This is a genomic window from Pandoraea sputorum (assembly GCF_000814845.2).
In the GTDB taxonomy this organism is placed as follows: Bacteria; Pseudomonadota; Gammaproteobacteria; order Burkholderiales; family Burkholderiaceae; genus Pandoraea; species Pandoraea sputorum.
Genome location: NZ_CP010431.2, coordinates 1,957,471 through 2,015,141 on the forward strand (window position 1 = coordinate 1,957,471; position 57,671 = coordinate 2,015,141).

A 57,671-nucleotide genomic window follows, 5' to 3' on the forward strand; every position below is an offset into this window, starting at 1 on the left:
AACGCTGCGGGCGAGCACGCCGCATGACACCCATCTGCCGGTTCGGGCGCTGCTGCCCGTGCTGGCGGCAGTGTTTTGTCGTCACAAGGCGTGCAAGCGGGCCAGCGTGGTCTGGCCGGGAACGGGCGCCGACGCCGAACTGGCGACGTGGCTCGTCGCGGCGGTGCGTGACGGTGTGGGCGAGCAGTTCTCGCAAGCGGATGGTGGGAGCGTGTTGCAGGTCTCGCGTCAGACGTTCTGGCAGCACCCGGCGCAGTGGCTCCAGGGGCCGTCGTCGGCCGGGATGGCGCAACAGTACCGTGTGTCGGACGGCAAGCGCCATCCGTTGCGCGCACCTAAGCCGGTGGGCGAGGTGTACCGGCGTCACATCGCGCGACTCGGCACGACCTTCAGCCTGCGCGCCATCGATCAGCCGGGCGACGTCGAACGCTTTCACGAGTGGATGAACCTCGACAGCGTGGCGCACTTCTGGGAGCAGACGGGCACGCTGGAGGAGCATGCCGAGTATCTGGCGAAGATGCAGGCCGATCCCCACGCCGTCACACTGTTCGCATGTTTCGACGACGAGCCATTTGCCTACTTCGAGGTGTATTGGGCGAAGGAAGATCGCATCGCGCCGTTTTGCGAGGCGGCCGACTACGACCGGGGTTTCCATTTACTGGTGGGCTCGACGCGTTTTCGCTCACCCGGGCGTACCGAAGCCTGGCTGCGGTCTATCGTCCATTACATCTTCCTCGACGATCCGCGTACGCAGCGCATCGTTGGCGAGCCGCGCATCGACCATGATCGATGGATCGCCTATATGCAGGGGCAGGGCGCGGCCCGCCTGCGCGAATTCGACTTCCCGCACAAGCGCGCCGTGCTGATCGCGTTCGAGCGTCAGACTGTGTTCGAGCAATACGCACCATGGTGAAGCTCGACGCCTGCCGTGACCTGCGCGATGGCGGACAGTTGCGTCGATGTGAAATATCCTGATTATTTGTCGTCACAAAAAATAATTGATGGGCATTAATTATTGTGAGTACAATAATTGTCCATGGAAATCAGTTTCGACCCGGCGAAAAGTGAACGGAATGTGAGAGAGCGGGGGGTGCCGTTCACGATGGCCCGCGAATTTGAGTGGGACAGCGCCGTGATCGAGGAGGATGTCCGCGTCGACTATGGTGAACGCCGCTACTGCGCCTTCGGGTACATTGCGGAGCGGCTGTTCGCTTTGGTCTTTACGCCTCGCGCAGAAAAAATACATGTCATCAGCTTGCGCAAGGCGAATTCGCGAGAGGTGAAACGCTATGCCGAGACTTAAGCCGGGAACTGTCCTCCCTACGCCGACTGAGGACGCAAAGATCAAAAAGCAATCGGCTCAGGATTCCGAGAATCCCGAGTGGACGAAGAAGCGCTTTGCGAAGGCCAAACCTGCGTCGAAGGTACTGCACGAAATCGTTGGGGAAGAGGCTGCAGAAAAGTTGCTGCGACCGCGTGGGCGGCCCAGATCCGAGCATCCGAAGGAGCGAATCAACATTCGGCTGTCGCCGGAAGTTCTCGAATACTTCAAAGCATCGGGTAATGGATGGCAGACGCGAATCGATGCCGTACTCAAGCAATTCATTGCCGAGCATCCGAGTGCATCGTGATATCGCCGTGTCAGGAGGTCGCGGAACTCGACACTCCGATATCTGCGTGCCAAAACCCGCCTGATTGTCGAATCCGGTCATGACACTGTCGATTGACGCATCATCGCTGGCGGTGAAGCGGAAGTTTCCGTAACTCTTGTCGCGTGTTCTTGCCCATCATGTCGAATCGCCCCGCCCGGGGCGACTTCGTTAAAGGAGGCTCGACATGAACGCGACACGTGTGGACTATCAACGGTGGATTTCGCTCAGACGGCGGGTGCCCGCGAACGAATATCCCGTGCATCCGCTCCCCGACCGGTTGCCGCGACGCGGGTATGTCGTCTGGTTTTACTTCAGAAACGAATTTTTCGGATCGCAATTCGACAAGAAAGCGAAGGCGTATGTGTGCGACCACGTTCGCAATCCGTGGGAAGCGGCGTTCCTCGAGACGAAAAGCGAAGCACTCGAAATTGCCCGACGGATGGTGTGCCCGTGTCTGGTGCTGTATTGCGCTGGTCCGTCCGCCGCGGTCACCGCTGTGGCATGAGCGCCCGGACCGGATCGTGACGTCCGACAGGCGATATGCGACGTCAGCCCGCCACGCCCCGCGCAAGACGCTCGGACAGAGCGGCCTTCACATCCGGCCATTCGTCGTCGATGATGCTGAAGCGGACGGAATTGCGCTTGCGTCCGTCGGGCATGATCCGTTCGTGACGAACGATGCCCTCTTGCTTGGCGCCGATACGCAGGATCGCCGCGCGCGACTTTTCGTTGAGTTCATCCGTCGTGAATTGCACGCGCACGCACTGCATCGTCTCGAAGGCGTAAGTGAGCAACAAGGACTTCGCTTCGGTGTTGATGCCGGAGCGCTGCGCCGAGGCGCTCACCCACGTGTGGCCGATTTCCAGTTTCCGGTTCGCTCGGTCCACCTTCCAGAAGCGGGTGTGGCCGACCACCTTGCCCGTGGCCGTCGAAACGATGACGAAAGGGATGACGGTGCCTTCGTCGCGTCCCTTCAATGCCCGGTCGATGTAGGCATCGACGGTATCGGCGTTCGGCACAACGGTCACTTTCAGATTCCACAGTTCGCCGTCGGCCGCCGCAGCAACCAGTGCCTGAGCGTGATGACGTTCCAATGGATGGAGTTCGACACTGTTGCCGAGCAGCGTGGGCCGCATCGCGTCGGCAGGCGTTGCATGGATAGACATGGAAAGGGCGCGGTTGTGACGGGAGAAAACCTGCAAAACGACGATTCTGCGCCCACTCCGGCACCCCGGCAAGGCTTCGAATGTCGGGTTTTACATGCCGAACTCACGCAACCCTTCCAGATCGAGAATGGTCAGCACGCCGTAATCGACTTTGACCAATCCCGCCTGCTCCAGCACCTTCAGCGCAAGGTTGACCCGCTGGCGCGAAACGCCCGCCAGGTAACTCAGTTCCTCTTGTGAGATCTGCACGGTGTTGTCGTCGGAGGGATACAGGTTCGGATTGAACATCGACGACAGCGAACGGGCGACGCGGGCATCGGTATCGAGCAGACGCTCGTGCTCGACAGCCGCAATGAATTGCCCCAGCCGTTCGTTGAGTTGCAGGGTCAGAAAGCGATTGAACGGAATGCTCGTGTCGAGCAGCCAGTCGAAGGTGGCAATGGGCATATGCGCGAGCACCGAGTCGCGCAGCGCCATGACGTCATATTTCCGGATCTCGTGCTTGAGCACCGACCCTTCGCCGAACCATGCGCCCGCCGGTACGCCTGTAAAGGTCACTGACTTGCCGCTGGCCGACGCCGTCGTGATCTTCACCAACCCCTCGATCACGCCGAACCATGCGTGCGTCGGGTCGCCCTTGCGGCACACATAGCCGCCGTTTTCGACCGGACGCACCTGAATCTCCGCCACCACACGTGAGCGCTGATCGGGCGTCAGTCCTTGCGCCCAGGCGCTGCGCTGCAACAAGGTTTCGAGCGACATATAGGGACTTTCCCTTGATTGTCATCCTGGTGACAAATCCGCCGTGAGCCATGAGGTATCTTCGCCTTGCCTGGCAACGGCGAGACAAGCATTCCTGGCGGTCTGAACACGACGCCGAAGCACAAGTATAGAAGCTGACGGTTGCCCGGCATATCGGTAGTCGCCGTAGTCGTTTCACCGCAGTCGCTGCAGACGCTGTATGGCATTCCAAAGCAAAAATAGCGCCGATTAAGGGCGCTGCAAGCAGTAAGGAGCGTGTCACGAGCACGCACGCCGACCGAGCCACGCCACTCCCCCTCGACAGATGTCGAAACGTGGCGAGACACAGGAGACTGGCATGCAGGAGCGGACTACCTTCCCGCGATTGTTGTTGGCCCATGCCGCGACACGGGGCGCCCGCACGGCGTATCGGGAAAAAGATCTGGGGATCTGGCAAAGCTGGAGCTGGCAGGAGGCTGCGCATGAAGTGCGCATGCTCGCCTGTGCACTCGCCGCTGCCGGGTTCAGGCGTGGCGACAATCTGGCCATCGTCGGCAATAATCGGGTGCGCCTGTACTGGGCGATGACGGCCGCACAAGCCCTCGGGGGCGTAGCCGTGCCGTTGTATCAGGACGCCGTCGCGGCCGAAATGGCGCACGTGCTCGAAGACGCCGAGATCGATTTCGTCGTCGCCGAAGATCAGGAACAAGTCGACAAACTGCTGGAGTTGCGAGAGCGCGTGCCGCACCTGTCGCACATCATCTACGAAGACCCGCGCGGGCTACGCAATTACGATGCCGTCGGGCTGCAATCGTACGCGTCGGCGCTGGAGCAGGGCCGAACCTTCAACGCGCAGCATCCGCGCTACTTTGACGATGCCGTCGCTGCCGTCGATCCTGACGACACCGCAACCATCCTCTACACTTCCGGTACCACGGGCAAACCGAAGGGCGTCTGCCATTCGCACGCCGGGTTGATCGGTGCGGCGTATCACGGCAGTACGTTCGACCGGCTTGGCCCGGGAGACGAAGTACTGTCCTATCTGCCGATGGCATGGGTGGGCGATCACCTGTTTTCCTATGCGCAGGCGCTCGTGGCTGGCTTTACGGTCAATTGCCCTGAGTCTCCCGACACGATCTCCACCGACATGCGCGAGATCGGCCCGACCTACTACTTCGCGCCGCCTCGGGTGTACGAGAACGTGCTCACGCAAGTCATGATCCGCATGGAGGACGCGAACCGTCTGAAGCGCAAGATGTTCGCGCACTTCATGGACGTGGCGAACCGCTGTGGAGCGGCTGTGCTGGACCGTCGCCCGATCTCATGGCTGGACCGTCTGCAATACGCGGTGGGGAACCTCTGTGTGTACGGCCCGCTGCGCAATACGCTCGGTATGAGCCGCATCCGCACGGCTTACACCGCTGGCGAAGCCATCGGCCCGGACTTATTCCGCTTCTATCGCGCCATCGGCATCAACCTCAAACAGTTCTACGGTCAGACGGAAACTTGCGCGTACGTCTGCCTGCAACCGGATCGTCAGGTGCGATTCGACAGCGTTGGCCCGGTCGCTCCCGGCATGGAAATCAAGATTGGCGATAACGGTGAAGTGCTCGTGCGCGGTGTGGGCCTGCTCAAGGAGTACTACAAGCGGCCCGATGCCACGCGCGAGGCGCTTGACGAGGGCGGCTATTTCCGCACCGGCGACGCCGGGATCATCGATGCCGACGGCCATCTACGCATCATCGACCGTGCCAAGGATGTCGGCAAGCTCGCCTGCGGGGCGCTGTTCGCGCCGAAGTACATCGAGAACAAGCTCAAGTTCTTCTCGTATATCAAGGAGGCGGTGGCCTTCGGTGACGGCCGCGACGGCGTCTGCGCGTTCATCAACATCGATATGGACGCCGTGGGCAACTGGGCCGAGCGCAAGAACCTCGCCTATGCCGGTTACATCGATCTCGCCAGCAATCCGCTGGTCGCGGAACTGATCCTGGGTTGCATCGAGCAAGTCAACGCCGATCTCGCGAAGGAATCGGCGTTTGCCGCCGCACAGATCCAGCGCTTCGTGATTCTGCACAAGGAGCTGGACCCGGACGACGACGAACTGACCCGCACGCGCAAAGTGCGCCGCGCGTTCATCGCCCAGAAATACGACGTGCTGATCGACGCCTTTTACACCGGCAAGGCGACGCAATTCATCGAGACACGCGTCAAGTTCGAGGACGGGCGCGAGGGCAGTGTCAGCGCCACGCTCACGATTCACCCGGCGCGCGTGGTCGGCGTGCGCGCGCCCGTCGACGACCCTGCGCCTGCGAAGTTACGCTGCGCGGCCTGACGAAACGAACGAATCAGACAAACGCTAGTCCCGGCCCGCAGGTCGCTAAGTCGTACGCCCCTCAAGCCGGGCATTGCCGCAGGAGAAGGTATGAATGAGCACCGCAAGACTGGCGAAGTATTGCTCGATTTGCAGCACATCAGCTTGTCGTTCGGCGGCGTCAAGGCGTTGACGGATATCTCGTTCAACGTGATGGCGCACGAGATCCGCGCCATCATCGGCCCGAACGGCGCGGGCAAGAGTTCGATGCTCAACGTCATCAACGGCGTCTATCACCCGCAGCAGGGCACGATCGTGTTTCGCGGCGAAGTGCGTCAGCGCATGCATCCGACATCCGCCGCACGGCAGGGCGTGGCGCGCACGTTCCAGAACATCGCATTGTTCAAGGGCATGTCCGTGCTCGACAACATCATGACGGGACGCAACACCCGCATGCGTGCCGGACTGCTGGCCAGCGCCCTCTGGTGGGGGAAAGCGCGTCAGGAAGAGATGGCGAATCGCGCCAAGGTCGAGGAGATCATCGACTTTCTCGAAATCCAGCACATCCGCAAGACGCCCGTCGGACGGCTGCCATACGGCCTGCAAAAGCGGGTCGAGCTGGCGCGCGCACTGGCTGCCGAGCCCGAACTGCTATTGCTCGACGAGCCGATGGCTGGCATGAACCTCGAAGAAAAGCGCGACATGTGTCGCTTCATTCTCGAAGTGAACGAAGAGTTCGGCACGACTATCGTGCTGATCGAGCACGACATGGGCGTCGTGATGGACATCTCCGATCGTGTCGTGGTCCTCGACTACGGCAAGAAGATCGGCGACGGCACCCCCGCCGAGGTTCGCGCCGACCCCGAGGTGATCCGCGCATATCTCGGTGCAGCGCAAGGCATGCCTGCGGCGGCGTGATCGTCAGGGCGGTTATCGGAAGCCTCGAACCCCGAACATCGAATGGCAGTTGACTGAGCGTTGGCACACTGGAGACATCGATGCAGTTCTTCTTCGAAATCCTGATCGGCGGGCTGCTCTCGGGCGTGATGTATTCGCTCGTGGCGCTGGGCTTCGTCCTGATCTTCAAGGCGTCCGGCGTGTTCAATTTTGCGCAGGGCGCGATGGTGTACTTCGCGGCCTTGTCGGTCGTCGGTCTCATGGAGCGTGGCTTGCCGCTGTGGGCGGCAGCCATCGGCGCGTTCGTCGTCATGGTGCTGATGAGCATGGCGACGGAGCGCTTCGTGTTGCGCAAGCTCGTGAATCAGTCGCCCATCACGCTGTTCATGGCGACCATCGGCCTGTCGTTCTTCCTCGAAGGTCTTGCCCCGCTTCTGTGGGGCAACGAAGTGCGTCCGTTGTCGCTGGGCATCGTGGACGAACCCATCGCCTCGATCATGGATTCGACGGGCGTGCTGGTGAGCAGCTTCGACCTCGCGGCCGCCGGGATCGCCGCAGTGCTGGTCGCGTTGCTTGCCCTGTTCTTTAAGGCGACGAGCATCGGTCGGGCGCTGCGGGCGGTCGCCGACGACCATCAGGCGGCGCTCTCGCTGGGCATTCCGTTGCAGCGCATCTGGGTGGTCGTGTGGAGCGTGTCGGGCTTCGTCGCGCTGGTAGCGGGCATGCTGTGGGGCTCGCGCAACGGCGTGCAGTTCGCGCTCACGATGACCGCCCTCAAGGCGCTGCCCGTGCTGATTCTCGGTGGCTTTACGTCGATCCCCGGCGCGATTGTGGGCGGGCTGATCATCGGCGCGGCGGAAAAGCTCGCGGAGATCTACGTGCCGCAGCTGCTGCAAAGCCAGTTCGGCGGCAATTTCGGTGGCATCGAGGGCTGGTTCCCGTACGTCTTCGCACTGCTGTTCCTGCTGGTACGCCCGGAAGGGTTGTTCGGCGAACGGCACATCGATCGGGTCTGACCGGCGGCGACCGCATCGGTCATTCGAATCATTCGAATCGGAAAGCACTCGCAAGCATTCATCGCAGAGGCCACACATGTTCTATCGCGAAGCTGGGCAGTTCAAGACGTCCTACGTTGCCGACAGCCAGATTTTCCCGATCCGGCAAGACCGGATCGCCGTTTGCAGCCTGCTCGTCGTGGCGTTCGGCATCCTGCCGTGGATCGCCTCCGAGTACTGGCTGACGGCGATCCTCGTGCCATTCCTCGTGTTCTCGCTCGCGGCGCTCGGGCTGAATCTGCTGACAGGCTACGCAGGGCAACTGTCGCTCGGCACGGCGGCGTTCATGGCCGTGGGGGCTTATGCGTCCTATAACTTCCAGTTGCGTATCGAGGGCATGCCAATCCTGGCATCGTTCGCGCTGGGTGGCGTGTGTGCGGCGCTCGTGGGCATTGCGTTCGGTCTGCCGTCGCTGCGCATCAAGGGCTTCTATCTTGCGGTGGCCACGCTCGCCGCGCAATTCTTCGTGCTTTGGGTACTCACCAAATTCCCCTGGCTCTCGAACAACAGTTCGTCGGGCGTGATCACGGCGCAGAAGATCTCGGTGTTCGGTGTGGACGTGGATACGCCGGTGCGCAAGTACCTGTTCGTGCTTGGTGTGGTCACGGTGATGGCACTGATCGCGAAGAATCTGGTGCGCTCGCACATTGGCCGCGCGTGGATGGCCGTGCGCGACATGGACGTCGCCGCCGAGGTCATCGGCATTCCGCTCATGCGGGTCAAACTGCTCGCCTTCGCGGTGAGTTCGTTCTACTGCGGCGTGGCAGGCGCGCTCTATGCTTACTGCTACCTCGGCTCCGTGGAGCCGGACGGCTTCTCGCTCGACCTGTCGTTCCGCATCCTGTTCATGATCATCATCGGCGGCGTGGGCAGCATTCTCGGCAGCTTCCTGGGCGCCGCGTTCATCTTGTTGCTGCCGATCTTGCTCGACAGTACGTTGCCGACGATTGCGACGTTCCTGCATTTGCCGTTCACCAACGCCACCGTCTCGCATATCCAGTTGATGGTGTTTGGCGGTCTCATCATCTTTTTCCTGATTGCCGAACCGCATGGGCTGGCGCGGCTCTGGCAGATTGCCAAGGAGAAGCTGCGCATCTGGCCTTTCCCGCATTGAGGTTTACCTCGCCGACCCGCATTCTCGGCGAACGTTTGGTCATACACAAAACCACAGATGGAGACACAGCATGAGCACGAAACAGTTGACGACATCGTTGGGCTCGCTGGCGTTGGCGCTAGCGCTCGGCACGGGGGCGGTGGGGACGTCGTTCGCGCAGTCGAACGATCAGTTCATCGCACTGGCTGATTATCGCGTTGGCCCGTACGGCGCGAACGGTCAATCGTTCTACGGCGGGTTCATCGACTATCTGCAATACGTGAACCTGAAGAACGGCGGCGTGAACGGCGTGAAGCTCACGTGGGAAGAGTGCGAGACCGAGTACAACAACGCCAAGGGCGTGGAGTGCTACGAGCGTCTCAAAGGCAAGAACCCGGTGACGAAGGGCACCGCTTATCACACGATGGCGACGGGCATCTCCTACGCACTGATCGACAAGACCGCAACCGATCAGGTGCCGCTCGTGATGATGGGTTACGGGCGCACCGACGCGGTCGACGGCAGCGTGTTCCCGTGGGCTTTCCCACTGGTGACGACTTACCAGATGCAGGCGTCCGCCATCATCAAGTTCCTCGCCGACAAGAACGGCGGGTCGCTCAACGGCAAGAAGATCGTCTTCCTGTATCACGACTCGGCATATGGCAAAGAGCCGATTGTCGCGATGCAAGCCGAGTCCAAGATCAACAAGTTCAACCTGATCGAGATTCCGGTCGCGCACCCGGGCAACGAGCAGGGCGCGCAGTGGCTGCGCATTCGTCAGGAGAACCCGGATTACGTCGTGTTCTGGGGCTGGGGGGTGATGAACCAGACGGCGCTCAAGGCCGCGCAGAAGGTCGGCTATCCGCGCGAGAAGATCGTCGGCAGCTGGTGGGCCGGTTCGGAAGAAGACACGATCCCCGCAGGTCCGGCAGCCAAGGGCTACATGAGCGCGACGTGGAACGTGGCGGGTAAGCAGGTGCCGCTGATCGCCGACATCGAAAAGGTGGTCTACGGCGCGGGCAAGGGGAATATGCAAGACCCCTCGAAGGTCGGCTCGGTGCTGTACAACCGTGGCGTCTCGGCGGCGGTGGCGACGGTCGAAGCGCTGAACACCGCGCAGAACAAGTTCGGCAAGGGCAAGGTGTCGACGCCGGTGCAGGTGCGCTGGGCGTTCGAGAACCTGAACATCGACGCGGCACGCCTGAAGGCGCTGGGTGCAACGGGTCTGCTGCCGGACATCAAGACGAGCTGCGAAGACCACGAAGGCTCGGGCAAGGTCCGCATCCAGCAATGGGATGGCGCGAAGTGGGTGATGGTGTCCGACTGGATCGAAGGCAATCGCCGTCTGATTCACCCGCTGTTCGAAGCGTCGGCCAAGCAGTACGCCAAGGAGAAGGGCATTACGCCGGCTTGCTACAAGGGCTGATGAAGGGCTGATGAAGGGTTGAGGATCCGCTGCCGGTGACGCACGCCGGCAGCACCGATTTCGGAGTGATGCATGGAAGCGAGTTTGCGCGTCAACAACATCGAAGTCATTTACGACCACGTCATTCTGGTGCTCAAGGGCGTGTCGCTGATCGTGCCCGAGGGCAAGATCGTGGCGCTGCTCGGGGCCAACGGCGCGGGCAAGAGCACAACGCTCAAGGCCATTTCGAATCTGCTGCATGCCGAGCGCGGCGAGGTGACGAAGGGCACCATCGACTATCGCGGCGAGCGGGTCGAGCAACTGACGCCCAACGGACTGGTCAAGCGCGGTGTGATTCAGGTGATGGAGGGGCGTCACTGCTTCGGGCATCTGACCATCGAAGAGAATCTGCTGACGGGCGGCTATGTGCGGCATGCGTCGCGCAGCGCGCAGCAGCACGCGTTGGAGCGCATCTACGCCTACTTCCCGCGTCTGAAGACGCGACGCAAGTCGCAGGCGGGTTACACCTCCGGAGGCGAGCAGCAGATGTGCGCCATCGGCCGCGCGATGATGGCCCAGCCGTCGATGATTCTGCTCGACGAGCCGTCGATGGGGCTCGCGCCGCAGATCGTCGAGGAGATTTTCACGATCGTGCGCGACCTGAATCAGCGCGAGAACGTCAGTTTCCTGCTTGCAGAGCAGAACACAATGGCCGCGCTGCGCTATGCGGACTACGGCTACATCCTCGAGAACGGGCGTGTCGTGATGGATGGCGATGCGACGTCGCTGCGCGATAACGAGGACGTCAAGGAGTTCTATCTGGGCATCGCCAAAGACGGTGCGAGCAGCGCGGGGAGCTTCCGCAACGTCAAGAGCTACCGGCGGCGCAAGCGCTGGATTGCCTGAGCGCGTGCGTGTTCAGGCGAGTCGCGCACTCGCGCTTGTTCGTCAATCCGCTTCGTTAATCTTCATCGTTAATCCTCATCGTTGATCCGTTGATATGAACGATTACTTCGACACGCTGGAAATTCGTGCGCCAGAGGTTCGCGAGAAGGCGTTGCTGGCGGCGCTTGCGGCGCAGGTCTCGCATGCCCGCACGCATGCCGCCTACTTTTCCGAAGCGCTAAGCGATATCGACGCGGGCGAGATCGACTCGCGCGATGCGCTGGCCGGATTGCCCGTCACCCGCAAATCGGATCTGACGGCGTTTCAGGTGCGTCATCCGCCGCTCGGCGGTCTGAACGCCACGCCCGTGAGCGGCCTCGCGCACGTCTACCAGTCGCCGGGTCCGATCTACGAACCGGACGGGCGCGGTAGCGACTGGTGGCGCTTTGCCCGCGCGATGTACGCGGCAGGGCTGCGTCCGGGTGATCTGGTCTACAACACATACTCGTATCACTTCACCCCCGCTGGCATGATGATCGAGACGGGGGCGGCACGGCTGGGATGTTGCGTATTCCCCGCTGGCGTGGGGCAGACGGAACTGCAACTGGAAGCGATTCGGCACCTGAAGCCGGGCGCCTATGCGGGCACGCCGTCGTTCCTGAAGATATTGATCGAGAAGGGTGAAGCGGCCGGGGCGGACCTCAGTTGCATTCGTCGCGCCACGCTTTCGGGCGAAGCGTTGCCGCCGTCGCTGCGCGAGTGGTTCAACGGGCGGGGGATTACGGCGCGCCAGTTGTACGGCACTGCGGACCTGGGGCTGATCGCCTTCGAGAGCGACGCACAAGCCGGGCTGATCGTCGACGAAAACGTGCTGGTGGAACTGGTCGAGCCGGGCGGCACAAAGCCAGTGCCGGACGGCGAAATCGGCGAAGTCGTGGTGACGAACTTCAATCCGGATTACCCGCTGATTCGCTTCGCGACCGGCGACCTGTCGGCGGTGGAGGCAGGCATCAGTCCTTGCGGGCGAACGAACATGCGTCTCAAGGGCTGGCTCGGGCGCGCGGATCAGACCGTGAAGGTGCGCGGCATGTTCGTGCATCCCGGGCAAATCGGCGAGATTGGCAAACGCTACCCGGAGCTGGTGCGGTTGCGTCTGCGTGTGGAAGGACGAGTGGGCGACGACCGCATGCGCCTGCTGTGCGAGACGAACGATACGCCGCCGGAGGGACTGGCGGTACGTTTGCAAGAGACGTTGCGCGATGTGACGCGACTGCGCGGTGAGGTGGATTTCGTCGCTGTCGGGTCGCTGCCGACCGATGGCAAACTAGTGGAGGATGCGCGGGCCTACGACTGACGCATCGGACTATCGGAAGTCCCCGAAGCGCGCGTGATATCGACGATATCCGCGCGCTTCCTTGCTTCTGGTTATCGCCTTACGACAGTGCGGTCGACGACGGCGCGCTGACCGCGTCCGATGCCTGCGTCACCCGGCGGTGCTTCGTTCCGGCGAGCAGAATGCCGAGCGCCGCGAGCATGGCCGGTATCGCCAGAATCGTGAACAGCCCGGCGTTGCTCCAGCCCGCCGCCAGCAGGAGCGCCCCGCCGAACGATCCCGCGACGGCACCGATGCGGCCGATGCCAAGCGCCCAGGCCACGCCCGTCGCCCGATTCGACGTCGGGTAATACGCCGACGCAATCACGTTTGCGCAGACCTGTGAACCGCTCACGCAAAATCCCGTGATGAAGATGCCCACTGCCAGCCAGATTGCGCTCTCGGTCAGCGCCAGCGACGCCAGCGAAGCCGCCCCGAGCAGATAGGCCACCGCAACGACCTTGTACGGATGGAAGCGATCGATCAGCACGCCCAGCACAATCGCGCCCAGTACACCGCCCCCTTGCAGCAGCCCGGCAAACATCGACGCCTGTTTAAGCGTCAGCCCGCTACGTTCCGCGAGAATCGGCAGCCAGTTGATGAGCAGGTACAGGAGCAACAGGCTCATGAAGAACGCCAGCCAGAGCAGCAACGTGCCGCGCCGGTAGTCGCGGTGAAACAGTTGCACGACGGGCGAGGACGGCAGACGGTCATCGGCGGCGCTGTACGTCTGACCGGCGACGACAAGGCCTGGCGCTACGCGTTTGAGCGTCGCGGCGATCTGCGCCTGCGTGCCGCCCCGGATCGCGAGAAAGCGCACCGACTCCGGCAGCGTGAACCAAAGCACCGGCACGAGCGACGCGTTGCGGGAGAACATTCTGGAAGTCGCGACGCGGCTGTTCATCGAACGGGGATTCGACGGCACGAGCTTTAACGACATTGCCGACGTAGTGGGCGTCACGCGTCCAGCGCTTTACTACTACTTCAAGAGCAAGGAAGCGATTCTGGAAGTGCTGACGGCGGTTGTGACGCGGGCGGCGGGGGAGTTGGCGTCGGAGGCGGTGCCGGACGATCTGCGACAACCGTCGGCGATGCTGCGGCATCTGGTGCTGCGTCACGCGCATCTGATCCTGACGCACCCGCTGCAATTTCGCGTGGTCGAGCGCAACGAGGACAATCTGCCACCCGAGCAGCGCCAGTTGGCGGAGCAGTCACGGCGTGCGGTGCTGGAGCAGTTCCGTCACGCGATCGAGCTGGGCATCGAGCGCGGTCAGTTTCGGGTGATGGATGCGAAGGTCGCCGCGTTCTCGATCATCGGCATGTGCAACTGGACGGCGTGGTGGTTCACGCCGACGGGCTCGCGAAATGCGGAGGAAATTGCGGCGCAGATCGCCGACATGGCGCTGCGTTCCGTCGAACAGGATTCGACGCGGCAGCTTGGCGAACAGGGCGCTGCGGGCGTGCTGAAGCTGTTACGGGACGATCTGGATTTGCTTGAGCGGCATATCAAGCGATGAGCATCCCGCAATCGCTTCAGATCGGGTCGACGGTTTGCGCATCGATCACATCGCGCAACCGGGCGCTGGATGGATCGATCCAGTCCTTCCCAATTCGCGTCATCCGATGAGTTGGACATCGGAACCGTGGCGCGAACTTCGGACGGTTCGATAGGGGCGGGTATTTAGTGTCCTGCACCTTGCGCGAGTGAACGCAGCAGCGTCGGCACTTTGTCCTTGCTCGTCGTCTGCACGCGGGCGATCAGCGCGTGGTCCACGTGCCTGAGGCCGTAGGTGCGCGAGATGTCGTCGTGCATCCGACGCCAGAGGTGCGTCGTCATCTCGGCGTCGACCATCGCCCGGTGGGCACGACCGGTCTTCGGGAGCTGGAGGAGATCGGCGAGGCTGGAGAGGCGGTGATTCTGGGCGTGAGGGTAGAGGCGTCTGGCGGTCAGCATCGTGCAGGCGAAGACGTGATCCGAGCGCGCGCCCAGCATGGCGAGTTCGGCTTGCCAGAAACGCTTGTCGAACCCGGCGTTGTGCGCGACGACCGGACAGTTGCCGACGAACTGTGCAGCCTCGCGCATGACCTGCGAGACGGGCGGTGCCGCTGCGATCATGTCGTTGGTAATGCCCGTGAGCGCGGCGACATCGGACGGAATGCGCCGTCCGGCATTCATCAGACTCTGGTAACGATCGACGATCTGGCCGTCGCGCAGCAGGATGACGGCGATTTCGGTTGCCCGGTCGCCTTGCGTGGGCGAAAGGCCGGTGGTTTCAAAGTCGAGGATCGCTACGGTTTGCATGCCACATCTCGTGAGTATGTCGTCCCGCAGATGGCACTTCGGGGCGTCGTCAAAAATCTGCCCGTGATTTTACAGGGCTTCGGAAATGGCCTGTCGCGTGTCCGGTGTGGTCAATAAAAAAGGCGTCGCAAGCATTTCACTTGCGACGCCTTTTCGTTGGCTACGGCAGCGGTGCTACGACGCCATCTGCACGCCGTAGCCCGACATCACGCTTAGATCTGCACCGTGTCGGCGACTTCCTTGAAGTCTTCGATCTGGTCGAAGTTCATGTACTTGTAGATCTTGTCGCCGTTCGAAGCGAGTACGCCCATGTCGGCCATGTACTCTTCCTTGGTCGGGATCTTGCCCAGACGCGAGCAGATAGCGGCCAGTTCCGCCGAGCCGAGATACACGTTCGTGTTCTTGCCCAGACGGTTCGGGAAGTTACGGGTCGACGTCGACATGACCGTCGCGCCTTCGCGCACTTGTGCCTGGTTACCCATGCACAGCGAGCAGCCCGGCATTTCGGTACGGGCACCGGCCGTGCCGAACACGCCGTAGTGACCTTCTTCCGTCAGTTGCTTCTGGTCCATCTTGGTCGGCGGGGCGACCCACAGCTTGACCGGAATGTCGCGCTTGCCTTCGAGCAGTTTCGATGCGGCGCGGAAGTGACCGATGTTGGTCATGCACGAACCGATGAACACTTCGTCGATGGTCGCACCGGCAACGTCCGACAGCGTCTTCACGTCGTCCGGATCGTTCGGGCAGGCGACGATCGGCTCATGGATGTCGGCCAGATCGATTTCGATGACGGCAGCGTATTCAGCGTCGGCATCCGGCGAGAGCAGTTGCGGGTCGGCCAGCCACTGTTCCATTGCCGTGATACGGCGTTGCAGGCTGCGCGGATCCTGATAGCCCTGCGCGATCATCCACTTGAGCAGCGTGACGTTGCTGTTCAGGTATTCGATGATCGGTTCCTTGTTCAGGTGCACCGTGCAACCGGCGGCCGAGCGCTCGGCGGAGGCGTCCGACAGCTCGAACGCCTGCTCGACCTTCAGCTCGGGCAGGCCTTCGATCTCAAGGATGCGGCCCGAGAAGATGTTCTTCTTGCCTTGCTTGGCGACCGTCAGCATGCCTTGTTTGATGGCGTACAGCGGGATCGCGTTGACGAGGTCACGCAGCGTGACGCCCGGTTGCATCTTGCCCTTGAAGCGGACCAGCACCGATTCCGGCATGTCCAGCGGCATCGTACCAGTGGCCGCGGCGAAGGCGACCAGCCCCGAGCCTGCCGGGAAGCTGATGCCGATCGGGAAGCGGGTGTGCGAGTCGCCGCCGGTGCCGACGGTGTCGGGCAGCAGCATGCGGTTGAGCCACGAGTGGATCACGCCGTCGCCCGGACGCAGTGCGATACCGCCACGGTTGCTGATGAAGTTCGGCAGGGTCTGGTGCGTCTTCACGTCCACCGGCTTCGGATAAGCGGCGGTGTGGCAGAACGATTGCATGACGAGGTCGGCCGAGAAGCCGAGGCAAGCCAGATCCTTCAGTTCGTCACGGGTCATCGGGCCCGTCGTGTCTTGCGAGCCGACCGAGGTCATCTTCGGTTCGCAGTACGTGCCCGGACGCACACCCTGACCTTCCGGCAGACCGCAGGCGCGACCCACCATCTTCTGTGCCAGCGAGAAGCCCTTGCCGCTATCCGACGGCTGTTGAGCCAGACGGAACAGCGTCGACGGCGCGAGACCCAGCGCTTCACGCGCCTTGGCGGTCAGGCCACGGCCGATGATCAGCGGAATACGGCCACCGGCGCGCACTTCGTCGAACAGCACGTCGGACTTGACCTGGAATTCGGCGATCACGGCGCCGTTCTTCAAAGCCTTGCCTTCGTACGGACGCAGTTCGACCACGTCACCCATTTCCATCTGCGACACGTCGAGTTCGATCGGCAGTGCGCCGGCGTCTTCCATCGTGTTGTAGAAAATCGGGGCGATCTTGCTGCCCAGGCACACACCGCCGAAGCGCTTGTTCGGAATGAAGGGGATGTCTTCGCCCGTGAACCACAGCACCGAGTTGGTGGCCGACTTGCGCGAGGAGCCCGTGCCGACGACGTCGCCCACATAAGCGACGAGGTGACCCTTTTCCTTGAGCGACTCGATGAATTTGATCGGACCGCGCTTGCCGTCTTCTTCCGGGGTGATGCCGGGGCGGGCATTCTTGAGCATCGCCAGGGCGTGCATCGGAATGTCGGGGCGGGTGGTGGCGTCCGGGGCCGGCGAGAGGTCGTCGGTGTTGGTTTCGCCCGTGACCTTGAACACGGTGATGGTCAGGCTTTGCGGGACTTCCGGGCGGCTCGTGAACCATTCGGCGTCGGCCCAGCTTTGCAGGACGGCGCGTGCGTTGGCGTTGCCCTTGTCGGCGAGTTCCTTGACGTCATGGAACTGGTCGAACATCAGCAGGGTGTTCTTGAGCGCGTCGGCGGCGACGGTGCCGACTTCGGCGTCCGACAGCAGTTCGATGAGCGGGGCGATGTTGTAGCCGCCGAGCATCGTGCCGAGGAGTTCGGTGGCGCGGGCGCGGGAGATCAGCGCACAGGCCGTTTCGCCCTTGGCGACAGCGGCGAGGAAACCGGCCTTCACGCGGGCGGCTTCGTCAACACCGGCGGGCACGCGGTTCGTGATCAGATCGACCAGCGTCTGCTCTTCGCCTGCGGGCGGGTTGGTCAGCAGCTCGACCAGTTCGGCGGTCTGCTGAGCGGTCAGCGGCAGGGGGGGAATACCCAACGCGGCGCGGGCGGCCACGTGTTCACGATAGTTTTCAAGCATGAGGAGACCTGCTGATGTTGCGTTTCGGGGGAGGTTTTGAGGCCTCCGGGGCTTGTTCCAGTACGGCTTTTGCCCGTGATTTTAGTCCCTATGCAAGGTAAGGTCAAATGTCTTATGTCTTATATAAGACTTGATGAAAAGTGAAGGTTTGGGGCGTGAGCGTGCGACAGAGGGGAAGGGGGGCGCTGCATGCGCCGGGGAGGCGGCAGGACGGTGCAGCAGCCGGTACCGACCGCCGCCCCGGATCAGGTGAAGTACTGGCCGGGCGTGCGTCCGAGGGATTTGCGGAACATTTCGATGAAGCCCGTCGTGCTCTCGTAGCCCAGCTCGTTGGCGACTGCGGAGACGGCCCGCCCTTCGGCGAGTCGGTATAGGGCTTCTTGAAGACGGACGTGGCGTCGCCATTCGTCGAACGTCTGGTTGAGCTCGCGGATGAACAGGCGCGACAGGGTGCGCGAACTGGCCCCGACGTGATCACCCCATTCCTGGAGCGTCCGGTTGTCGGACGGCTCGCGCAGGAATTCGGTGCAAAGGCGGGCGAGACGCCGTTCACGCGGAATTTCGACCGACAGCGGGATTTCGTCGCTGAATTCGAGTTCGTCTCGGATGATTTCGAAGAATTTGTCGACGTGACGCTTGCGCAGCAGTGGTTCGTCGGTGGATGCCGCGCGCAGAATCAGTTCGCGCATCAGATTGGATACGACGAGCGGCTCGCATGTCTTGGGTAAGTCGGCGACGACATGCGGCGAGATCAGAAGGTTGTGCATTCCGAACGACGCCCGCAACCGTACGGCGTGCAACGTCATCGGTGGAATCCAGACTGCGCGTTGCGGCGGCACGACCCAGGTGCCGCGCGGCGTGTCGACACACATGATGCCTTCGCCACCGAAGAGCACCTGACCGTAGGGATGGACGTGGGGCTCGACGCCGCCCCCTGCGGGGAACTCGAAGGCCAGACCGACCATGGGGGCGGGCGAAATTCGCGATTCGAAGAACTCGACGTCCTGTGCGGTGATGATCCGGGTCTGCATGACGGCCCCCGAGGCGTTAACGAACGGTAACGGACGTTAAGAGACGTTAAAGGAAAGAAATGCTCGTTTCATTCTTTCCTTAACATCCGTCGTCGGACATGGGGGTTAACGTGGGGGATCGGGATGGGACGGAAGGCCTGGTGGCGCCGGAGGGCCGTGCTGCCCTACGGCGCGCTGGCTCATTCGAGCGGCTGACCGCGAGTTTCGGGCATCCGGACCACCGCGAGGACCGTCAGCAGATTGAGTGCGATCAGATAGGCGGCAAACCACCCCAGATGGCCGTGATCGGCCATCCAGTTCTGAAGGTAGGGAGCGGTGCCGCCGAAGATCGCGACCGTCAGCGAGTACGGAATGGCCACGCCGGTAGCGCGGATACGCGTGGGGAACAGCTCGGCATAGACCGCTGGGGCGATGGCCGTCCAGGCGGCGAGCACCACCAGGCCGACGCAGATCGCCAGCGTGAGACGCGCGAAGGAGCCGTCGATGAGCATCAGCAGCGGCACGATGACGAGCGCCGAGCCGCCAGCCCCCATCAGCAAGTTCGGCCTGCGGCCGATGCGATCGGACAGTGCGCCCCAGAACGGTTGCACGGCCATATACACGAGGCAGCCGATGCATAGTGCCCATAGTCCCTGACGGGCATCGACGCCCTTGAAGTGCGTGGCGAATGTGATGGCCCCCGACATCCAGGTATTGAACGTCAGCGTCGGTCCGGCGGTGAGTGCGATGATTCGCAGCACCGATGCACGATGCTCCCAGATGGCGTGCGCCATCGGTTGCACGGGCACACCGGCACGCGCTTCGCTTTGCTCGTGTTCGAAAGCGGACGTTTCCTTGAGCCTGCCGCGCAGGAAGAGCGCATACACCCCGAGGGCCGCACCGAGGAAGAAGGGGATGCGCCAGCCGTAGCGCGTCATCTCATCCGTGGAAAAGACCTGCGTGAGTACCAGCCCCACGGCGGTGGCCAGCAGCGAGCCGCCCGTAATGGCGATGAACATGCTGCTCGACCAGAGGCCCCGGCGGCGCACGGGAGCGCTTTCCACGAGGAACGTGAACGATGCGCCGATCTCGCCGCCGAGCCCGAAACCCTGGAGCAGGCGTCCGAAGACGAGCAACGTCGGTGCCATCAGTCCGATGGAGGCATATGTCGGCGATACGGCGATGACCAGGCACCCCGCGGCGGTGACGGCCATCGAAGCCACCATCGCAAAGCGGCGTCCTCGCCGGTCCGACAGCCAGCCGAAATAGATACCGCCGATGGGGCGCAGCAGGAAGCCGACGGCGAAGACGGCGAGCGTGGACAGGAAGGCTGCGGTCGGGTCTTCGGCGTGGAAGAACTGGGTCGAGAAATAGCGGGAAAAGAGTACGAACGACGCGAAGTCGTACCACTCAAGCGCGTTACCGATACCCGCGCCCAAGATGACCGACTTGGCGGGTGAGCCGCGCTCGTTGCGGGCGACGGTTTGCAGGGTCGCATCCATGGTGTGTCTCCTGATGGCTGATTGTCGTTGTGGTTGGTCTTGTTTGTCCTGATGCCCTGACCACATTAGCGCCGCTCGCCTGCTGCGCACACCGCGCGCGGGACAACACATATCGCAAAACGGACAGAATTTTCGAGCGGTCCGCGCGTACGCCAGCCGATGGCAGTCGTTTGCTCATCTTCCTTTGCTCCCCCGGTCACTTTTTGCCACTTTGGCCGCTTTGCTAGACGGCGTGTCCCGATCGCCGCATTCGCTCAGGGGCGGACTGTCCACAATGATCACGTTCCACTCAGCAGTTTCAAAGTTCTACTACCGGCCCGAGGAGGGCGCTACTGCGATGAAGGTGATCGATTGCGATGTCGTAGTCGTGGGCGGCGGCGGTGCGGGCACCTATGCCGCGCTCCGTCTGCACGACCTGGGATTGAAGCCGATGTTGATATCGAAGGGGCTGGTCGGCAAGAGCGGTGCGTCGATCATGGCCGGAGCGGTGATCGTCGGCTCGAAGATGCTCGGCGGCAACGCGCAGAACGCCGCCAGTTCGCTCGAATTCTTCGCGAAGTACTACAGCCACTTTCTGGTCGATCAGTCCTATCTGGCGGCGGCGGGGCACTGGATCGAGAACACCTTCTATCCCGAGATGGAGTCGCTCGGTTTGTTGTTTTCGCGGGAGGCCGACGGGCAGATCGCGATGAGCCACTCGCCGGTGCGCTGGGCGGTCGCGCCGATGCAGGGGCAGACCGGCATGTTGCTGATGGATATCCGACGCAAGCAGTTGCAGGCGCGCGGCATTCCGATGCATGAGGAGTGTGTCGTGACGGCGCTGCTGCGCAACGAGAACGGCGAAGTTTGCGGGCTGACTGCGCTCGACTACGTGCGCGGCGAGATGTTCGCGGTGCATGCCAGGGCCGTCGTGATGGCGACCGGGCACGCTGACCGGATGGTGCGTCGCTCCACGGGAACGCGGGAGCAGACCGGCGACGGCATTGCGCTGGCACTGCGCGCGGGGGCTGAGATGACTAATCTGGAGATGCAGTTCTGGCACATCAGCGACTTTGCGCATCCACCGACGTGGCAGCGTCTGCACATCTATCCGAATCCGCTTGTCGGCACGAATCAAAGTTCGCGCGTGTACAACGCGCAAGGCGAGTGCTTCTTCGAGCAGTCGCGCGACGCGCCTGCCGCGCTCGCGCCGTACACGCTTCAGGTCAAGCGACTCACGCAACAGGTGCTCGCGGGCAAGGCACGCTTCAGTGGCGGCTATTACACGTCATACAGCCACGTCGATGCGGATGTGTTACGGCGGTACCAGTACGCCGGTTCTGCGTTTGAAAAGCTGGGGCTCGACATCACGCGCGACAAGGTCGAGGCGCGCCCCACGATGCATTACCGGCAAGGCGGTATCGAGTCGGATCCCCATTCGATGCGCACCAGTGTCGACGGATTGTGGGTCGCAGGGGGCGTGGGCGCGCATGTCACGGGGAGTCTGGCCGTCGCGATTTACGACGGTGGGCTGGTGGCCGAGTCGATTGCTGGCAGCTTGCCGGACCGACATCGTCACGATGGCCTGACCGAGCAGCAGATTCGGGCAGAAGAATCGCGGGTGGAGGGGGTGAGGCTCAGGGCGGATGCGGGCGGCCAGACGGCTGACGGCGAGACCGGGCGGCAGGCGCTCGCCCCCATGCACGTCAAGACGGGCATCTGGGACGTGATGGACGCGGCATACGGATTGATCAAGAGCGGGGAGGCCATGCGCGCCGGTCTGGCGAGGCTTGCCGCGATGCGAGAGCGCGAACTGCCGCGCATGACACCGCCGAGCACCTCGCGCCGGTTCAACACCGCGTGGCTCGATGCGCTCGACGCCCACAACCTGATCGACGTGTGCGAAGTCACGCTGCAAAGCGCGTTGAAGCGAGAAGAAAGCCGAGGCAGTTTCTACCGGACGGACTTTCCGTACGTCGATAACACCGCATGGCAGTGCAAGAACATCGTCGCGCTCGACGGCGGCGCTTATCGGTTCCGGCGGGAGCGCTACCCCGAGGGAGCCATCGCGCCCGGATTCGAGCGACAGGAGTATTTCAGCGTGCCGTGGTGAGCCACGTAAGGCGAGACGGCAGGCGTCGGGACACAGGCCGGTTCGGACCGGTCGACTTTGCGGGGAGACGGGACACATGCATTCGGACGTCGGGCAATTTCGGGGTGATAGCGATAGCGACAGTGAGCTGACGACAGTAACGCTGCACATTTCGCGTTTCGATCCGGAGACGGACGCTGCGCCCTATATGCAGACCTACGCGGTGCCGACGGTGCCGCACATGCGAATCATCGACGCACTGAACTATGTACAGGAAGTGCTCGGGGTGGACATCGGCTACCGATGGTATTGCGGCACGAAGAAGTGCGGTACGTGCGCGGTGCGGATGAACGGTCGGGAGGTGCTGGCGTGCTGGGAGGCGGCGCAAGCGGAGATGCATGTCGAACCGCTGCGTCATCTGCCGTTGATTCGCGATCTGGCGGTCGACCGGGCGCCGGCCGAGGCGAAGCTGGTCTCGTTGCAGACCTGGCTCCAGCGCACGCGTCCGTATGGCGGGTTTCCCGAGCCGGTCGACGCCGCAAACGCCGCAACACTCCGGGCGACGATGGATTGCCTCAGTTGTCTGGCGTGCTATTCGGCGTGTCCGGTGCTCGATTTTCCCGAGGACATCGCGTTCGCGGGGCCTGCGCCATTGGTGCATCTGGCCCGCGTTGCGCTGGATGCCCGGGACGACGCTTCCCGTCTGCAAGCCATTCTGGACGAGGCGCATGTCCACCATTGCGTCTCCTGCTACCAATGCGAAGCGGTCTGCCCCGCGCATATTCCGATCGTGAGTGCCGCTATCGAACCGCTCAAGCAGTTGGCGTATGCGCGTGCGCCGGAGGCGTCGCCGCATGCGCGCGCGTTCATGGAGATCGTTGAGAGGCGCGGGCGCATCGAGCCCATGTTGCTGGTGCTTGGGACGCGTGGCTGGCGAGCCGCGCTGCAACGTCCCGGACGGACCTTGAAGCTGATGCTGCGCGGCAAGGTGCGGCCGCTGGCGGCGCTGTTGCGCCGACCTGTGCAGGGGATCGAGGCGATCCGGCGCATTTTCTTTGGTTGAGTTCATTTCTGGTGAGGCATAGCCATGCGAATCGCTTTTTATCCCGGGTGCAGTGCCCGTACGACTTGTGGTGAGTTATTGATGGCCACGCAGGCGGTGGCCGAAAGGTTGGGCATTGCACTGGAGACGCTTACGTCCGCGACCTGCACGGGCAGTCGTGAGATTCGCGCGGCTAATGCGGAACGCTTCGTTGCGCTTAATGTGCGGATCATCGCGCTGGCGGAAGCGGCCGGCCTCGATTTGATGACAATCTGCAATACCTGCACGCTGAACCTGCTCGAAGCCAAACAGCGCGTGGACAACGATCCCACGTTGCGCGCCCGGGTCGACCGCAAGTTGGCAGAGGAGGGACTGGTCTACCGCGGGACGGCACGTATCACGCACTTCCTCTGGTACCTGCTTGAGGAGGTGGGGGAGACGCGGCTACGCGCGCTGGTGAAAGCGCCGTTGTCGTCGCACAAGATTGCCGCGTTCTATGGCTGCCATATCATCCGGCCGCCTTCGGTGTACGGCGACACGGATGCGCGCGATGTCCGGTCGATAGAAACACTGGCACAGATTCTGGGATGCACGACCGTCGACTACTCCGGGAGGACAGCTTGCTGCGGCTTTCACTGCTCGGCACAGAGCGACGTGATTCCCGTCAAGTTAAGCGGTCGACACGTAGCGTCTGCGAAAACGGCCGGGGCGGACGCCATCGTCACGCCGTGTCCCCTGTGTCACACGGTACTTGACACCTATCAGGACGACATGGCGCGCGATCTGAATATGCCGCTGGATCTGCCCGTCCTCCACTTGCCACAGCTTGTGGGCCTCGCGCTGGGGATCGACCCGGCAACGCTGGGGATCGACAGGCATGTCGTGCGGGTGGAGGAGGTTCGGTGGGTGCAGAAGTGGGTGTAGGGAACGGGCGTTGCTGCGCGTCATTGCCTCGGGTGTCATCGAGTTGGGTCGGCCAGCGCTTTTACTGCCAGCGCCGTCGCGGCAGCGCGGGTTTCCACCAGAAGTTTTCGGAACAGGTGTTCCACATGCTTGTTCACGGTTCGGGGCGCCGTGCCGAGAATGTCGCCAATGTCCCGGTTTGTCTTGCCGCGCGATACCCATAGAAGGACTTCGGCTTCGCGTGTGGTCAAGCCGAAGCGAGACGACAGCGCATCGCGGGAAACGGAGTCGTCTGTCTCGGAAAGCATGACGATCCATTCACCCGCCGCCGGCGCTGGCGTGGCGGTGACGGACCGGCGGACATTGCCTGCCGTGAACTCCTGCACGGCATCTGATCGGGCGCCGTGCGCGAGCCAGCCGACAAACCAGTTTCGCAGCACAGCGGGAAGCCGGGCGGTCGTCGGCAGCGGGTCCATCGGGTGAACGGGCTGATCGGCGTATGCAGCGATTTGCCGTGCCGCTTGCGGGCTGCGCCAGAGTATCGTCCCGTCACCGGACACGATCAGGGCAGCGCGAGCGTTTAGCGACAGCGCCACGTGCGCATAGGCTTGTGCCCGCGAGCGCAGCACATGAGCACCGATACGCGCACACACTTCCTCCGGGCGTACTGGCTTTGTCACATAATCGATTCCGCCAACCCGAAATCCCTTCACTACATGCTCGCTTTCCGTGAGCGACGTCATGAATATCACTGGCAGGTGTTCGTGCCGATTGTCCTGCTTGATACGCAGGCATGTCTCGAACCCGTCCATGTCGGGCATCATGGCGTCGAGAAGTACGGCATCGGGCGTGACGCGGGACAGGCACTTGAGCGCGGCTTCTCCACTCAATGCCACCAGCACCGTGTAGCCGTTCGCCCGCAAGGTGTCCGAGAGAAACGCGAGATTGTCGGGCGTGTCGTCCACGATGAGCACAACAGGACGCTCCCCCAACCATTCGGATGCTTCGCTGACCTGCATGCAAGGCTCAGATATCGGAGGGACGGGGCAGGCAGTCAAGTTCATTCTCGAGATCCCTAAGTTGAAAGCGCTCCGCGAGCGCGCGCAGTGCATCGATTTGCCGTACCAAAGTGGGATGATCTTTGCGCGCCGCATCGAGTAGATCCACCACGCCCTGCACATACCCGACGTCGAGATGCTCGCGTATGCCCCGCAATATCGACTCCGGCAAAGCGAGCCTGAGCTCCCCTGCCGACTGGGTAGGCGTGTAAGCCACGTCCGATGTCCGGGACGAAACCCATTCGAGCGATAGCAATTGTGCGAGTTTGTCGAGCAGCAGGTTTACACGCAGTGGTTTGGCCAGGTACCCGGCGCATCGTGTCGCACTGGCACGTTCGCGGTCGTCGGCGAAGGCATTTGCCGAGAGCAGGAGGATGGGGGCATCAGACAACTGGTTCTCGCCGATCAGACGACTGGTTTCGTAACCGTCCATCAGCGGCATGGATATATCCATGATGATGGCGTCGGCTAAGTTCCCTCCGAGCCATCGCAGGGCTTCCGGGCCACTGGCGACTTCAGTCACATCGAAGCCGAGCGGCGTGAGCAGTTGGACCACGATGCCCCGCTGGTCCGCGAGATCGTCCACCACCAGGATCGTGCGGCGCGGTCCCACATACCCACGGATGCCCGCCAATTCCGTGTACATGTCGGGCGGGCTTTGTATGGCCGGCGCGAACAGCTTCACTACGAAGCGAGTGCCACGTCCGACCTCGCTGTCGACTTCCAGACTGCCGCCGAGCGCATGGGTCAGCAACCGGCAGATCGTCAACCCCAGACCCGCGCCATGATCGTCGGCATGCGTGGCGTTTCCGCGCTCGAACGGCAGGAACAGTCTCGCCATTTCCCCCGGCGGGATACCGGGGCCAGTGTCGATGACTTCGAGCTTCAGTGTGTCCATGGCGTGACTCACGCGCAAAGTCACGGTGCCCGCAGGGGTAAAGCGAATCGCGTTGCCAATCAGATTGGTGAGAATCTGCCCAAGATACTTCTGATCGCACTTGACTGCAGCAGGAAACCGACCGATGACCTGGACGTCGAAAGCCAGCGCTTTTTCCATCGCGAGAGGACTCATCATCGACGATACGTGGGAGACGAAATCGTTCAGCGAAACCGCGGTGATGTTGAGCTGCAGCTTACCCGCTTCGATGCGTGCTACGTCCAGCAGTCCGTCGACCAGGGCCAGCAGGTGCTCTCCACTGCGATGAATTGTACGAACGGCGTTATAGCGAGTCGCAGAGAGCTCGTCCTTGGCTTGCATCAGGAGCTGCGCGTAGCCAAGGATACTGTTGAGTGGTGTGCGAAGCTCATGGCTGAGTCCCGAGACGTAGCGACTCTTGGCCTGATTGGCGGACTCGGCGGCCGCCGTGGCGCGCTTGAGGGCTTCGTCTGTTTTCTGATGCGCTTCGATTTCCTGCATCAGCAAGTCGTTTTGCCGTTGCGACTCCTCTTCCGTGACACGCCGACTCTCTCGCTCCAGTACGAACCACCATGCTGCGATGCACCCGACAAGTGCTAGCGAAAAGAATATTTTCAAAAAGCTGCTCTCGATGACGGCGACTTCAGCGGTGCGGATCGACGCAACGCTTTGGGACCAGATCAGATAGAGCACACTGGCCAGCACGGCAAGGATCGAAAACAAGAGACTCGCGTATCGAATGAGGCGCAGCGCGGTCGGTCCGAGCCGAACATCAGGAAAAATTCGATGCAGGGCATGGTCTGCTTGCGCTGAGAAACGTGCATGCGGTTTGCAGCGATCGTGACAACGCGAATCGAGGGAGCAACAAAGCGAGCATATCGTGCCGCCATATGCCGGACAGTGCGCCGTGTCTTCAGGTTCGAATGCGTGCTCGCAGATCGCACAACGCAGCGATTTCGCGTCACCGGTCGAATGGGGCTCTCGGGCGAGATAGTACTTCCCGCGCGTTCCAATGGCGATGAGCGGCGCGCAAACGAATGCCGCCCCAAAGGCAAGAAACAGCGACATCGCCTCCCCGAGTTCGCCAAACACCCCGGCACGCGCGCTCAGCGCGGCGACGACACCGAACAGCATTGCACCGATGCCGACAGGGTTCACGTCGTACAGGTGAGCGCGCTTGAACTCGATGTAACGTGGACTGAACCCAAGCGGTTTGTTGATGACGAGATCGGCACACAATGCACCGACCCAGGCGACCGCCACGTTCGCATACAGCGACAGCACTTTGCCGATAACGTCGAAGACGCCGATTTCGACGAGCAGCAATGCAATCATCACGTTGAAGACGAGCCACACTACGCGTCCCGGATGACTATGGGTCAGACGGGCAAAGAAGTTCGACCAGGCGAGCGATCCGGCATAGGCGTTCGTCACATTGATTTTGAGCTGGGAGACGATGACGAACAACGTCATGGCCGGCAATGCCCAGCCCGCCAGTCCCGCCGGATCGAGCAAGATGTGATAGGCGACGAGATACATCTGCGTGGGTTGTGCCGCCTGGCCGACATCGACTTCGTTCTGAATCGCGACAAAGGCAAGGAATGCGCCGCCGAGCATTTTTAACGCGCCGGGCACGATCCACCCCGGCCCTGCGGACAGGAGCGCCAGCCACCACCGCTTTTTGTTTTTCGCCGTCAGGGGCGGTAAAAACCGAAGATAGTCCACCTGCTCGCCGATCTGAACGATCAGCGCGAAAACGACGGTAGACGCCTGCCCGAACGCAATGATGCTGAACGCGCGGCCTTGTGGCGCAAATCCGGCAAAGGTGGTCCATTCATCCACAAGTCCGGGGTGATGCCACAGTACGGCGACGTAGGGCGACACGAAAAGCACGATCCACAAGGGCTGGGTCCAGCTTTGCAGCCGATTGATGAGTGTGATGCCGAACATCACCAATGGAATCACGATGAGCGAACTTACTACATAGGCAATCGCCAGCGATATGTGGAAATACAGCTGCAACGCGAGCGCCATGATGGCCGCCTCGAGCGCGAAGAAGAGGAACGTGAAGATTGCGTAGAGGAACGACGTTACTGTCGAGCCGATGTAGCCGAATCCTGCTCCGCGGGTGAGCAGATCCATGTCCACGCCGTAACGCGCCGCGTAATAGCTGATCGGCAGGCTCGTCAGAAAAATGAGAATCGAGACGACTGCAATGGCCCAGACGGCGTTCGTGAACCCGTAGTTGATGACAAGGCTGCCGCCGATGGCCTCTAGCACCAGAAACGACACGCCGCCGATCGCTGTGCTGGCGACGCGCGCTTCGGACCACCGCCGAAACGAGCGCGGTGTGAAGCGAAGCGCATAGTCTTCGAGCGTTTCGTCGCCGACCCAGGCGTTGTAATCGCGCCGCACCTTCACGATGCGCTGCGTGCTGGGCGTACGGGCTGAATTTTGGTGCATCTCGGCCATGACGACGGGAAGACGATCCTGATTGGTGCAAAAAGCCTCGGGTGCTAAGGCCAAAGCAAATTACATTCCATCGCCCCCCTCGGGGAATACGTCAATCGACGTATTTCGAGCGCCAATTTGGCTCCCTACATTGCGTTCAACCCCTCGAAACCAGCCCGCCGCACCTTTGCACAGGGCCCAAGACCAGGAGAACGTGATGTCCGCAGACGATCGATTCGATGATGAGCGTATGGCTTCCCCGTTGCGCAGACGATTGCTCGGTGGCCTGGCCGCCGCGCCGATCATGGCGCTTGGTCTGCCGCGCACGTCGTTCGCGCAGGTGCCGCCGACGGCCAAGGTCAACACGACCGGACTCGCCGTGACGGACACCACCGTCACGGTCGGTCAGTTGCACTCCGCAACCGGCACGATGGCGATCTCGGAGACGGGGTCGATTCAGGCCGAGCGCCTTGCTATCGAGCAGATCAATGCGATGGGCGGCGTGCTCGGCCGAAAAATCAACATCATTCAGGAAGATGGCGCCTCCGACTGGCCTACGTACGCCGAAAAGTCGAAGAAGCTTCTTGAGAACGACCACGTGGCGGCTGTCTTCGGCTGCTGGACATCGGCCTCGCGCAAGGCCGTGCTTCCCGTGTTCGAAAAGGACAATGGGTTGCTGTACTACCCCACGTTCTACGAAGGTCTGGAGCAGTCCAAGAACGTCTTCTACACCGGTCAGGAAGCTACGCAGCAGATTCTCTGGGCGCTCGACTGGGCGTCGAATACAAAGAAGGCCAAGACTTTTTTCCTGATCGGCTCAGACTACATCTGGCCGCGCACGTCGAACAAGATTGCGCGACGTCACATCGAGCAGCATCTGCACGCGAAAGTGGTGGGTGAGGAGTACTACCCGCTCGGCACCACGGAATTCAATTCGCTGATGAACAAGATCAAGCTCGCGCGCCCCGATTGCATTTTCGCGACGGTGGTGGGCGGCTCGAACGTGGCGTTCTACAAGCAACTCAAGGCCGCAGGTATTACGCCTCAAAAGCAGTTCCTGCTCACGCTCTCCGTAACGGAGGACGAGGTGCTGGGCATTGGCGGGGAAAACTTCGCGGGCTTCTATTCCTCGATGAAGTACTTCCAGTCGCTGGATAACGACAACAACAAGAAATTCGTTTCGGCGTTCAAGGCGCGCTATGGCGCGAAGTCGGTGATCGGCGACGTAACGCAGGCCGCTTATCTCGGGCCGTGGATATGGAAAGCCGCGTGCGAGCGCGCGGGCAGCTTCGACGTGAACAAGGTTGTGGCCGCTTCGAAGGACATCGAACTGGCGAATGCGCCGCAAGGTTACGCGAAGGTCGACGCCAACCACCACCTGTGGAGCCGCTCACTGATCGGTGAAGGGCAGGCGGACGGCCAGTTCAAGGTCGTGGCGAGTTCGCCGGAGCCGATCCATCCGGATCCGTTCCCGAAGGGCTACATGTAATCCGTCAACGTGCACAGGCGCGATGGCCGCAGGGTCGTCGCGCGAGGAGCGTCAGATGTCCGCCAACGACATTTTCAATATCACGCTGATGCAGGGCTTCGCGGGACTGAGCCTGTTCAGCGTTCTTCTGCTTATGGGGCTCGGACTCGCTGTGATCTTCGGGCAGATGGGCGTCATCAACATGGCGCACGGCGAGTTCATGACCATTGGTGCCTACACCGTCTACATGTTCTCGTGGGTGACTCAGAACGTCTGGCCAGGGTTTGCGCCGGTGTACTTCTTTTTCGCCATCGTCGCCGCCTTCGTGCTTGCTTTTGGTGCGGGATGGCTCGCCGAATGGGCACTGATCCGTCACCTGTATCGTCGCCCGCTCGACACACTGCTTGCCACCTGGGGCCTGAGTCTTGGCATGCAACAGGTGTTCCGCTCGACGTTTGGACCCAAGGAGGTCAGCCCCGCGCTGCCCGACTGGCTGATGGGGTCGTGGGAGCCGACACCGGGCCTCGATATTCCGATCAGCGGCATGTTCGTGATGGCACTGGCGCTCGTGATGACTGGGGGCTTGTTGCTCGCGCTTTACCGTTCGCGCTGGGGGCTACGGGTGCGGGCGACGGTCGCAAACCGACCCATGGCGAACGCCGCAGGCATCAACACGCGCCGCACCGACCGCATGACGTTCGCCATTGGCTGCGGTATTGCGGGGGTGGCCGGAGCGGCATTTACTGCGATCGGTTCGACCGGACCCACCAGCGGTTCGCTCTACATCGTCGATTCGTTCCTGGTCGTGACGTTCGGCGGCGCAGCGAGCCTGCTCGGCACGGTCGCGTCTGCGTTCGGCATTGCACAAATGCAGTCGATCAGTGAGTTCTTCCTTTCCGGCTCTATCGCACGTGTCCTCACGCTGCTGACCGTTGTCGTCATTCTGATGTTGCGCCCGCAAGGCTTGTTCGCGTCCAAGGTTCGACGCGTCTGACTTGCCTATCCGAATGAATCCATCCGACAACGAGCGCAACGCCCGCCAACAAGCGGCGATCGCATCAAACGATCGTCAACCGATTCATATGTAAGGAGAGATGTACATGGAACCCATCCAAACGGCGACGGGCGGCGTCTCCCTCCGGGCCGAGACCGGCGAAGCGCACCAAGTGCGCGAATCGCGCGCGGCGCCCCGTGGCTGGCGCGCGCTCGCAGCGCGTTTCGACGCCTCGGGCTATGCGGGCATCGTGATCCTCGCGCTACTGATTGTCGTGGTGTTCCCGATAGCGCTCGACACGTTTCGGCTGAACCTCATGGGCAAGTACCTGACGTATGCGTTCGTCGCCATCGGGCTGGTGATCGCATGGGGTTACGGTGGGGTTCTCAGCCTCGGTCAGGGCGTGTTCTTTGGCCTCGGGGGCTACGCGATGGCGATGTTTCTCAAGCTCGAGGCATCGAGTGCCGCGGCCACGAGTACACAGACCACCCCCGGCATTCCGGACTTCATGGACTGGAATCAGCTCACGGCATTGCCCGATTGGTGGCGACCGTTCCACTACCTTCCGGTATCGATTCTCGCGGTGCTGGTGGTCCCGGCTGCACTCGCATTCGTCATCGGCTACGCAATGTTCAAACGACGTGTGGGGGGCGTGTACTTCGCCATCATCACGCAGGCCGTCGCCCTGATCCTTTCGGTGTTGATCATCGGGCAGCAGGGTTACACCGGGGGCGTGAATGGCATTACCGACCTGCGCACGCTGCTCGGCTGGGACATTCGGACAGACCATGCGAAGTTGATTCTCTACTTCGTCAATGCGGCGCTGCTGATCGTTGCGTTGCTGGCGTGTCGCTGGGTGCAGCGAGGCAAGCTCGGTACGCTCTTGCTGGCCATGCGGGACAAGGAGGACCGGGTGCGCTTCTCGGGATATGACGTCTCGATGTTCAAGGTCTTCTCGTTTTGTTTTGCGGCAACGCTTGCGGCTGTCGGCGGCGCGATGTTCACGCTCCAGGTCGGATTCATGTCGCCGTCGTTTGTCGGCATCGTCCCGTCCATCGAGATGGTGATCTATGCGGCCGTCGGGGGGCGGATGTCCCTGGTCGGCGCGGTATACGGCGCAATCCTCGTCAATCTCGGCAAGAGCTGGTTCTCCGAGAGCTTTCCGAACCTCTGGTTGTACCTGATGGCCGCCATGTTTATCGGTGTGGTGATGGCCTTCCCGAACGGCTTGGCAGGACTTTACGAGGCGCACGTGCGCCCGCGCATTCGCCGGTTCCTCGGCGTTGAGAACAGGGAGGCGTGACACATGAGCAACACCGACTTTCTTCTGGCGATTGAAGATCTGAGCGTGTCGTTTGACGGATTCAAGGCCATCGATTCGTTGAATCTGTATCTGGAGCGAGGCGAACTGCGTGTTGTCATCGGACCGAATGGGGCCGGAAAGACCACGCTGCTCGATCTCATCTGCGGCAAGACGAAGGAGACGACGGGCAGCATCAAGTTCCGTAACGAAGAAATCACGAAGCTTGCCGAGTTTCGACGTGTGCACAAAGGGATCGGGCGAAAGTTCCAGACGCCGTCGATTTACGAAAACCTGAGCGTCGCGCAGAACCTCGAAGTGTCGTTTCCGCGCGGGCGGGGTGTGCTGGGCGCGCTTTTCTACCGGACGGACGCCGAGGTGGCCGATCGCGTGCGCGCGGTGGCCGATGAAATCGGTCTTGCCGCACTGCTCGATCTTGAAGCCGGTTTGCTTTCGCATGGACAGAAGCAGTGGTTGGAAATCGGCATGCTGCTGATGCAGGACCCCGAGCTTCTGATGCTGGACGAGCCGATCGCCGGCATGAGCGCGCGTGAGCGCGAGCTGACGGCAGAGTTGCTCGACCGGATTTGCCGTCATCGCTCGATGATCGTCATCGAGCATGACATGGCGTTTGTCGAGCGTATCGCGCATAAGGTCACCGTCATGCATCAGGGGAAAATTCTCGCCGAAGGCCCAATGGCCAAGGTGCAGTCCGATCCGCGCGTGATCGATGTTTATCTTGGGCATTGATCGGAGGACACATCATGTTGGAAGTCGACGATCTCGTCGTCAGCTATGGCCAGAGTGAAGTGCTGCACGGCATCGGCTTTACTGTCGCCAGCGGTGAAAGCGTGGCGGTCATGGGCCGCAACGGTATGGGTAAGACGACGCTCTTCAAATCGCTAATCGGCATGTTGCCTGCCAATCGTGGCACCGTGCGGGTCGGCGGTGTGGATGTCTCGACCGCGGAGAGCTATCGACGTGTGGCGAGCGGTATCGGCTATGTCCCGCAGGGGCGGCAGATATTTGCCTCACTCACCGTCGAAGAAAACATTCAAACCGGGCTCGAGCATGCCGGGAGTCAGTCGGTTCCCGACGATCTCTACGCACTGTTTCCTGTTTTGTTCGATATGCGCCGCCGCAAAGGCGGCAACCTCTCCGGCGGTCAGCAACAGCAGCTCGCGATTGCCCGTGCGCTCGCCACGGACCCCAAGGTACTGCTGCTCGACGAACCGACCGAGGGTATTCAGCCCTCCGTTATCAAGGACATCGCCCGGGCGCTCAACCAGATACGTATGACACGCAACATCGCCATCGTGGTCTCCGAGCAAGTGTTGAGCTTCGCCATGGACGTTGCGGACCGACTGTTCGTGATCGAAGGCGGGCGCTTCGTTCATCAAAGTACGCGCGAAGCTGGTGATACCGACCGCATTCGCGAATACCTCTCTGTTTAACCCGGCGCCGGGTGGCGTCAATTCGATCGCCGGTGTGTGCCACATCGGCGCTTTATATCAGGAGCGAGTGCAATGGCCGAAACTCTCATCAAGGTCGACCTGAACCAATCCGCGTACGAAAACGAGCAGGTGCACAACCGTTGGCACCCGGACATTCCGATGGCGTGTTGGGTCAATCCCGGCGACGATTTCATTCTCGAGACGTACGACTGGACCGGCGGCTTCATCAAGAACGACGACAGTGCCGACGACGTGCGCGACATCGATCTGTCCATCGTGCACTTTCTGTCGGGGCCGGTGGGGGGTCCATGGTGCCGAGCCGGGCGACCTGCTGGTCGTCGACCTGCTCGACATCGGCGCGAAGTCCGATAGCCAATGGGGCTTTAACGGCTTCTTCTCGAAGACGAATGGCGGTGGCTTCCTCACCGACCATTTTCCGCACGCACAGAAGTCGATCTGGGATTTTCACGGACTCTATACGAGTTCGCGTCACATACCCGGCGTGAATTTTGCCGGACTGATTCACCCGGGGCTGATCGGCTGTCTGCCGGATCCGAAATTGCTCCAGACGTGGAACGAGCGCGAAGTCGGTCTCATCGCAACGGAACCGGATCGCGTCCCGCCGCTGGCCAACCCGCCTTTTGCCGCAACGGCACATATGGGCAAGCTGACGGGCGACGCGCGGAATCAGGCCGCAGCGCAGGGCGCGCGCACAGTGCCGCCGCGCGAGCATGGCGGCAACTGCGACATCAAGGATCTGTCGCGCGGCTCGAAGGTGTTCTTCCCGGTGTACGTCGACGGTGCGGGCCTTTCCGTGGGGGATCTTCACTTCAGTCAGGGCGACGGTGAAATCACGTTCTGCGGCGCCATCGAAATGGCGGGATGGGTGCACATGCGCGTGAATGTCATCAAGGGGGGCATGGCGAAGTACGGTATTCGAAATCCCGTGTTTCAACCGAGCCCCATTACGCCGGCATACAACGACTACCTGATTTTCGAAGGTATCTCAGTCGACGAGCAGGGCGGGCAGCACTATCTGGACGTCACGGTGGCTTACCGCCAGGCCTGTCTGAACGCCATCGAGTATCTGAAGAAGTTCGGTTACTCGGGGGCGCAGGCCTATTCGTTGCTGGGGTGTGCGCCGGTGCAGGGGCACATCAGCGGTGTCGTCGACATACCTAACGCCTGTGCGACGTTGTGGTTGCCCACGCAGATCTTCGACTTCGACATTCGTCCCAATGCCGATGGGCCGATTCGTCATGTGAAGGGGGGCGTGGACATGCCGTGTTCGCCGGATCTGGTGAAGGCCTGACGCTGCGTTCGTCGCGTGCGTTGTCATGAATGACCGCAGACGACGTTCGCGAACAAGATAAAGGCATTAGGAGGCTGACATGCCGATTTACGACTTCGAATGTGCGACGTGCGGGCCGTTTGCCGTCATGCGACGTATCGCAGATCGCGACACGCCGTGCCACTGCCCGGCGTGCGGCAGTGAGGGCTCGCGCGTGATCACGGCACCGTCGCTGGCGTTGATGGGGAGCGCGCGTCGCACGGCACACGCGACGAACGAGCGGGCAGCGCATGCCCCGCGTCATTCGGGTGACGGGCCGTCGTCTCGTCACCGGCCAGGGTGTAGCTGCTGCTCAGCCCCAAAGGCGTCACTGCCTGGGGCATCCGGCGGGACCGGGTCGATAAGTGGGACCGGTGCGGGGGATGGGCTGATACGTCCACAGGGGCGGCCCTGGATGATCAGTCACTGATGCATTGACTTGATTCGCTGCGCCGTCACGGATCGGCTGTGCGAATCGATCGAGACACTTTAAGGAGAAGGGTTCAATGCGACATGGGGATATTTCGAGTAGCCGTGACGGCGTAGGCGTTGCGGTCGTCAACTACAAGATGCCGCGACTTCATACGAAAGCCGAGGTATTGGAAAACGCACGAAAGATCGCCGATATGGTGGTCGGTATGAAGCGGGGATTGCCTGGTATGGATCTCGTGATTTTTCCCGAGTACTCCACGCACGGCATCATGTACGACCGAGATGAGATGTTCGATACGGCGTCGACAGTGCCGGGGGAGGAGACCGATATTTTCGCGGCAGCCTGTCGACAGGCGAACGTCTGGGGCGTGTTTTCGCTCACTGGCGAGCGACACGAGGATCATCCGCACAAGGTGCCATACAACACCCTGGTGCTCATCGACAATCGCGGGGAGATCGTGCAGAAGTATCGCAAGATCATGCCGTGGACGCCCATAGAAGGCTGGTATCCCGGCGACCGAACTTATGTGACCGAAGGACCCAAGGGGCTGAAAATCAGCCTGATTATTTGCGATGACGGCAACTATCCCGAAATATGGCGGGACTGCGCGATGAATGGGGCCGAGTTAGTGGTGCGCTGTCAGGGGTATATGTATCCGGCCAAAGAGCAGCAAGTGCTTGTGGCAAAAGCGATGGCATGGATGAACAACACCTATGTTGCGGTGGCGAATGCGACCGGCTGGGACGGTGTCTATTCGTACTTTGGCCACTCGGCAATCGTCGGCTTCGATGGCCGGACGTTAGGGGAGTGCGGTGAGGAGGAGATGGGGGTGCAGTATGCCGAGCTTTCTGTCAGTGCGATTCGCGACGCGCGCAAGCACATGCAATCGCAAAATCATTTATACAAGTTGCTCCATCGGGGATACACGGGGACTATCAATTCGGGTGAGAGCGTGAATGGCGTGGCGCAATGCCCGTTCGGTTTCTATCGAGACTGGGTGATGGATCCGGAAGGCACGCGACGCAAAGTGGAGGCGATTACCCGCAACACCCCGGGCACGGCGGAGTGCCCGATAGACGGCATTCCGCACGCGCAATAGTCTCCCTCAGGCTCTGCAGTGGCGCGACGGTCCAGTCGTGCCGCAGTGTGATTCGGCGCATAACGTCCAGGCACTTCTAGCGTGACACGCTCATCGCCTCGGTGGAATGTCCGGTTTCCGTGTGTGGTTTCGCTCGGATTGTAAAGACACTCGTGCGAACTCATGTTCTCGGGACTCACGGGCGTTCCGTGGCTTTTCAGTCAAAAAACAAGATCACGCATGTTGAATCTATAAAAATACGACGGATTCTCAATTCTTAGCGGTTGGTTGGTGCTTCGAAATCAATAAATTCAATCGAATTCAAAAAAATCTCAAGGAACGACGCCGATGGCGGAGTTTCCTTGATTTCTCCTCACATTATCCACATTCTGCGTAGGCTCGGGCCGCAATAATGATTCGCGAGCCCCGTGAGGATGCGGGCTTGCATTGGGAGTATTTAAGAGCGCTGAGTTTGAGAATTTTTATGATTGAAGTGGCACCATGTTGATTGGGGCGCGGCAGATAAAGTGGTATTTGTTCTGTTTATTCGTTCTGGGCGTGATTTTTGTTTTGGATGATGAAAATCTTGTTTTGGCTTATTCGGTTTCCGTGGGTTCCTATCTTCCGCTATCTATGTTCTGGCTGATGGCTAGGAATTTAATTAGGAATCGGAGTGCTGGCAATGAGATTGTGGATTCGGATGATTCCGATTCCGAAGCAAGAGCGGTGGCTTTCATTGTTTTCGTGTTGGCGTCTTACTTCTTTTTGACTTTTTACTCGGGTGATCGCTTCGAACTTGCGGTGTGTTCAGGCATTCTCGCCCTTTTGGGTGGGGAGAGGTTCATCAGAAAGGTCGGTACGGTGTGATGTGGAGCAGGCTTAGAATCCTCTCAACCGACCACGCGTGCGGGCTTTCCTAAGACGCCAGAAATCCACCGTCGGCCGCCAGAACGTGGCCGACGATATAGGAGGCCTCATCCGAGGCCAGCCAGATGACCGCTTCAGCGACTTCTTCCGGTTGGCCCATCCGCCGCAATGGCAGCGCAGCGGCAACGCTCGACATGTCCGCGATGCCCGAAGCGAGCATCATGTCGGTGACCACGCGTCCCGGCGCGACGGCATTGATTCGAATGCCCCGTGGCGCGCATTCCATGGCGGCCGAGCGCATCAACGAGATGACGGCTGCTTTGGATGCCGAGTAAAGTGCCAGACCGGGATTGGGGTTTCTCACGCCACTGACGGACGCGTTGATGACGATGCGTCCGCCCCCGCTTTTTTCCATCGCCGGGACTTGGTGTCTCAGGCAAAGAAACACTGATCGTACGTTGGTATCGAATACGCTGGCGTAGACCGAAGCGTCTTGTGCGTCGATGGAGGCGCGTCGTTCCTGAAAGCCCGCATTGTTGAACGCAACGTCCAGTTGCCCGAATCGCGTCGTGACAATGTGAATGAGGTGCGCGATGTCCTCCTCGCGCGTCACATCCGTTTTCACGAACATGGCCTCGCCCCCCATCGCCCGGCACTCCACTGCAACGGCCTCGCCTTCCTCCTGACGCCGCCCGGCGATGACCACGGCCGCAGCGCCCTCGATGGCCATTTGGATGGCCGTCGCGCGACCAATGCCACTTCCCCCGCCCGTGACCAGACCCACTTGTCCCAACATGCGCGGACGTCGAAAACCACGTTTCTCGGACTGCATAAGGCCTCCGGGGTTCTATGAGATTGCCTGAGTCATCAACGGCCCATCTCTGCGAATTTCGATCTCTCGAAGGTCCGATAGGGCGTAAGATATTGGTTGTATCGTACAACATTATTGCGGGATATCAACCATGCAAAAATATGACATCGAGTTGCTCGACAGCATTCGGGCGGCCTCGCGGCAGATGGTGCGTGAGTTGGGATTCATGCAGCCAACGCTTGCGCAGACGGGGTATTCGGCGTCGGCTGTTCACGCGATCATGGAAATAGGCGCGCGACGCTCGGTGACATCCGCTTATCTGGGCGAACACCTGAAACTGGAGAAGTCGAGCGTAAGCCGAATGGTGCGAAAACTACTGATTGCCGGTGAGTTGAAGGAGACGCCCAGTCGAGACGACGCTCGCGAAAAGCTGTTGTCGTTGACGCCGCGCGGCAGACGTACGCTGGCCGCGATCCACGCGTTCGGAAGACGCCAGGTGAGTGGCGCGCTGGACCACATGAGTGAAGCGGAGCGGGACGCAGTGGCCCGAGGCCTGGCAATTTACGCACGGGCGCTGCAGGAGGTCGGGAAGGGAGCGCCCGCCGGCCTCACGACATGACGCGCCGTCGATTTCTTGTATTTGCTTAGCAGCGATTCGAATTTGTTAACAAGTCAGGCACCCATATGCTGTTTTCGAACAGGCGGCACAGTTCTCCGGTGCCGCCGCAAAGTATTTGCAGTGCTCTGGGAAGACTGAGACAGGCGTAGCCCAAGGCTCGTGAGAGCGGAGACCGGCGGTACGCGTCAGCCTCCACCCCCATGCATCCCGGGTAAACGCCAATTTTGAAATAGTTGACGGGGCGAGCCGTCCTTCGTACATTAATTCCATCAGCATACTGATGAATTTGAAGGGGACGGGCCATGCCATTGCAGTTCGCAGCAAATCTCTCCGACATGATCGAGGACGAACCGCTTCCGGTGACCTTGGGAGACGAAAAGATCGCGTTGTATCTGCTCGATGGAGAGGTCTACGCCACGCACAACGTTTGCACCCATCAGTACGCGTTGTTGAGCGACGGCTATGTGGAAGATGGCTGCGTCGAATGCCCGCTGCATCAGGGCAAGTTCGATATCCGGACGGGCGCGGCCATGTGCTCGCCAGTCACGCAGCCGATCCGCGTGTTTACGGTTCAAGTGGATGGCAACGCCATCCTGGTCGATATCTGAGCGGCGGGACACGCAATGGAGCAAACGTATCTGATCATCGGTGGCGGCCAGGCAGGTGGCCGTGCCGCCGAGACGCTTCGCCAGCAAGGCGTGACCGGCCGGGTCGTGATCGTCGGCGACGAATCGTGCCCGCCTTACGAGCGCCCGCCGCTCTCCAAGGAGGTGCTGACCGCGCCTGGCGACGACACCTGTTTCAATGGCTGGCTCCACGAGGCCGTCTTCTATGAACAGGCCGCCATCGAACAGCGCGAAGACCGGGTCACGCGTCTCGATACGGCGCGCCAGATCGCTTATCTCGCGAGTGGCGAGGCACTTCGCTACGACAAATGCCTGATCGCCACGGGCGGGCGAGCACGCACGCTCTCCGATATCGCCCCGGGCGAGCGCGTGCTGTCGCTGCGCACGCTCGCGGACGCCATGCGCTTGCGCAAGTTGCTCAAGCGCTCGCGCACCGTTGCCGTGATCGGTGGGGGCTTTCTCGGACTCGAATTTGCCGCCAGTGCGCGTGCCCGAGGTCTGGACGTCACCGTGTTGGAAACGGCGCCCCGACTGCTCGGCAAGGCCATGCCTGCGGCGTTCTCGCAACGGCTAGAGGCTAAGCATCGTGCCAACGGTGTGAATCTTGCGCTTAACGCCGGGCCGATTTCCGTCGAGCAAAACGAGACATGCGTCACGGTAAGCGCTGGTGTCGACGTGGCGACCTTCGATTTCTGCGTGCTCGCAGTGGGGCAGGTGCCCAACGACGACGTTGCCCGCGCCTCGGGCATCGAGGTGAGCAACGGCATCGTCGTCGACGAGTGCTGCCGGACCTCGGCGCCGAATGTGTTTGCGGCCGGCGATTGCGCGAATTTCCCGTTCGGCAAGAACGGCGGGCGAATTCGTCTCGAATCGTGGCAGAACGCCCAGGATCAGGCGATTGCCGCGGCCAGAAGTATGCTCGGCGACACGTCGATGTACCGGCCCACGCCGTGGTTCTGGACGGATCAATATGACTGGAATGTCCAGATGATCGGTCTGCACGACGAGACCGTCGATCAGTGGGTGACGCGCGACACCGCTGCCGACAAGCAGGTCCTCATCGGGCTGCGAGATCGCGTGATCGTGTACGCACTGGCCCTGAACCAGGGCGGTGAAATCCGCGCGCTGCGACGCCTTGTCGAACAATCGATTCCCATCCACCCCGACCAGCTCTCGGACATGCGCGTGAAGCTGCGACAACTCGAAAGGTCAGCGACCTGACTTACCCGGAGATATCTGTGTACTCCTGCGAAACCGTGATCGGTGGCCCGACGCCGCCCATCAAAAATCAAGCTGTCGAAAACCTGACGTGGCCGGAAGAGGGCCTGCAAGCCATTCCCGATTGGGTCTACACGAGCGAATCGGTGTATGCCCGCGAGGTGGAGCGCATCTTTCACGGCCGTACGTGGAACTTCGTGGCGCTCGAAGCCGAAGTGCCCAACACCGGCGATTACAAGCGGTCCTACGTAGGCCCGACACCGGTCGTCGTGTCGCGCGCCGAGGACGGTTCAATCCATGTATTCGAGAACCGCTGCGCCCACCGCGGCGCCGAGTTCTGCCGTCACAGCCGGGGAAACAACACCGAATTCGTTTGCCCGTATCACCAGTGGTCTTATGACCTGAAAGGAAATCTGCAGGGAGTGCCGTTTCGCCGTGGCGTGAACAAGCTAGGCGGCATGCCGAAGGACTTCCGCAACGAGCAGCACGGTCTGCGCAAGCTCGCGGTGACCACGCGCAATGGTGTGGTCTTTGCGTCGTTCGTACACGACATGGAGCCGATCGAGGACTACCTCACGCCGGAGATCCTCACGGACTTCGACGCCGTGTTCAACGGCAAGAAGCTGCGCGTTCTCGGCTTCTACAAGAACGAGTTGCCGTGCAACTGGAAGATGTACCACGAGAACCTGAAGGATCCGTACCACGCAACGCTCCTGCACTCGTTCCTGGTCGTGTTCGGATTGCTGGTGGCAGGCAATCGCTCGGCCATGATCGCCGACAGCAAATACGGCATTCACGGCACGATGGCCTCGGCGAAGAGCGATTCGCTGTACGCCAGCGTCGACGAGGACAAGAAGAAGGAAATGCGCTCTTTTCACGAGGGCATGACGCTACGCGACGAGCGCTTCCTTGAATTCGTCAAGGAATTCGACTCCGAATGGTCGGTCACGATGCAGACGATCTGGCCGAACCTGATCGTGCAGCGCGAGATGAACACGCTGGGCGTCCGGCACATCGTACCCAACGGTCCGAACAGCATGATCATGCTGTGGACCATGTTCGGCTACGAGGACGATACGGACGAGATGGTCCGTCACCGTCTGCGCCAGGGCAACCTGATGGGGCCCTCCGGCTTCCTGGGACTGGAAGACAACGAGGCGATGAAGTTCGTGCAGGAAGGGGTGCGGCGATCCGTGACCGACCGCAGCATCATCAAGCTCGACGCCGACAAGATCGGCACGGCAGACAGCCTCATTTCCGAGGCGGCTATCCGGTCGATGTACAAACACTATCGCGAAGTCATGGGGTTCTGAATGCTGCTGCCAGGTTTCGAAAAAAAGCACATTGCGCATGACGCGGCCTTGATCGCGCGCGCTGCCGTGGAGGATTTTCACGCGGAATACTGTGCCGTGCTCGACGGCGGTGACCTCGAACGCTGGCCGGAATTCTTCACGGAGAATTGTGTGTACCGTGTGACCGAGCTCGAGAATGCCACTTGCGGCCTGCCCGTAGGGCTGGTGTACGCGGAGGGCCGCAACATGCTTCACGACCGCGCCGTGGCCATTTCGCGCACGCAGATGTTCGCACCGCGCAGCATGCTGCATTTCATCTCGAACGTTCGTATCCTGAGCGCGACCGACGAAGAGATCGTCGCCCAGAGCAATTACATGCTGCTCCAGACGCTGGTCGAAGGCGCGACCACGTTGCATCAGGCCGGCCGTCTTTTTGATCGCTTCGCCCGTAATGGCAATATCTTGCTGCTCAAGGAGCGCCAGGCCGTCTACGACACTGCGATGATCGCCAATGACCTCGCATATCCCGTATGAGGCCCGTCACGATGATCTGGATGTGCTGGGGAGGGGAGCCGTCATGAGCAACACGGAACAATACGAAGCACCGGTCGAGAACGGCGGCGTAGGCGCGCGTGTACGCCGGCGCGAGGACGAGCGGCATCTGCACGGCAAAGGGCGGTTCGTCGCCGACTACGTGCTGCCCGATCTTCAGGAGGTTGCGTTCCTGCGCAGTCCCGTGGCGCATGCGCGCATCGTGCACGTTGGCAAGCCGCAGACGTACGCGGGTCAGGTGATCGTTCGTGCCGATATGACAAGCGCGGCCGACATCGTGGCGGATTCGAGCCTGCCGACCTACAAGTCGTCGTCGCATCCGCCGCTGGCTTCGGAGAAGGTGCGCTTCGTCGGCGAGCCCGTCGCCATGTGTTTCGCCCCGACGCGTGCGGAAGCGGAAGATATTGCCGAGGAAGTTGCGCTCGATCTGGACGAACTGCCCGCATTCGCCAACGCCTTCGCGGCGCGCGAGCGAACCGATGTGCGGGTGCATGACCACTGGGACAACAACCTGTTCCTGGACCTGACGGCCGACGTCGACTTTGCGGCCCGCGCCGAAGGCGCGCCGGTGGTGGTTAAGCAAAAGGTCGATCTGGCCCGCCAGTGCATGGTGCCGATGGAAGGCAAGGCCGTTCTCGCCTATTGGGACCATCCGCATTCGCAACTCGTCGTGATCACCTCGACGCAAGTGCCGCACATGATCCGCACGGTGCTTGCGCAATGCCTCGGTATCGATCATGCGCAGGTGCGCGTCATTTCGCCCGACGTGGGGGGTGCGTTCGGTTACAAGTGTGTCCTGCAACAAGAGGAGCTCTGCATTGCGTGGCTTGCGCTCACGTACAAGAAGCCATTCCGTTTCATTGAGGACCGTCGGGAACACCTGATCGCGGGTGCCAATACGCGCCAGCATCACTACGAACTGACGGCGTACGCCGACAAGACCGGGCGCCTCCTGGCGCTTGACGCCCAGTTGCTGATCGACGGCGGCGCCTATTCGGCGTGGCCGTTCACGATCGGGCTCGAGACCGGGCAGGCGCTGGGGAATCTGCCGGGACCGTACGACTTCCGTGGCTATCGCTGCAAGACGCAGTGCGCCGCAACGAACAAGCCTGGGTTCCTGCCGTATCGTGGCGTGGCGCGCACGGGTGTTTGCTTTGCGATAGAACTGACGATGGATGCCATTGCCCGCGCGGTGGGCCGCGAAGCGTGGGAAGTCCGCTACGACAACCTCGTGCGCGGGCAGGACATGCCGTACACCAACGTTGTGAAGAAACACTACGACAGCGGCGACTTCCAGGAGAGCCTGAAGCGCGCCGTCGACCGGCTCGACGTATCGAAGTGGCGCGGGCGCCAGAAGCAGGGCGAGAAGGACGGCCGGCTCGTGGGCATCGGATTCGCCACGTTTACCGAGCAATCGGCGCACGGCACGGCCGTGTTCGCGTCGTGGGGCCTGCCGATCGTGCCCGGGTACGACTTGGCCACCGTGCGCGTGACTGCCGATGGCGGGCTCGAAGTCCGCGCAGGCATTCATTCGCACGGGCAGGGCATGGAGACCACGCTGGCGCAGATCGCCAACGAAGTGCTCGGCGTGCCCGTTGCGAAGATCAGGGTGGTTCACGGCGATACCGCACTCACGCCGTTCTCGACCGGTACCTACGCGTCGCGCAGCATCGTCATGGCCGGTGGCGCCGTTGCGGCGACATGTCGGGAGCTTGTGCCGCGCATCGTAAAGATCGGCGCGCATCTGCTCAAAGAGGACGAAAGCGCCGTGCGCTTCGAGAGCGGCGAAGTGGTCGGCGCTACTGGACGCATCCCGCTCACGGATATCGCGGCAGCCTGGTACTTGCGCCCGGAGCGGCTGCCGCAAGGCGTCGATCTGGCAGGTCTGGAGGCGACGCAGGGCTTCAAGCCCAAGGTGGACACCGGCGCGTTCAGCTACGCCACCCATGCGGCGGCCGTGGCCGTCGATACCGAAACGGGTCACATAGAGATTCTCGACTACGTGATCGTGGAAGACTGCGGCCGGATGATCAACCCGATGGTGGTGGAGGGCCAGACGATTGGCGGCACCGCGCAAGGCATCGGCACCGCCCTGTTCGAGGAGACGCTGTACGACGAGAACGCACAACCGCTCACGTCCACGCTGGCCGATTACATGCTGCCCGGCCCGACCGAGCTACCGCCGATCACGATCATTCATATGGAAACGCCTTCGCCTTACACCGAGTTCGGCGCGAAGGGCGTCGGCGAGGGGGGCGCCATCGCACCGCCTGCCGCATTGTTCAATGCGGTGAACGACGCGTTGCGGCCACTGGGGGCGACCGTGTCGGAAACGCCGTTGACGCCGAGGCGCCTGCTCGCGGCCATCGAAGCCGCGAGTGCCGCGCAATCCGAAGGCAGCGAGCTGGCCACGCATGCCGTGCAACACGAGGAGGTCGAATGAAAGCGGCCCGTTTTGACTATCTGAGGACGGCCACGCTGCCCGAAGCCTTGACCGCGTTGCAGGCCGACAGCAGTGCAAAGCCGATTGCGGGCAGCCAGTCGATGGGGCCCATGCTCAATCTGCGTCTGGCAAGACCGGCCAGAATCGTCGACCTGTCGCGACTGGCCGAATTGCGCGGCGTGACGCAAACGGACGACGGCATTCGTATCGGCGCCGGCGTCACGCACGCGGAGATCGAGGACGGCAAATTCCCCCTGCTTCGACATCCTTATCTCCAGTACGTGGCAAGTGGAATCGCTTATCGCGCGATTCGCAACCGGGGAACGATCGGTGGCAGCCTGGCACACGCCGATCCGGCCGCCGACTGGCCACTCGCGTTGTCCGCACTCGACGCGCGACTGGTGCTGTCAAAGGCTGGGGCCACTCGGGTCGTGCGTGCCGGCGACTTCATGCAGGGCGCCTTCACGACGTTGCTCGACGACGGCGAGATCATCGCTGCCGTGTTGCTGCCGACGCTGTCGACGTCGATGCATTGGGGCTATCACAAGCTCTGCCGCAAGACCGGCGAGTTTGCACACGCCAGTGCCGCCGCAGTATTCGACGCCACGAGCGGACTTGCACGCGTCGTGCTGGGGGCGCTCGACGGTCCGCCCGCTGCGCTGGACGACCTTGCCAAAGCCATCGCCCACCAGGGCCCGGGTGCCGCCACGCAACAGGCGCTCGCGTCGGCAGTCGCGGCCGCCATGCCGAACGCCGATGCCATCGAGCGAAAGATGCATGCTGCCGCGCTGGATCGATGCCTGGCGCAAGCCTTCGGCAAATCGCAGGATCACTAGAATAGTCAACGCTATGTCCGTCATCGAACTCACCATCAACGATCGCGCAGTGCGCGGCGAGGTCGAACCTCGCGTGCACCTGGGCGATTTCCTGCGCGAGACCCAGCACCTGACCGGCACGCACCTGGGCTGCGAACACGGCGTGTGCGGTGCGTGTACCGTGCTTGTCGACGGCGAACCCGTCCGCTCGTGCATCACCTTCGCAGTCGCTTGCGAGCAGCAGGACGTGCGCACGATCGAAGGCTTCGACAACGACGAACTGATGCGCCGCATCCGCCGTTCGTTCTCTATCCATCACGGCCTCCAATGCGGCTACTGCACCCCCGGCATGCTGATCACCGCACGCGACATCGTGCTCCGCTTTCCCGACGCCGACGAGGCGCGCATTCGCCTGGAACTCTCCGGCAACCTTTGCCGCTGCACGGGGTACATGGGGATCGTGGCATCCATCAAGGCCGTACTTCAGGACCTGAAGGACAACCCGATTGCGGCGCAGGACGCCTGCGCCGCACAGCCCAGGCACGCCGCACCACGCGAGCAGGTCGTGTCGGCGCCCGCGTCGTTCCAGACGTTCGAGGCCACTACGCGCGATGCCGCCAATCTGACAACGGCGCCGGCGGCGGCCGTTACCACGGCGCGCACCGAACCGGCTGCCGAGACACAACGCAAGGGCTGGACGGCCATCGACGACAGTTTCGTCGTGCCGTTTCCGCTCGAGACGGTGTGGGCATTCATGGGTGATCTGCCGTCGGTGACTGCTTGTCTGCCGGGAGCGGAGCTGCTCGACCACGACGGCGATTCGGTCAAGGGCAAGATCGCCATCAAGTTCGGCCCGATGTCCGCCAACTTTGCCGGGGCGGCCCGCCTGGAGCGCGATGATGCGGCACACCGCGCGGTGATGCGCGGCGCTGGCCAGGACAACATCAGTCGCTCGCGCGCCAACGGCGACGTGACCTATTTCCTCTCGCAGGAGGCAGGGGGCAGCCAGACACGGGTGGCCGTAACGCTGGAGTACATGCTGCAAGGCCCGCTGGCGCAATTCTCGCGCTCGGGACTGGTCAAGGATTTCGTCCGGCGCATGATCGCCGACTTCGGCACGCGCATCACCGCGCAACTCGGCGGCAATGCCGCGCCGCAAGCTTCTGCCGAGCAGACGAAGTTCAATGTGGGAAGTCTCGTCTGGCGCGTGATATGGGGACGTATCCGCCGACTCTTCGGCAAAGCTGACTGATTCTCGAACAGGGCGATAGCAAAGCGACTATCGCCGTCATTTTGTCAGTGTACTGATTATATGGGGTGGTACATGGTTGATCGAATTCGCAAGATCGCGCTTGAAGAGCATTTCGCGACGCCGGGGTTTCCGAACTATTCGAAGGCGTTCACGCAACACATTGCGCCCGACGTCTTGCGCGATCTCGGCGCCCGTCTCGCTGACTTCGACCAGTTGCGGCTTCAGGAGATGGATCGGGCTGGCATCGACTACACGATCCTGTCGCAGACCGGACCGAGTGTGCAGGGCGAGACGGATCACGCACGGGCGACGTCGCTCGCCCAGATGAGCAACGACTTTCTGGCCGAGCAGATCGGACGCCATCCCACCCGGTTCGGCGGTTTCGCCACGTTGTCGATGCACGACGCGAAGGTGGCCGCACGTGAGCTCACGCGTGCGGTGAATACGCTGGGCTTTAGGGGCGCGCTGGTCAACGGTCACACGCACGGCCGGTATTACGACGACCGTGCCTACGACGAATTCTGGGCGACGTTGCAGGAACTGGACGTCCCGCTCTACCTGCATCCGACCGATGCGTTTGCGCATCCGCGCGTGCTCGAAGGGCATCCCGAGCTGCTCGGCGCCACGTGGGGATGGGGCGTCGAGACGGGGAGTCATGCATTGCGCCTGCTGTTCGGCGGCGTGTTCGATCGCTTCCCGGGTGTCAAGGTGATCCTGGGCCACATGGGCGAGGGTATTCCGTTCCTGCGGTGGCGGTTCGACAGCCGGTTCGCCGTGTATTCGCACGGCGTGGCCTTGAAGCAGGCGCCTTCCGCCTACATCGGCACGAACATCGTCATCACCACGTCGGGTGTGTGCTCGGCTCCGGCGCTGGTGGGCGCGATCGGCGAGATGGGCGCGCAAGCCGTGCTGTTCTCGGTCGATTATCCCTACGAGTCCACCGAAATCGCCGCGAAGTTCATCGAGGAGGCGCCGCTCGACGAAGACGTTCGCAAGCTCGTCTGCCACGGCAACGCCGAGCGCATCTTCCGCCTGTAATTCGACACACAGCCCCTCATTCACTATCGCTCACGGAGTCGACCCCCATGAAAAATTTCCGCATTGGCCAGATTGTCCCGAGTTCCAACACGACGATGGAGACGGAGATCCCGGCCATGCTGCTGGCTCGCCAGAACATCCGCCCCGAGCGTTTCACGTTTCACTCCAGCCGCATGCGCATGAAGAAGGTCGTCAAGGAAGAGCTCGCGGCGATGGACGCCGAGTCCGACCGCTGCGCGGTGGAATTATCCGATGCGCGTGTGGACGTGCTCGGCTATGCCTGCCTGGTCGCCATCATGGCGATGGGGCACGGCTACCACCGCGTGTCGCAGAAGCGCCTTGCTGAGCACACCGCCGAGAACGGCGGTGCGGCGCCCGTGATCACGAGCGCCGGCGCACTCGTCGATGCGCTCAAGGTTATCGGTGCGAAACGCATCGTCGTCGTGGCGCCCTATATGAAGCCGCTTACGGAGCTGGTCGTGGACTACATCCGCAATGAAGGGTACGAGGTGATCGACTACCGTGCGCTCGAGATTCCCGACAACCTGGACGTCGGCCGTCACGATCCGAGCCGTCTGCCCGATATCGTCAAGACGCTGCGCTATCAGGACGCGGACGCGATCGTATTGTCGGCATGCGTGCAGATGCCGTCGCTGCCCGCCGTGGCCAAGGTCGAGGCGATGACCGGCAAGCCCGTGATCACCGCCGCGATCGCCACGACCTACGCCATGCTCAAGACGCTAGACCTGGAGCCCGTGGTGCCAGGCGCGGGCGCGCTGCTGTCCGGTGCCTACTGAGTCGGCACGACGGAGGAAAACATGAGCGAGCGATCCACGTTTCTCTATGGCGGCAACGTTCACGCCAATGGGATCCGTCAACACTATCTCCGCTACGGCGGCAACGACGGTGAGCGTGTCGGCCGAGATCCGGTGATCGTGGTGCCGGGCATCACGAGTCCGGCTATCACATGGGGCTTCGTCGGCGAGACCTTCGGCCGCACGTTCGATACTTACGTGCTCGATGTTCGCGGACGCGGCCTGTCGTCGGCATCCGACGCGCTCGACTACGGCCTCGATGCCCAGGCCGCCGATCTGATCGCGTTTGCCGCGGCTCTCGGGCTCAAGCGATACAGCGTGGTCGGCCATTCGATGGGCGGGCGCATCGGCATTCGTGCGGCGGCTGCGCGACCCGAGGGGCTTGCCCGTCTGGTGGCCGTCGATCCGCCGGTCTCCGGGCCGGGGCGTCGCGCTTATCCGTCGAAATTACCGTGGTATGTCGACTCGATGGCGCTCGCCAGGCAAGGCATGGACGCGCAAGCGATGCGCGAGTTCTGTCCGACCTGGACCGAAGCGCAATTGCAATTGCGCGCCGAGTGGCTCCATACGTGCGATGAGCGCGCGATTCGCGAGAGCTTCGACGGCTTTCATACCGACGACATTCACGTGAACTTGTCGTCGCTGGCGATTCCCGTGTTGCTGATCACCGCCGAGCGCGGCGATGTGGTGCACGACGCCGACGTCGAAGAAGTGCAGGGGCTCGTGCCGCATGTCGAGCACGTTCGCGTTCCCGACGCCGGCCACATGATCCCCTGGGACAACGAGCCGGGTTTCTATCGAGCCTTCGGCAGCTTTCTCGGCGCGACACTGACAACGATCTGAACGCATTCCTGGAGGGCACCATGCCCGTAAGCGATTTTCAAATGGTGGACGCCTGGACCCGGGTCCTGAAGCTGTCCCGCCTTGAGGCCGGTCAGACGGTCACGATTCTGACCAGTGCCAATACCCATGCCCAGACCCTGTCGACGGCGCTCATCGCGACGCAGGCGCTCGGCGCTGTCGTCAACCGGCTCGACCTTCCGCCCGTGAATGGCGAGAAGGCGCTGAGCCGCGACCCGCTGGCGTATCTGGGCACGACGCCGCTGACCGGCAATCGTGCAGCCATCGCCGCGCTCAAGGAAAGCGATCTGGTGCTGGATCTGATGACGTTGCTGTTCTCGCCGGAACAGCTCGACATTCTCAAGTCGGGGACGAAGATCCTGCTGGCCGTGGAACCGCCGGAGGTTCTGACGCGGCTCGTGCCGACGCTCGAAGACCGTGAACGCGTGCTGGCGGCACAGGCGCGTATCGGTAAGGCGCGCGAGATGCATGTCGTGTCCACCGCCGGGACCGACTTCCATTGCCCGTTGGGCGAATTCCACCCGATTGCCGAGTACGGCTTCGTCGACGAGCCGGGCCGATGGGATCACTGGCCGAGTGGCTTTGCGCTCACGTTCCCGAACGACGGCCAGGCATACGGCCGCATCGTCATCGACCGTGGCGACATCCTGTTGCCGCAGAAGAGCTACGTGAACGACCCCATCGAGCTGACCGTGGAAGGCGGCTTCGCCACCCGGATCGACGGCGGTGTCGATGCCCAACTGCTGGCCGAGTACATGGCGACCTTCAACGACAAGGAAGCCTATGCCATCTCACATATCGGCTGGGGTCTGCAATCTCGCGCGCACTGGTCGACGCTGGGCCTCTACGACCGCGAGCAGACCATCGGCATGGACGCGCGCGCTTTCGAAGGCAACTTCCTATTCTCTCTGGGCCCGAACAACGAAGCAGGCGGTGCGCGCACGACCACCTGCCATATCGATATTCCGCTGCGCCATTGCGACGTCTACCTCGACGGTGAGGCCGTGGTGCGTAACGGACGCGTCGTCAAGGAGGGCCATTGAGATGAGCAACGATCTCGACACCTATCAACGCCAGAGTTTCGGCAACCCGCTTCAGCCCAAGGCACCCGTCGGCCTGCTGATCGTGGACTTCGTCAACGGCTTCGCGAATCCCGACGTTTTCGGTGGCGGCAACATCGCGCAGGCCATCGAGAACACCGTGCCGCTGCTGGCGTTTGCCCGCGAGCGGCATTGGCCGGTGGCGCACACGCGCATTGTCTTTGCCGACGATGGCGCCGATCACAACATCTTCACCGAGAAAGTGCCGGGCATGCTCAAGCTGCTCGAACACGCCTCTGGCAGCGCCATCGTTCCCGAGCTGACGCCGGTCGAAGGCGAACTCGTCGTGAGGAAGACCGTGCCGTCGGCGTTCTTCGGCACGTCGCTGGCGGCGTGGCTGGCGCAACGCGGCGTACAGACGCTCGTGGTGGCCGGGGCCGTCACAAGCGGGTGCGTGCGGGCGTCGGTCGTCGATGCCATGCAGTACGGGTTCCGTCCATTCGTGCTGAGCGATTGCGTGGGTGATCGCGCTATCGTGCCGCACGACGCGAACCTGTTCGACATGGCGCAGAAGTACGCCGCCGTCATGCCGCGAGACGAAGCCATGCGTGTGCTCGGAGACCTGCCCATCCGTTAACCGCAGGAGGTCGCGCCGGTGAACGGGCACGTAGCACGCGGCGCGGCTCACGTACGCTCACGCAAGAACGGACCCGTGGGGCCAAAAATGAATACGATGACATCCGCTGTCTCTCGCGCGCCTGTGACGCGCCAGCAGTTTGTCCTGATCTTCGCGTCGTCGTTCGGCGCACTGCTGGAGTGGTACGACTTTTATGTCTACGCCGCACTGGCCGGTGTCTTCGGCGCGCTGTTCTTCCCTAGCGGGAACGAGACGACGGCCTTCCTTGCCAGTCTTGCAACATTCGGCGCGGGCTTCCTCGTCAGACCGCTCGGCGCACTGTTCTTCGGTCGGCTTGGCGATCGCATCGGGCGGAAGTACACGTTCATGGCGACCATCGTATTGATGGGGGTGGCCACGGTGGGCGTTGGCCTGTTGCCGTCGTATGCGCAAATCGGCATGCTCGCGCCAATCCTGCTCGTCGGACTTCGGTTGCTGCAGGGCTTCGCACTGGGCGGCGAGACAGGAGGAGCGGCCACCTATCTCGCCGAACATTCGCCTCCGACCAAGCGGGGTTTCTACACGAGTTCGCTGCAAACCACGGCAACGCTCGGCCTGCTCTCGTCGATCACGGTGGTGGGGGTGTCGCGCGCGTTCGTCGACGATGCGGCGTTTCAATCCTGGGGATGGCGAATCCCGTTTCTGGTGTCGACCGCGCTGCTGATCGTATCGGTCTACCTGCGCACCCGATTGGCGGAGTCGCCGACGTTCCAGCAGATGAAGCACGCCGGTCACCTCTCCAAGTCGCCGATCAGCGAAAGCTTCGGACAGTGGGGCAATCTGAAATACGTGCTGATCATGCTATTCAGCACGGCTTCGGGCGTGGGCGTGATTTTCGGCACGGGGCATTTCTATGCCATGTACTTCTTGCAGAACACGCTCAAGGTTGCGCCCAATGCTGTCAATCTGTATCTCGCGATCGCACTGATCTGCGTGTTCCCGTTTTACGTACTGTTCGGCTGGCTGTCCGATCGGATCGGACGCAAATGGATCATGATGAGCGCGTGTCTTCTGCTGGCGCTCACCACACAGCCGATCTTTCGCGCGTTGACCCACTACGCCAATCCGCAGCTCGAGACCTTCCAGCGCGATACGGCCATTAAGGTCTATGCGAACGACTGCCAGTTTTCGCTGTTCTCGGCGCCTCGCACGGAATGCGATCGCGTGCGCGAGTTCCTGTCGGCGTCGGGCGTGTCGTATGAGCAGACGCAGCAGAAGGCGGGCGCGCCGGTGACGACTGTCATTGGCAACACGCAGGTGCAGGGGAGCGACCGTCACGCGCTAGAGCGTGCGCTGATCGCTGCAGGCTGGACGAAACACGCCGATCCGGCAACGGTCAACGCGCCAATGGTCGTGCTGCTGATGTGGGTGCTGTTGCTTTTCCTTGCGATGGTGTACGGGCCGATGGCCGCGTTTATGGTGGAACTGTTTCCGGCGCGCATCCGCTATACGTCGCTGTCGTTGCCGTTTCACCTCGGGTCGGGCTGGTTCGGCGGCATGCTGCCCTTCGTGGTGTCCGCGATGTCGGTGGCGGCAGGCAACGTGTATTTCGGGCTTTGGTATCCGATCGCCATCGCGGCGCTGTCGTTCGTCGTCGGTGTGCTGTTCGTGCCCGAGACATTCCGGCGCGACATCACGGTGTAGTCCTGCCGTCGGCGCGAGGGTGAAGGGCAGGGCGGTGGCAGGCGCCGCCCGCGAGGGCAACGTCAGTCGAAGTGCTTGAGCGACGTGCGTCCGTACTGGTTATTGCCTTCCACCAGTTGCATCATCATCCGGATAAAGACGGCCTGATCCTTTTCTTCGAGCGGGGCGAGGAACTTGACCTGCGCCTCGCGCATGCTCGCGTACATGTCGCGCATGATCGCGCGGCCCTTCGTGGTGATGTTGGCGATCTTGACGCGGCCGTCGCTCGCGCTCGGTGCCCGCTTGACCAGACCCCGTTCCTCGAGACGGCGCAGCACGTCGGCCATCGTCGTCCGGTCGACGCCAACTTCGGCGCACAACGATGTCTGATCCAGATTGGGTTGCTCGCTGAGGGTGGTAAGCAGCCCGTATTGCACAGGCGTGATGGCGAAATCCTTGCAGCTTTCGAAGAACAGGGCGATGTGGATCTGGTTGAGTCGGCGGATCAGGAATCCCGGGCGCTGCCAGAGATGTCCGGTTTCGATGACGCCCTCGGTACGTGTCGTTTCTTTGGCGGCCGTGCTCATTGTGAAGTCGAGAAATGGCGGATGGATGGAGTCTAACTTTCTTGCCGGACCCTGTCACATTTGGCACGGAATCTGCTCGATGCCGGCGCTGCTAGGGACTTTTACTGATCCGGACAAGACACCTATTGCGTTCCTGATTTTGTCACGATAAAAAGCACATTGTCAGCATGCTGACAAATATTTTTCCGGCCTTATTACCGCATGGCGAGTGTGACATCCGCCATGCATCACAACCAGAACGACGCCCATTCTATCAGTGCACTGATGAAATGAGGAGGTCACGCGGCATTTTCAAAAACCGGTAACCCGCAGAGTTTGGAGCAAACGAATGACATCTACCCCAGTGCCGATCGAGTCCGTCTCGAATGGACGCGCCATGTCGATGGGCGATATCAAGACGCTGATGCTGGCGTCGCTTGGTGGCGCCCTGGAGTACTACGACTTCATTGTCGCGGTCTTCTTCACGAAGTTGCTTGCCACTGTATTCTTCCCACCCCAAACGCCTGAGTGGCTTGCGCAACTGGAAGTGTTTTGCATTTTCGCTGCCGGCTATCTCGTACGCCCGATCGGCGGCATTTTCTTCGCGCACTTCGGCGACCGGATCGGCCGCAAGAAGATGTTCGCGCTCAGCCTGTTCCTGATGTCCGCACCCACGTTGTTGATCGGCTTGCTGCCGAGCTACGCCACCCTTGGTCTGGTGGCGCCACTGCTGTTCCTGCTGTGCCGTGTGCTTCAAGGGCTGTCGGTCGGCGGGGAAGTGCCTGGCGCGTGGATATTCTGTGCCGAGCATGTGCGGCGCGATCGCGTCGGTCTCGCCTGCGGCCTGCTGATGTCGGGGCTTTGCACGGGGATCCTGTTGGGTGCGCTGAGCGCCAAGTTCCTGATGGGCAATATGGATCCGGAGAGCTTGAAGACGTGGGGCTGGCGCCTGCCGTTCATCGCCGGCGGCGTCTTTGGCCTGATCTCGGTCTACCTGCGCCGCTATCTGCAGGAAACGCCGGTGTTCGAAGCGCTGCGCGCAAAACGCGAGGCAGACTCGCGCTTGCCGCTGTCGGTCGTGCTCACGCAGCACCGCAAGGCGTTGGTATTCGGCCTGCTTGCCACGTGGGTGTTCTCCGGCATCTTCGTCATCTACTTCCTCTACACGCCGACTTATCTTCAAACGCAGTTCCATCTGGCGCCCAAGGAGGTCTTCACGAACAACTCGTGGTCGATCTTCGGGCTGATCGTCGGTAGCACGTTCGCCGGATGGGCGGCAGACAGGATCGGCGGTGGTCGCGCCTACATACTCGGCAGTCTCGCGATGCTCGTGGTGACTGCGGCGTTCTACCTGTCGCTGGGCTCGGCGAGCAATCTGGTCTGGCCGCTCTATATTGCAGGAGGCTTCCTGATCGGCACGATCACGTTGGGGCCGTACATCATCGTCAAGAGTTTCCCTGCAGAAGTTCGCTTCACGGGCTTCGCGCTGTCCTACAACACGGCATACGCGGTATTCGGCGGCACGGCGCCGGCAATTGCCTCGTTCCTTGTCGGCAAGCAGGGCCTGACGATGGCCCCGGCCTGGTACGTCGCCGCGCTTTGCGTGCTCGGCATGCTGATCGGATTAGTCTGGCGCGCACCGGCGTCCGAACAGTTCGGTATGCATCATTGACCTTCGGGGCGCGGTGACAACCATGAATAGCGAAGATCTCGAAGTGCTGTCGCAATGTGCCGACTGGGTCGAGAGCGGCCGACGCGCGCTGCTCGTCACCGTGATCCGGACGTGGGGGTCGTCGCCGCGCCCCGAGGGGGCCATGCTGTGCATTCGCGACGATGGGCATGTCGTGGGTTCGGTCTCAGGGGGATGCATCGAAGACGATCTGATCGATCGCGTGCGACGTAACGGCATTGCGCTCGAATCGCCGGAAATCGTCGAATACGGCATCGGGGCCGACGAAGCGCATCGCTTCGGGCTGCCTTGCGGCGGCACGATCCAGCTTGCGCTCGAACCGGTCACGAAACGAAGCCGGATCCGCGAGTTGCTTGATGCCGTAATGCAACGAAAGCTCGTTGCACGCACGCTCGACCTACGCACAGGCAACACGCAGCTCAGCGCGGCACCGGTCAAAGACGGCGTGCATTTTGATGGCGTCACGCTGACCACCGTTCACGGGCCACGCTACCGGCTGCTCGTGATCGGGGCAGGGCAACTCTCGCGCTTCTTCTGTCGGATTGCGATCGGTCTCGACTATCACGTGACGGTGTGCGACCCGCGCGAGGAGTATGCGGACCATTGGCGTGTCGAAGGGGTAACGCTCACGCGCGAGATGCCGGACGACGTGGTCGTGTCCATGCGTCTCGATAGCCGAGCGGCCGTGGTCGCGCTGACGCACGATCCCAAACTCGACGACCTGGCGCTGATGGAAGCCTTGCGCACACCGGCGTTCTATGTGGGTGCGCTCGGCTCGCGCCGTAACAACGCCGCTCGCCGGCATCGCCTGCTCGAATTCGACCTGACGGTGCCCGAGGTTGCACGTCTGCGCGGCCCCGCCGGTCTCCATATCGGCAGCAAGACCCCAGCCGAGATCGCGGTCTCGATTCTCGCGGAAATCACGGCGGCCAAGCATGGCGTTCAGTCTGCTGCGGCGATGTCCATTGCGGACGCCAAGAATGCGAATGCGGGCACCGGTCCGGCGTTCCTTTCCTCGTCGTGCCGCTGAAAGGTCAGGATGGGTACGAGAAGAATTTCGAGCGAATTCTTATTAAATCAACGTGTTGCGGAGTTTTTTGGCGGAGGCGGTGAGATTCGAACTCACGGAAGGGTTACCCCTTCGCCGGTTTTCAAGACCGGTCCATTAAACCACTCTGGCACGCCTCCGGGGCGTTGCGCACGATGCGGGATCGTGGCCTGGGATGTCGTCCGGGGGACGACTTGAGATGCGTGCGGTCCGGTGTAATCGGCGTCGGAGTCGTTTGCGCTCCAAAGCAGACCAGTACCGCACGGCAGCGCGCATTATACCTGCTCAGCCCGTCATGTGAAGCCCTCGCGCGACCAAAATCGCCTCACACCCCGCTAATTTCCTAGGATTACCCCCCGTCCCCCTTGTCTTGTCATCGCCCGGCATGCATCATGCTTGAAGACGTGCGGTGTACGCCCCCGGCGTTACCGTGCGAGGCCAGACATGACCCGGAGACACCGCATGGATGCCGACACCTCCCGTGCCCCCGCCCAAGAGACGTCAAATGACGCCAGTGGCGAGCGCGTGACCCACACGCCAAACAAGAACGCGACAAACCCGGCGAACGCCAACACGGCTGCCGCGTCGTTCACCTGGCAGATCCCCACGCTGTACAACATCGGCGTCGACGTCTGCGACAAATGGGCCGACGGCTCCAATCGTCTAGCGCTCATCCACGAAAGCGCGGACGGCGCGCTCGTGCGCCTTACGTTCGACGTCCTCAAGCAACTCTCCAATCAGCTCGCCAACGAATGGCGCGCCAACGGCGTCAAGGCCGGTGACCGCATCGGCATTTTCCTGCCACAGTCGCCCGCCACACTCGTCGCCCACGTCGCCGCGTACAAACTCGGCGCGATCGCCGTCCCGCTGTTCACCCTGTTCGGCCCGGAGGCGCTCGCCTATCGCTTGCAGAACTCCGGCGCGGCAGTGCTTGTTACCGACCTCGCGAGCATTGGCAAGATCGACGACATTCGCGCCGAGCTACCCGACCTGCGCCTCGTGTACGTCGTCCATGACGATCTGCCCGAAGCGCATCATCACGTCGCAGACGACCAGGACTGGGGCGTCGCCGAAGACGGCCTGCTCGCGCTGTGGCCAGCGATCGCCTCGCGCGATACGCATTTCGAACCTG

At 61.9% G+C, this 57,671-nt stretch carries 51 protein-coding genes, 1 tRNA gene and 1 pseudogene (2 of these 53 only partly in view); 41 read left to right on the forward strand and 12 right to left on the reverse strand.

The annotated features are described in order from the left end of the window. From panQ to NA29_RS08630, 4 genes are all read left to right on the forward strand, one after another. On the forward strand, window positions 1-913 hold the 3' portion of the coding sequence (gene panQ, locus NA29_RS26150) for a pandorabactin biosynthesis N-acetyltransferase PanQ (RefSeq protein WP_052252689.1). The gene continues 203 nt to the left of window position 1, outside the view; the window shows 913 of its 1,116 coding nt (coding positions 204-1,116); its start codon lies off the left edge, out of view; the stop codon is at window positions 911-913. Window positions 914-1,036: 123 nt separating this feature from the next. Beyond that, window positions 1,037-1,303 (forward strand): BrnT family toxin, encoded by a 267-nt coding sequence (locus NA29_RS08620; protein WP_039397497.1) that lies wholly within the window; start codon window positions 1,037-1,039, stop codon window positions 1,301-1,303. Then, window positions 1,290-1,631, forward strand: coding sequence for a BrnA antitoxin family protein (locus NA29_RS08625; protein ID WP_072633236.1), 342 nt, complete (start codon window positions 1,290-1,292; stop codon window positions 1,629-1,631). Before NA29_RS08620 ends, NA29_RS08625 begins: the two co-directional genes overlap by 14 nt. A gap of 205 nt (window positions 1,632-1,836) precedes the next feature. Further along, on the forward strand, window positions 1,837-2,157 hold the full coding sequence (locus tag NA29_RS08630) for a hypothetical protein (RefSeq protein WP_039397499.1): 321 nt from the start codon (window positions 1,837-1,839) through the stop codon (window positions 2,155-2,157). A gap of 43 nt (window positions 2,158-2,200) precedes the next feature. On the opposite strand, the gene panU is transcribed toward NA29_RS08630, so the two are convergent. Together panU and panV are read right to left on the reverse strand one after the other, a co-directional pair. Then, window positions 2,201-2,818 (reverse strand): pandorabactin biosynthesis N-acetyltransferase PanU, encoded by a 618-nt coding sequence (panU, locus tag NA29_RS08635; protein ID WP_052252691.1) that lies wholly within the window; start codon window positions 2,816-2,818, stop codon window positions 2,201-2,203. A gap of 90 nt (window positions 2,819-2,908) precedes the next feature. Continuing rightward, window positions 2,909-3,580 (reverse strand): pandorabactin biosynthesis transcriptional regulator PanV, encoded by a 672-nt coding sequence (gene panV / locus NA29_RS08640; RefSeq protein ID WP_039397502.1) that lies wholly within the window; start codon window positions 3,578-3,580, stop codon window positions 2,909-2,911. 337 nt (window positions 3,581-3,917) lie between these two features. Between panV and NA29_RS08645 the strand changes: the two genes are divergently transcribed. The 7 genes from NA29_RS08645 (at window position 3,918) to NA29_RS08675 (ending at window position 12,559) form a co-directional block, all read left to right on the forward strand. After that, window positions 3,918-5,891, forward strand: coding sequence for an AMP-dependent synthetase/ligase (locus NA29_RS08645; RefSeq protein WP_039397505.1), 1,974 nt, complete (start codon window positions 3,918-3,920; stop codon window positions 5,889-5,891). 90 nt (window positions 5,892-5,981) lie between these two features. Then, entirely contained in the window at window positions 5,982-6,788 is an 807-nt protein-coding gene (locus NA29_RS08650) for an ABC transporter ATP-binding protein (protein WP_039397506.1), read from the forward strand. Between the two features lie 80 nt (window positions 6,789-6,868). Further along, complete coding sequence (locus tag NA29_RS08655) at window positions 6,869-7,783, forward strand: branched-chain amino acid ABC transporter permease (protein WP_039397508.1); 915 nt, start codon at window positions 6,869-6,871, stop codon at window positions 7,781-7,783. 76 nt (window positions 7,784-7,859) lie between these two features. Further along, the gene (locus NA29_RS08660; protein WP_039397510.1) at window positions 7,860-8,936 is read left to right on the forward strand and encodes a branched-chain amino acid ABC transporter permease; all 1,077 of its coding nucleotides are present in this window, start codon (window positions 7,860-7,862) and stop codon (window positions 8,934-8,936) included. Between the two features lie 70 nt (window positions 8,937-9,006). Then, complete coding sequence (locus NA29_RS08665) at window positions 9,007-10,341, forward strand: ABC transporter substrate-binding protein (RefSeq protein WP_084103574.1); 1,335 nt, start codon at window positions 9,007-9,009, stop codon at window positions 10,339-10,341. A gap of 72 nt (window positions 10,342-10,413) precedes the next feature. Further along, entirely contained in the window at window positions 10,414-11,226 is an 813-nt protein-coding gene (locus NA29_RS08670; protein ID WP_039397512.1) for an ABC transporter ATP-binding protein, read from the forward strand. Window positions 11,227-11,320: 94 nt separating this feature from the next. Continuing rightward, a complete protein-coding gene (locus NA29_RS08675) occupies window positions 11,321-12,559 on the forward strand; it encodes a phenylacetate--CoA ligase family protein (protein WP_039397514.1) in 1,239 nt (412 codons plus the stop codon). 79 nt (window positions 12,560-12,638) lie between these two features. Here the strand turns inward: NA29_RS08675 and NA29_RS08680 are convergent, their stop codons facing one another. Beyond that, window positions 12,639-13,454 carry an MFS transporter gene (locus NA29_RS08680; protein ID WP_224786813.1) on the reverse strand — a complete coding sequence of 272 codons (816 nt, stop codon included), beginning with the start codon at window positions 13,452-13,454 and terminating at the stop codon, window positions 12,639-12,641. Here NA29_RS08680 and NA29_RS08685 point away from each other — a divergent pair. Continuing rightward, window positions 13,411-14,094 (forward strand): TetR/AcrR family transcriptional regulator, encoded by a 684-nt coding sequence (locus tag NA29_RS08685; protein ID WP_039402843.1) that lies wholly within the window; start codon window positions 13,411-13,413, stop codon window positions 14,092-14,094. The two genes, NA29_RS08680 and NA29_RS08685, sit on opposite strands and share 44 nt — an antisense overlap. A 164-nt stretch (window positions 14,095-14,258) precedes the next feature. Here NA29_RS08685 and NA29_RS08690 read toward each other — a convergent pair whose 3' ends face one another. The 4 genes from NA29_RS08690 to NA29_RS08705 form a co-directional block, all read right to left on the reverse strand. After that, complete coding sequence (locus NA29_RS08690; protein WP_039397516.1) at window positions 14,259-14,879, reverse strand: 3'-5' exonuclease; 621 nt, start codon at window positions 14,877-14,879, stop codon at window positions 14,259-14,261. 212 nt (window positions 14,880-15,091) lie between these two features. Next, window positions 15,092-17,677, reverse strand: coding sequence for a bifunctional aconitate hydratase 2/2-methylisocitrate dehydratase (acnB, locus tag NA29_RS08695; protein WP_039397518.1), 2,586 nt, complete (start codon window positions 17,675-17,677; stop codon window positions 15,092-15,094). 245 nt (window positions 17,678-17,922) lie between these two features. Beyond that, window positions 17,923-18,708, reverse strand: coding sequence for an AraC family transcriptional regulator (locus tag NA29_RS08700; protein WP_084103576.1), 786 nt, complete (start codon window positions 18,706-18,708; stop codon window positions 17,923-17,925). Between the two features lie 179 nt (window positions 18,709-18,887). Continuing rightward, window positions 18,888-20,189 (reverse strand): MFS transporter, encoded by a 1,302-nt coding sequence (locus tag NA29_RS08705; protein WP_052252693.1) that lies wholly within the window; start codon window positions 20,187-20,189, stop codon window positions 18,888-18,890. Window positions 20,190-20,463: 274 nt separating this feature from the next. On the opposite strand from NA29_RS08705, the gene NA29_RS08710 reads away from it, so the two are divergent. From NA29_RS08710 to NA29_RS08720, 3 genes are all read left to right on the forward strand, one after another. After that, complete coding sequence (locus tag NA29_RS08710) at window positions 20,464-22,281, forward strand: FAD-binding protein (RefSeq protein WP_084103578.1); 1,818 nt, start codon at window positions 20,464-20,466, stop codon at window positions 22,279-22,281. Window positions 22,282-22,357: 76 nt separating this feature from the next. Beyond that, a complete protein-coding gene (locus NA29_RS08715; protein ID WP_039397522.1) occupies window positions 22,358-23,323 on the forward strand; it encodes a succinate dehydrogenase/fumarate reductase iron-sulfur subunit in 966 nt (321 codons plus the stop codon). Between the two features lie 81 nt (window positions 23,324-23,404). Continuing rightward, window positions 23,405-24,226, forward strand: coding sequence for a CoB--CoM heterodisulfide reductase iron-sulfur subunit B family protein (locus NA29_RS08720; RefSeq protein WP_052252695.1), 822 nt, complete (start codon window positions 23,405-23,407; stop codon window positions 24,224-24,226). Between the two features lie 35 nt (window positions 24,227-24,261). On the opposite strand, the gene NA29_RS08725 is transcribed toward NA29_RS08720, so the two are convergent. Together NA29_RS08725 and NA29_RS08730 are read right to left on the reverse strand one after the other, a co-directional pair. Beyond that, window positions 24,262-25,224: a response regulator transcription factor gene (locus NA29_RS08725; RefSeq protein ID WP_052252697.1), complete on the reverse strand. Its 963-nt coding sequence runs from the start codon at window positions 25,222-25,224 to the stop codon at window positions 24,262-24,264. Between the two features lie 7 nt (window positions 25,225-25,231). Then, window positions 25,232-28,651, reverse strand: a complete 3,420-nt coding sequence (locus tag NA29_RS08730; RefSeq protein WP_039397526.1) for a hybrid sensor histidine kinase/response regulator — start codon at window positions 28,649-28,651, stop codon at window positions 25,232-25,234. 196 nt (window positions 28,652-28,847) lie between these two features. On the opposite strand from NA29_RS08730, the gene urtA reads away from it, so the two are divergent. The 9 genes and pseudogenes from urtA (at window position 28,848) to NA29_RS08775 (ending at window position 37,554) form a co-directional block, all read left to right on the forward strand. Further along, entirely contained in the window at window positions 28,848-30,119 is a 1,272-nt protein-coding gene (gene urtA, locus NA29_RS08735) for an urea ABC transporter substrate-binding protein (protein ID WP_039397529.1), read from the forward strand. Window positions 30,120-30,174: 55 nt separating this feature from the next. Continuing rightward, window positions 30,175-31,092, forward strand: coding sequence for an urea ABC transporter permease subunit UrtB (gene urtB, locus NA29_RS08740; RefSeq protein ID WP_039402852.1), 918 nt, complete (start codon window positions 30,175-30,177; stop codon window positions 31,090-31,092). Window positions 31,093-31,198: 106 nt separating this feature from the next. Further along, complete coding sequence (gene urtC, locus NA29_RS08745; RefSeq protein ID WP_039402854.1) at window positions 31,199-32,395, forward strand: urea ABC transporter permease subunit UrtC; 1,197 nt, start codon at window positions 31,199-31,201, stop codon at window positions 32,393-32,395. A 3-nt stretch (window positions 32,396-32,398) separates the two neighbouring features. Continuing rightward, window positions 32,399-33,142 carry an urea ABC transporter ATP-binding protein UrtD gene (gene urtD / locus NA29_RS08750; RefSeq protein WP_039397531.1) on the forward strand — a complete coding sequence of 248 codons (744 nt, stop codon included), beginning with the start codon at window positions 32,399-32,401 and terminating at the stop codon, window positions 33,140-33,142. Window positions 33,143-33,156: 14 nt separating this feature from the next. After that, a complete protein-coding gene (gene urtE, locus NA29_RS08755) occupies window positions 33,157-33,846 on the forward strand; it encodes an urea ABC transporter ATP-binding subunit UrtE (RefSeq protein ID WP_039397533.1) in 690 nt (229 codons plus the stop codon). A 72-nt stretch (window positions 33,847-33,918) separates the two neighbouring features. After that, window positions 33,919-35,158 (forward strand): annotated as a pseudogene (gene fmdA / locus NA29_RS08760) (formamidase). Window positions 35,159-35,237: 79 nt separating this feature from the next. After that, complete coding sequence (locus NA29_RS08765; RefSeq protein ID WP_039397535.1) at window positions 35,238-35,606, forward strand: FmdB family zinc ribbon protein; 369 nt, start codon at window positions 35,238-35,240, stop codon at window positions 35,604-35,606. Between the two features lie 76 nt (window positions 35,607-35,682). Further along, on the forward strand, window positions 35,683-36,708 hold the full coding sequence (locus NA29_RS08770) for an aliphatic amidase (protein WP_039397537.1): 1,026 nt from the start codon (window positions 35,683-35,685) through the stop codon (window positions 36,706-36,708). A gap of 480 nt (window positions 36,709-37,188) precedes the next feature. Then, window positions 37,189-37,554 (forward strand): hypothetical protein, encoded by a 366-nt coding sequence (locus NA29_RS08775; RefSeq protein ID WP_039397539.1) that lies wholly within the window; start codon window positions 37,189-37,191, stop codon window positions 37,552-37,554. A gap of 49 nt (window positions 37,555-37,603) precedes the next feature. On the opposite strand, the gene NA29_RS08780 is transcribed toward NA29_RS08775, so the two are convergent. After that, window positions 37,604-38,386, reverse strand: coding sequence for an SDR family NAD(P)-dependent oxidoreductase (locus NA29_RS08780; RefSeq protein ID WP_039397542.1), 783 nt, complete (start codon window positions 38,384-38,386; stop codon window positions 37,604-37,606). Between the two features lie 130 nt (window positions 38,387-38,516). Between NA29_RS08780 and NA29_RS08785 the strand changes: the two genes are divergently transcribed. The 14 genes from NA29_RS08785 to NA29_RS08850 all read left to right on the forward strand — a co-directional run bounded on the left by NA29_RS08785 (window position 38,517) and on the right by NA29_RS08850 (window position 53,256). Further along, entirely contained in the window at window positions 38,517-38,984 is a 468-nt protein-coding gene (locus NA29_RS08785; RefSeq protein WP_052252699.1) for a MarR family winged helix-turn-helix transcriptional regulator, read from the forward strand. 302 nt (window positions 38,985-39,286) lie between these two features. Continuing rightward, window positions 39,287-39,592, forward strand: coding sequence for a non-heme iron oxygenase ferredoxin subunit (locus tag NA29_RS08790; protein ID WP_039397543.1), 306 nt, complete (start codon window positions 39,287-39,289; stop codon window positions 39,590-39,592). 15 nt (window positions 39,593-39,607) lie between these two features. Beyond that, on the forward strand, window positions 39,608-40,831 hold the full coding sequence (locus tag NA29_RS08795; protein ID WP_039397545.1) for an NAD(P)/FAD-dependent oxidoreductase: 1,224 nt from the start codon (window positions 39,608-39,610) through the stop codon (window positions 40,829-40,831). Between the two features lie 17 nt (window positions 40,832-40,848). Beyond that, window positions 40,849-42,141, forward strand: coding sequence for an aromatic ring-hydroxylating dioxygenase subunit alpha (locus tag NA29_RS08800; RefSeq protein WP_039397547.1), 1,293 nt, complete (start codon window positions 40,849-40,851; stop codon window positions 42,139-42,141). Continuing rightward, entirely contained in the window at window positions 42,142-42,654 is a 513-nt protein-coding gene (locus NA29_RS08805) for an aromatic-ring-hydroxylating dioxygenase subunit beta (RefSeq protein WP_039397549.1), read from the forward strand. Between the two features lie 43 nt (window positions 42,655-42,697). Further along, complete coding sequence (locus NA29_RS08810) at window positions 42,698-45,115, forward strand: xanthine dehydrogenase family protein molybdopterin-binding subunit (RefSeq protein ID WP_039397551.1); 2,418 nt, start codon at window positions 42,698-42,700, stop codon at window positions 45,113-45,115. Next, window positions 45,112-45,951, forward strand: a complete 840-nt coding sequence (locus NA29_RS08815; RefSeq protein WP_039397553.1) for an FAD binding domain-containing protein — start codon at window positions 45,112-45,114, stop codon at window positions 45,949-45,951. Before NA29_RS08810 ends, NA29_RS08815 begins: the two co-directional genes overlap by 4 nt. Before the next feature lie 13 nt (window positions 45,952-45,964). After that, window positions 45,965-47,182, forward strand: a complete 1,218-nt coding sequence (locus NA29_RS08820) for a xanthine dehydrogenase family Fe-S subunit (RefSeq protein ID WP_039397555.1) — start codon at window positions 45,965-45,967, stop codon at window positions 47,180-47,182. Between the two features lie 72 nt (window positions 47,183-47,254). Next, complete coding sequence (locus tag NA29_RS08825; protein WP_039402858.1) at window positions 47,255-48,220, forward strand: amidohydrolase family protein; 966 nt, start codon at window positions 47,255-47,257, stop codon at window positions 48,218-48,220. Between the two features lie 47 nt (window positions 48,221-48,267). After that, entirely contained in the window at window positions 48,268-49,017 is a 750-nt protein-coding gene (locus NA29_RS08830) for a maleate cis-trans isomerase family protein (protein WP_039397557.1), read from the forward strand. A 21-nt stretch (window positions 49,018-49,038) separates the two neighbouring features. Further along, on the forward strand, window positions 49,039-49,878 hold the full coding sequence (locus tag NA29_RS08835; protein ID WP_039397559.1) for an alpha/beta fold hydrolase: 840 nt from the start codon (window positions 49,039-49,041) through the stop codon (window positions 49,876-49,878). 20 nt (window positions 49,879-49,898) lie between these two features. Beyond that, entirely contained in the window at window positions 49,899-50,939 is a 1,041-nt protein-coding gene (locus tag NA29_RS08840; RefSeq protein ID WP_039397561.1) for a 2,5-dihydroxypyridine 5,6-dioxygenase NicX family protein, read from the forward strand. Between the two features lies 1 nt (window position 50,940). Next, window positions 50,941-51,573: an N-carbamoylsarcosine amidohydrolase gene (locus NA29_RS08845; RefSeq protein ID WP_039397562.1), complete on the forward strand. Its 633-nt coding sequence runs from the start codon at window positions 50,941-50,943 to the stop codon at window positions 51,571-51,573. A gap of 87 nt (window positions 51,574-51,660) precedes the next feature. Next, window positions 51,661-53,256, forward strand: coding sequence for an MFS transporter (locus tag NA29_RS08850; protein ID WP_039397564.1), 1,596 nt, complete (start codon window positions 51,661-51,663; stop codon window positions 53,254-53,256). Window positions 53,257-53,318: 62 nt separating this feature from the next. Here the strand turns inward: NA29_RS08850 and NA29_RS08855 are convergent, their stop codons facing one another. Continuing rightward, window positions 53,319-53,822: a MarR family winged helix-turn-helix transcriptional regulator gene (locus NA29_RS08855; RefSeq protein ID WP_052252700.1), complete on the reverse strand. Its 504-nt coding sequence runs from the start codon at window positions 53,820-53,822 to the stop codon at window positions 53,319-53,321. A 328-nt stretch (window positions 53,823-54,150) separates the two neighbouring features. On the opposite strand from NA29_RS08855, the gene NA29_RS08860 reads away from it, so the two are divergent. Next, entirely contained in the window at window positions 54,151-55,473 is a 1,323-nt protein-coding gene (locus NA29_RS08860; protein ID WP_231965141.1) for an MFS transporter, read from the forward strand. A gap of 22 nt (window positions 55,474-55,495) precedes the next feature. Continuing rightward, window positions 55,496-56,521, forward strand: a complete 1,026-nt coding sequence (locus NA29_RS08865; protein ID WP_039397567.1) for an XdhC family protein — start codon at window positions 55,496-55,498, stop codon at window positions 56,519-56,521. Window positions 56,522-56,589: 68 nt separating this feature from the next. On the opposite strand, the gene NA29_RS08870 is transcribed toward NA29_RS08865, so the two are convergent. Next, a tRNA-Ser gene (locus NA29_RS08870) sits at window positions 56,590-56,679 on the reverse strand. Between the two features lie 322 nt (window positions 56,680-57,001). Between NA29_RS08870 and NA29_RS08875 the strand changes: the two genes are divergently transcribed. Further along, a protein-coding gene (locus NA29_RS08875; RefSeq protein ID WP_039397568.1) for an acyl-CoA synthetase crosses the window boundary here: on the forward strand, window positions 57,002-57,671 show its 5' end (the start). 1,091 nt of this gene lie beyond the right edge of the window; only the first 670 of its 1,761 coding nucleotides appear in the window; the start codon lies at window positions 57,002-57,004; the stop codon falls past the right edge of the window.

Coding starts and splice junctions, on each gene's coding strand:
- NA29_RS08795 (WP_039397545.1), top strand. CDS start 39,608: ATGGAGCAAACGTATCTGATCATCGGTGGCGGCCAGGCAGGTGGCCGT.
- NA29_RS08860 (WP_231965141.1), top strand. CDS start 54,151: ATGACATCTACCCCAGTGCCGATCGAGTCCGTCTCGAATGGACGCGCC.
- urtE (WP_039397533.1), top strand. CDS start 33,157: ATGTTGGAAGTCGACGATCTCGTCGTCAGCTATGGCCAGAGTGAAGTG.
- NA29_RS08790 (WP_039397543.1), top strand. CDS start 39,287: ATGCCATTGCAGTTCGCAGCAAATCTCTCCGACATGATCGAGGACGAA.
- NA29_RS08815 (WP_039397553.1), top strand. CDS start 45,112: ATGAAAGCGGCCCGTTTTGACTATCTGAGGACGGCCACGCTGCCCGAA.
- NA29_RS08780 (WP_039397542.1), bottom strand. CDS start 38,386: ATGCAGTCCGAGAAACGTGGTTTTCGACGTCCGCGCATGTTGGGACAA.
- NA29_RS08865 (WP_039397567.1), top strand. CDS start 55,496: ATGAATAGCGAAGATCTCGAAGTGCTGTCGCAATGTGCCGACTGGGTC.
- NA29_RS08770 (WP_039397537.1), top strand. CDS start 35,683: ATGCGACATGGGGATATTTCGAGTAGCCGTGACGGCGTAGGCGTTGCG.
- NA29_RS08670 (WP_039397512.1), top strand. CDS start 10,414: ATGGAAGCGAGTTTGCGCGTCAACAACATCGAAGTCATTTACGACCAC.
- NA29_RS08720 (WP_052252695.1), top strand. CDS start 23,405: ATGGCCACGCAGGCGGTGGCCGAAAGGTTGGGCATTGCACTGGAGACG.
- NA29_RS08680 (WP_224786813.1), bottom strand. CDS start 13,454: ATGTTCTCCCGCAACGCGTCGCTCGTGCCGGTGCTTTGGTTCACGCTG.
- NA29_RS08825 (WP_039402858.1), top strand. CDS start 47,255: ATGGTTGATCGAATTCGCAAGATCGCGCTTGAAGAGCATTTCGCGACG.
- panV (WP_039397502.1), bottom strand. CDS start 3,580: ATGTCGCTCGAAACCTTGTTGCAGCGCAGCGCCTGGGCGCAAGGACTG.
- NA29_RS08630 (WP_039397499.1), top strand. CDS start 1,837: ATGAACGCGACACGTGTGGACTATCAACGGTGGATTTCGCTCAGACGG.
- urtA (WP_039397529.1), top strand. CDS start 28,848: ATGTCCGCAGACGATCGATTCGATGATGAGCGTATGGCTTCCCCGTTG.
- panU (WP_052252691.1), bottom strand. CDS start 2,818: ATGTCTATCCATGCAACGCCTGCCGACGCGATGCGGCCCACGCTGCTC.
- acnB (WP_039397518.1), bottom strand. CDS start 17,677: ATGCTTGAAAACTATCGTGAACACGTGGCCGCCCGCGCCGCGTTGGGT.
- NA29_RS08850 (WP_039397564.1), top strand. CDS start 51,661: ATGAATACGATGACATCCGCTGTCTCTCGCGCGCCTGTGACGCGCCAG.
- NA29_RS08785 (WP_052252699.1), top strand. CDS start 38,517: ATGCAAAAATATGACATCGAGTTGCTCGACAGCATTCGGGCGGCCTCG.
- NA29_RS08690 (WP_039397516.1), bottom strand. CDS start 14,879: ATGCAAACCGTAGCGATCCTCGACTTTGAAACCACCGGCCTTTCGCCC.
- NA29_RS08840 (WP_039397561.1), top strand. CDS start 49,899: ATGCCCGTAAGCGATTTTCAAATGGTGGACGCCTGGACCCGGGTCCTG.
- NA29_RS08810 (WP_039397551.1), top strand. CDS start 42,698: ATGAGCAACACGGAACAATACGAAGCACCGGTCGAGAACGGCGGCGTA.
- NA29_RS08775 (WP_039397539.1), top strand. CDS start 37,189: ATGTTGATTGGGGCGCGGCAGATAAAGTGGTATTTGTTCTGTTTATTC.
- urtD (WP_039397531.1), top strand. CDS start 32,399: ATGAGCAACACCGACTTTCTTCTGGCGATTGAAGATCTGAGCGTGTCG.
- NA29_RS08710 (WP_084103578.1), top strand. CDS start 20,464: ATGATCACGTTCCACTCAGCAGTTTCAAAGTTCTACTACCGGCCCGAG.
- NA29_RS08845 (WP_039397562.1), top strand. CDS start 50,941: ATGAGCAACGATCTCGACACCTATCAACGCCAGAGTTTCGGCAACCCG.
- NA29_RS08620 (WP_039397497.1), top strand. CDS start 1,037: ATGGAAATCAGTTTCGACCCGGCGAAAAGTGAACGGAATGTGAGAGAG.
- NA29_RS08835 (WP_039397559.1), top strand. CDS start 49,039: ATGAGCGAGCGATCCACGTTTCTCTATGGCGGCAACGTTCACGCCAAT.
- NA29_RS08820 (WP_039397555.1), top strand. CDS start 45,965: ATGTCCGTCATCGAACTCACCATCAACGATCGCGCAGTGCGCGGCGAG.
- urtC (WP_039402854.1), top strand. CDS start 31,199: ATGGAACCCATCCAAACGGCGACGGGCGGCGTCTCCCTCCGGGCCGAG.
- NA29_RS08625 (WP_072633236.1), top strand. CDS start 1,290: ATGCCGAGACTTAAGCCGGGAACTGTCCTCCCTACGCCGACTGAGGAC.
- NA29_RS08725 (WP_052252697.1), bottom strand. CDS start 25,224: ATGCAGGTCAGCGAAGCATCCGAATGGTTGGGGGAGCGTCCTGTTGTG.
- NA29_RS08730 (WP_039397526.1), bottom strand. CDS start 28,651: ATGGCCGAGATGCACCAAAATTCAGCCCGTACGCCCAGCACGCAGCGC.
- NA29_RS08805 (WP_039397549.1), top strand. CDS start 42,142: ATGCTGCTGCCAGGTTTCGAAAAAAAGCACATTGCGCATGACGCGGCC.
- NA29_RS08715 (WP_039397522.1), top strand. CDS start 22,358: ATGCATTCGGACGTCGGGCAATTTCGGGGTGATAGCGATAGCGACAGT.
- urtB (WP_039402852.1), top strand. CDS start 30,175: ATGTCCGCCAACGACATTTTCAATATCACGCTGATGCAGGGCTTCGCG.
- NA29_RS08645 (WP_039397505.1), top strand. CDS start 3,918: ATGCAGGAGCGGACTACCTTCCCGCGATTGTTGTTGGCCCATGCCGCG.
- NA29_RS08830 (WP_039397557.1), top strand. CDS start 48,268: ATGAAAAATTTCCGCATTGGCCAGATTGTCCCGAGTTCCAACACGACG.
- NA29_RS08705 (WP_052252693.1), bottom strand. CDS start 20,189: ATGGATGCGACCCTGCAAACCGTCGCCCGCAACGAGCGCGGCTCACCC.
- NA29_RS08765 (WP_039397535.1), top strand. CDS start 35,238: ATGCCGATTTACGACTTCGAATGTGCGACGTGCGGGCCGTTTGCCGTC.
- NA29_RS08665 (WP_084103574.1), top strand. CDS start 9,007: ATGAGCACGAAACAGTTGACGACATCGTTGGGCTCGCTGGCGTTGGCG.
- NA29_RS08855 (WP_052252700.1), bottom strand. CDS start 53,822: ATGAGCACGGCCGCCAAAGAAACGACACGTACCGAGGGCGTCATCGAA.
- NA29_RS08660 (WP_039397510.1), top strand. CDS start 7,860: ATGTTCTATCGCGAAGCTGGGCAGTTCAAGACGTCCTACGTTGCCGAC.
- NA29_RS08655 (WP_039397508.1), top strand. CDS start 6,869: ATGCAGTTCTTCTTCGAAATCCTGATCGGCGGGCTGCTCTCGGGCGTG.
- NA29_RS08675 (WP_039397514.1), top strand. CDS start 11,321: ATGAACGATTACTTCGACACGCTGGAAATTCGTGCGCCAGAGGTTCGC.
- NA29_RS08650 (WP_039397506.1), top strand. CDS start 5,982: ATGAATGAGCACCGCAAGACTGGCGAAGTATTGCTCGATTTGCAGCAC.
- NA29_RS08700 (WP_084103576.1), bottom strand. CDS start 18,708: ATGCAGACCCGGATCATCACCGCACAGGACGTCGAGTTCTTCGAATCG.